Raw genomic sequence first — 57,671 nt, 5'->3', positions numbered from 1 at the left:
GGTGTTGTCAGCATGGCACGAGGCCCAGCAACCTACCTGGTCGCCCATCTCGATCCCGGTGCCGGTGATCATCATTGCAACCTTGATCTGGTTGTCCGGATCCATCTTGCCGCCATCGACGAACGGCACCGGGTTATGGCCCGCATCCGGCCACTGCAGACGGATATACAGATTTTCGTCGTCATGGGCTGCTTGTACTGTCGCATCGATCACACCGCGCTTGCCAGGGATCGGGGTCGGTTCCAATTCACCGCCAGCCACAATCTTGTTGCCGATCATATCCAGCTCTTTGGCGTGACAGGTGGTGCACTGGTCGCCGCCTTTGGTCAATGGGCGCGCGCCGCCGTGGAACTTACCGTTCTGCACCCATTCAAACGAGGCCTGGCCGGGGTAGAATAGTTTCAGATCCGCGCTGGCCACAGCCGTCCAGTCGATATCCGCACCGACGTCACTGCCACCACCGCTTGCGGGTGCTGCGGCCCCTTCACCAGTAGCATTGGCGCGTTCTTCGGCCACTGCCGCGTCAACGGCAGCTGCGATCTGAGCCTGCACAGCCTCTTGTTGTGCTTGTTTCGCGGCTTTTTCGGCCTCGGCCGCGGCAACCTCTTTGGCTTCGATCCTCTCGAGGCTGGCCAGATACTCGGCAGGGATTTCGCGAATGAAGGCGGGGTTCGGGGCCTCAAGTTGTTCCAGATATTCTTCATCGGCCCGTTCACGGGCATCCGAATGTGCAATCCCCTTGTGACAGTCGATACAGGTCTGACCGACCTGCATGGCATTCAGATGCTGCTGTCGGGCGCGGGGCTTCTGAAACTCGGGCATCATAGATTCAAAATCATGGCAGTTGCGGCATTCGCGCGAGTCGGTGGCTTTCATCCGCTCCCATTCGTTCATCGCCAGATGCACGCGCTTGGCTTCGAATTTTTCGCGGGTGTTGATGGTGCCAACCATCTTTCCATAAAGCTCTTTCGAGGCCTTGATCTTGCGGATCATCTTATGGGTCCAGTCCTTGGGCACGTGGCAGTCGGAGCAGACCGCGCCCACACCAGACCGGTTCACGTCATGGATCGTGCCTGTGTATTCCTCGTAGACGAAATCGCGCATCTCGTGGCACGAGACACAGAATTCCTTGGTGTTGGTGGCTTCCATGGCAGTGTTGAACCCGCCCCAGAAGATGATGCCAGCGGCAAAGGCCACTGCGACCCCGGCCACGGGCATTCCCCAGAGGAAATACCGTCGCCAGATCGGTTTTTTCTTTTCCGGTTCGGGCTGGGTCATGTCCGGGCTCCGTTATGGCTGTTTTGGCCGCTGTGAACGGCAAGCTGATGAATTAGGCTGTTGGTTCGCCGGGACAGGACCCGGAAATCAAAGAAAGGGCGGGCGATGGGCCCGCCCTTTCCGGTGTTAGGTTTCGAACCCGTCAGGTGACGTGATTCGACCGGTTGTAGACATTGAACTTGCCGGTCGGGGCATAGAGCCCGTCGATGCGGCCTATCTCTTCCAATGTCTTGGCGTCGAAGATCACGATCTGACCGTTGGGTTCTTTCGAATCCGACAGGTTCCACTTGGAGACCCAGACCTCGGTGCCATCCGCGTTGAATTCGAAGTGAACAGCAGCGCTGCCTTCGTCTTCGGTGATCTGGATGGTTTTCACGATCTCGCCAGTCTCTTTCGAGATGACCTGCACCGATTGCTGAATTTCGGGCTCGGGGTGCTTGGTCTGGTCCGCCCAGATGTAATCCGAGTTCGGGTGAGTCCGGACAAACAGGCCGGGTCCGTCGGTTTCGACCTCGTAGCAAACCTTCCACGCATCGTCGGGACGGTTTTCGGGGTCATTACCCCAGACTGTCACGGTGCCAACGCCCAGATGGGTCGTGCCTGCAACCGGACCGCAATTGGGATCTATCCAGTTCGCCCCCGGACCGGGGTGCGGCAGCGCGGCCGTGTCGATCATCGCCTCCAGCTTGTGGGTTTCGGTATCGACAACCACCATCTTGTTCGATGCGTTTGCGGCGATCTGGAAATAGCGGCCAGTCGGATCGAAGAACCCGTCATGCAGGAATTTGGCACTGTCGATCTTGTCGATGCGCAGGTTGTCCAGATCGGTGTAATCGACCTGCCACAACTGCCCCAGCTCCTTCACTGCGACGATCCAAGTGGGTTCGTTCGGCGTAGTGTAGATCGCTGCCACACGGGCCTCTTCCACATAATCCCCGTCCACGTTCACGCCACGGGTCGATACGACCTTGACCGGCTCCATTGTCTGGGCGTCAACGATAGCGAAATGCGGTGGCCAGTAACCCCCACCGATGACGTATTTTCCATCGCCGGAAACAGCAACATCACGTGCGTCGTAGGCAATCTTGACCTCGGAAACCAACATGTTTTCCGGCGTCTGCCAGAGATCGATCTTGGTCATCTTGCCGTCGCGGCCCATCGTGTACCAAAAGCGGCCGGGATGCTCGGGCTCTGTGATCGAGTGATGCTCGGACGCTTTGAGAACGTGCACGGCATATCCGGTCGGGATGTGCGTCAGCACCTCTTTGGTGTCACCGTCGATCACGGCCACCTTGCCCACGTCCCGTTCGATAACAACAAAGAAGTTTTCCCAGTTGCGGCCATGCAGCGGCTCCGTCGGATAGTCGGCTTCTTCGACATAGACCTTCCGGGTTGCCTTCATCTGCTCAAGCGACATCTCTGGTGGCTTGGGGGCGTCCATCATAATGTATGTCGCCATGTCCTTGATTTCCTGCTCGGACATGATGTCCGAGAAGTTGTTCATGCCGCCCTCGGTTCCCCAGGCAATGATCTTTTCAAGGCGTTCCTGCCCCAACTGAAGCGTCCCGCCTTCGGTCACGGTGCCGTCGGCTGCGGTCTTTTTCCAATGGGGTTCCAGGTTTTTACCTGTGGCGCCTTTGCGCAAAACACCATGACAGCCTGCGCATTGTTCAAAGTAAAGCTGCTTGGACGAGTCAAACGCTTCGTCGCTTAATGCTGGCTCTTCGGCTGAGGCTGGCGCAGCGACGCTGCCCAGCAACATTGCCAAACCGACCCCGAAGGCGCGGCCCGTTTTATTGTAGCTGATTCCAAGTGACATGATCACTCTCCATTTGCGTGGTGAGGCATGCCAGAACGTGCGGCAGGCGCGGCGTCCGCTCCTTGACCAAAGTCAACGAGAGGGGCGGAATCCCGCGAAGAAACCCTCTCAATTGTGCAAAAAAGACTGCAAAAAACCTGTGTTTTAAACACATATTTTCACCCTTTTGATTTTGGTTAAGTCAGGGGCAAAACCGCACTGCTAGGTCTGGACCACACAGATTCCGGACCAAGGACAGCAGCCATGCCAGCGGCAATCACACGTATTTTTGCAGAGAGCTTTCGCATTTTTTTCCTGTTCGCCGGGCTCTACGGTTTGTTTGCTGGCGGCGCTTGGGGTTTGTGGTTGGTAATGCAGACCGGCGCTGTGCCCCTCGAGGCGGCGCCATATGCGATGACCCCACCGATTTGGCACGCCCATGAGATGATTTTTGGATATGCCGCCGCTGCGTTGGGCGGGTTCTTTTTAACCGCCGTCCCAAACTGGACCGGCAGCCCTGAGGCACGCGCAGGTTTTATCACTTTGGCCGCTACGCTTTGGCTCGCAGGGCGGCTTGCGATGTGGTTTTCGACGTCTTTATCGCCGGGTGTGGTGGCTGTGATCGATCTGGCATTTGTGCCGGTTCTTGCTGCCAAGACCGCCAGCCAACTGATCCGCCGGCCAAAACCGCAGAACATGGTATTTCTGGCTCTGCTTACATTCATATGGCTCGCCAATCTGATGACCCACCTGGAATGGGTCGGTGCAACAGATGAGACGTTGCAGACCGGCTTGCGCGCCGGTCTGCTGACGCTTTGCGCCATGATCGCAATACTGGGTGGTCGGATCACACCGGCGTTTACCCGCAACGCGATGAAGCGGGCCGGTGAACCCGAGGCGGCCTGGCCGGTATCTGCCGCGCGTTTGGACAAGCCGGCACTGGGGCTGGCCTTGGCCCTACCGCTGAGCGCCTTGCCAGTTGGCGCAACCGGTCTTACCGGCGTTCTGGCTGTGACGCTGGGAACGGTTCACGCGGCGCGAATGGCACGTTGGCGGGCGGGTTGGGCCCTGCGCCAGCCGATTCTGATTGCTCTGCATCTGGGTCTTGGCATGCTGGCACTGGGTCTGGTGCTGTGGGGGCTGGCAGTATTGGGCTATGGCAATGAAGTTGCCGCATTACACGTTCTTGGCATTGGTTGCGTTGGCGGCATGACCCTGGCCATGATGAGCCGCGCCGCGCTGGGTCATACGGGTCGAGCTTTGGTCGCGCCGCCGTCGATGGCCGCAGCTTATGGGTTGATGGCTGCTGCGGCTTTACTCAGGTGGTTTGGATCAGGGTTAGATGCCGGTTACTTGACCGCAATGCTGGTGGCGGATGGGCTCTGGATTGCGGCCATCGCGCTGTACCTCATTGCCATGTGGCCCGCACTTACCGGATCGCGCTTGGCCTCACAGCCCTGACAGGACGATTGGTTTCCTGCGGCCCGTCTTGACTTTCGTTAAGGCAGTCGCGTCACCCCGTCTTCATTGTGCTTCTACTAGCTAATCGGCGCAAAGGAGAGCGCGATGCGAGAAGTCATGACAAAGAGCATGGCTCGCAATATTTTCTATGGCGGGTCACTGTTCTTCATTCTTATCTTTGTGGCCCTGTCGGCCCATTCCCATCTGTACATCGTCAATTCCGAGAACGCGGCGAAACTGGATGACAGCGTCGTCCGGGGCAAACATATCTGGGAAAAACACGCCTGCATCAACTGCCATACGATTCTGGGTGAAGGGGCTTACTTTGCCCCCGAAGTCGGCAACGTGATGACACGTTGGGGCGTTCTGGACGACCCGGAATCGGCCTTTGAAGCCCTCAAAGGCTGGATGGAAGCGCAACCGACCGAAATTCCCGGTCGCCGACAGATGCCGCAATTCAACCTCAGCGACGAAGAAATCCGCGATCTGACCAACTTCCTGATCTGGACAGACAATATCGACGCTCAGGGCTGGCCCCCGAATGAAGCGGGCTGAGAAGGGAACGGAGAAATGAAATACGAATCCCAAAAAATCGCCTATGCCTACTTTGCCGTAGCGATGGGCCTTTTCGTGATCCAGGTGCTGGGCGGCCTGCTGGCAGGTTGGATCTATGTATCCCCCAATTTCCTGAGCGAGCTGCTGCCGTTCAACATCGTGCGGATGCTGCACACCAACGCGCTGATCGTCTGGTTGATCCTGGGCTTCTTTGGCGCGGCCTACTTCCTGATCCCGGAAGAAGCCGAGCGTGAGATACACTCGACCAAGCTGGCCTATCTGCAGCTGCTGATCCTTGTAGTCGGCACGCTGGGCGTGGTGCTGACCTATACGTTCAACCTGTTCGAAGGGAACTGGTTGCTGGGCAAAGAGGGGCGCGAGTTCCTTGAGCAACCCAAATGGGTCAAGGCCGGTATCGTCGTGGCGGCGCTGATCTTCCTTTACAACGTGTCGATGACCGTTCTGAAGGGCAAGAAGACCGCGATCACCAACATCCTGTTGCTGGGTCTCTGGGGTCTGGCGCTGCTGTTCCTGTTTGCCTTCTACAATCCGGGCAACCTGTCCTTGGACAAGCAATACTGGTGGTATGTTGTTCACCTGTGGGTCGAAGGTGTTTGGGAACTGATCATGGCCTCGATCCTGGCCTACCTGATGCTGAAGCTGACGGGTGTTGACCGCGAGATCGTCGAGAAATGGCTTTATGTCATTGTCGCCGCCGCGCTGTTCTCAGGCATCCTTGGCACCGGCCACCACTACTATTGGATCGGGACGCCCGGTTACTGGCAGTGGATCGGATCGATCTTCTCAAGCCTCGAAGTGATCCCGTTTTTTGCGATGATGGCCTTTGCCTTTGTCATGGTCTGGAAAGGCCGCCGGGACCACCCCAACAAGGCTGCGCTGCTGTGGTCGCTGGGCTGTGCCACGCTGGCTTTCTTCGGTGCCGGTGTCTGGGGATTCCTGCACACGCTGCACGGGGTTAATTACTATACCCATGGCACACAGATCACCGCGGCCCACGGTCACCTGGCCTTCTACGGTGCCTATGTCTGCCTCAACCTGGCGATCTTCAGCTATGCAATGCCGATCCTGAAAAACCGGGATCCGTATAATCAGGTGCTGAACATGGGATCCTTCTGGCTGATGACCAGCGGCATGGTCTTTATGACGTTCGTGCTGACCTTTGGTGGAACCGTTCAAACGCATATGCAGCGGGTGATCGGTGATTACTTCATGGACGTGCAGGATCAGATCGCGATCTTTTACTGGATGCGCTTTGGATCTGGGCTGGTCGTGGTCCTTGGCGCGCTGTTGTTCATGTACGCCATCTGGGTGCCCCGGAAAGAGATCATCGAACCTGGTGCCGCTGAAACCCCTGCGGAGTGATGGATATGGATGGCTCCTTACAAATGGAACCGGGGGCGGTTGACGCCCCCTTCTACCTCGCCCAAGGCGGCGAATGTGACTTGTTCACCGCCGCTTACAACAACGACCTGCCAGTCCTGCTGAAAGGTCCGACGGGCTGCGGGAAGACCCGCTTTGTCGCGCATATGGCCGCCCGTCTCGGCCGCCCGCTTTACACCGTGGCCTGCCACGATGACCTTGCTGCCGCCGACCTGATCGGGCGTTATCTGCTGAAAGGCGGGGAAACCGTCTGGGTCGATGGTCCGCTGACCCGCGCGGTGCGCGAGGGAGCTATTTGCTATCTGGACGAAGTGGTCGAGGCCCGCAAGGACGTGACTGTCGTGTTGCACCCGCTGACCGACGACCGGCGCATCCTGCCAATTGATCGCACCGGCGAAGAACTTGAGGCCGCGCCCGGCTTTATGTTGGTGGCCTCGTATAACCCGGGATACCAGAATATCCTGAAAACCCTGAAACCCTCGACCCGGCAGCGATTCATCTCGCTGGAGTTCGACTTCCCATCGCCCGAGATGGAGGCTGAAGTCGTCGCGCAGGAAAGCGGGTTACCGCTGGAGCGCTGCAAACCGCTGGTGCGCCTTGCAGGCAAGTTGCGTGGGCTCAAGGGTCAGGATCTAGAGGAAGGTGTTTCCACCCGCCTAGTTGTCTATGCCGCGACACTGATCGCTCAAGGCATGTCAACAGACCGCGCCATCCTTGCCGCTATGATCGAGCCTCTGACCGATGACGAGGATGTCAAACGCGGGCTCCTCGATCTTGTCACGGCTGTCTTTGGGTGAGGCCAACTGATGGTTAAGATCGATTTTGAGCCATGGGAACCCGAAGAAACAATCGGGAAACTGTGGCACACCCTTGCCAGCCGCCTTGATGCACCCCAGGTGCACGATGGAGCCGCGGTCGACCTTTCCGAGGTCGCGGGGCGGCTGGCCGTCCTCTTCCGAGGATTGGGGGGTAGCCCGGGCGTTGAATTGCGCCCGGTCTCGCCCGAGGTCTCGCACCACCGCCTAAGCTGGCGACGCAGGTTGGGGACCGAAGTGGAATTGATGCCGCGCGCCTCGTTTGATGGCGAAGTGTTGCGATTGCCAGATCGGCTGGCCGTATTTCCAGCACGCGAAGCCAATGGCGCACTGTATGTCTGGCTTGCCGCTGTCGCTGCCCACGCCGGAACCCGAATTGATGAAAAAGACCCCCTGCGCGCCGATCTCAGCGCTCTAACAGCTGCGCAAGCGACGGTCTCGGCCACGCTGGACGATGCCCCCGGCCTGCGCCCGCTTTACACACAGCTTTGCAAAGGCGTGCTGCACCAGCGCGATATCCCGAACCTGCCACCTGCAGAAGCAGCGGTCGAAGACCTGATCCGCCACATGCTGGGAGATCCTCAGCCCATGCCTGCGAAAGGCGAGCAGCTGTTGATGCTGGACAACGAACTAACCGCGCCGCGCGGGTACCAGAATTTCCGCCCGGTGCCTTTGTGGCCCGACCTGCGTGCCGTTGGGTTTTCCGAACACACCGAAGTTGAAAACCCCGATACCGAAGGCCCGCCTGAAGAAACTGGCGAAAAAACCCACCGCGCCCGCCGCCGCAAATCCGATCAAGCCTCGCGCAGTGACAGTTTCATTCTGCACAAGTTCGAAGCAATCCTCAGCTGGGCCGAGTTCCTCAATATCAACCGACGCATTGATGACGACGATCCCGACAATGCCAAAAAGGCGGCTGACGATCAGGAAGAGATCGGACTTGGGCAAATCTCCAAAGCGCCGCCCACCAAGCTGAAACTGCATCTGGATCTCGCGCCCGAGGATGTGAACCGCGAGCGTTTGTCGGGCCGAATTCTCTATCCCGAATGGGACGTACGCACCGGGCGGTATCTGCCTGATCACGTCAACGTTCTGCTGTCGGATGCCGATATCCGCGAGGATGCCGCCGAATTCGGCAAAGACCCCGCCACCGCCCGCCGCATCCGCGCCGTCAAACGCCAGTTCGAAGCTCTTCGCCCAGGCCGTGTGATGACGCGCGGCCATCTGGATGGAGATCAACTGGATGTCGAGGCCGCCGTGCGCAGTGCCGTGGACCGAAAAGCCAGCGGAGAAGGAAACGAGCGCATTTGGATGCAATCCCGCCCAGAGGACCGCGATCTGGCGGTATCGATCTTGCTGGATGTCAGCCGGTCCACTGAAAGCGCTGTCACAGGTCGCGCGGTGATCGACATCGAACGCGAAGCACTGGCGGCCCTGGCATGGGGTCTGAACGCCTGCGGCGATGATTTTGCCATCCATGCCTTCAGTTCGCTGAAACGCCAGCGTGTCTATGTCCAGCGCTGCAAGCGTTTTGATGAAGCGATGGGCACAGCGGTTGAGCAACGCATCGCGTCACTGCGGCCGGGCCACTACACCCGCCTTGGTGCAGCGATTCGCCATTGTTCGTCTGATCTGGCAGACCAGTCCCGCAAGCGTCGTTTGCTGCTGGTGATCACCGATGGCAAGCCCAACGATCTGGACCACTATGAGGGTCGTCACGGCATCGAAGACACGCGGCAGGCGGTCCGCGAGGCCCGTCGGGTTGGCCAATCGGTCTTTGGCGTCACCATCGACAAAACCGGAAAAAGCTGGTTCCCACGCATGTTTGGGCAAGGGGGGTTTGCTGTCATCCCGGACCCACAACGCCTGACCATGGCCCTGCCGCAGATCTACCGCCAACTGGTCGGTGCATGAGCGACGCATCCCTCATCGACGAGTTACCGGGCGAGTTACTGATGTGGATACTCATTGTCTCGGAATTGCTTGTGTTTGGCGCGGGACTGGTCGCTTTCATGAGCGTCCGCCTGACCGACCCGGTTGGCTTTGCCGAGGCGCAGTCTCATCTGTATCGCACCGGTGCGGCGCTGAACACGGCGGTTCTGGTCACATCCGGATACCTGGCGGCAAAAGCGTTGCATTGGCGCCGTGCCGCCCAGCGCGTCGCGGCACGAATAGCCCTGATTGGCGCGTCCGCACTGGGGGTCGTTTTCCTGTTCATCAAGAGCACGGAATACGCAGGCAAAGCAGCGCAGGGCATCACCTTCGAGACCCACCCGTTCTTCATGTTCTACTATCTGCTGACGGGGTTTCACGCCGCCCATGTGCTGGCAGGTGCTACTATCCTGTTGCTGGTCGCCTGGCGGGACGATCTGCGCAATATTGAGGCGGGCGCGCAATTCTGGCACATGGTTGATCTGGCCTGGATCATGTTGTTTCCCGTGATCTACCTGTTGGGATAAGAGCGGTGCCCAAAGCTTCATCTTTTCGCAAATACTCCCGCCGGAGGCACCCTAACCCTCTCTCATGCGCATGGCTCACTCTGTTGACGCTGAGTTCTGTCACAGCGCTACTGACGAAGCTGCCCGGCATGCCAGAGATTGCTGCAGCGGGTATACTGTTGCTTGCCTTGATCAAAACACGCGTAATTCTCGCCCGCTACCTCGACCTTGCCCAAAGTCCGGCCTGGTTGCGCGGGTTCACATTGGTTCTGACGGCTTTCGCGGTCGTGATCTTTGTTCTCTATTTGATTTGAGTGCGGAAAAGCCGCCCGACCGGGCGGCAATTCTCCAAACAAGTGACGCTTTGACTATTGTGCCGCCATCGGCATCCTTGCGATCTGACACCGCTGCCACAGAACCGACAATGCGCCGACCAGATGGGCGATATCTTCGTCCGTATGAACCGGAGATGGCGTGATCCGCAGACGCTCGGTGCCCTTGGGAACGGTTGGGTAGTTGATCGGCTGGATGTAAATACCGAATTCCTCCAACAGTGTGTCCGAGATGAATTTGCATTTGACCGGATCACCAACCATCACCGGGATGATGTGGCTTGGATTGTGCAGGTATGGAATACCTTCAGCATCTAACCGGGCTCGAACCTGTGCCACGCGGACCTTTTGCAAATCACGTTCACAATTTGACCGTTTCAGATGCCGGATCGAAGCCGCTGCGCCTGCCGCAATAGACGGTGGCAAAGCCGTTGTGAAGATAAACCCGCTGGCAAAGCTGCGCACAAAATCACACAGCGCCGCCGATGCCGCGATATAGCCGCCAACAACGCCAAATGCTTTGCCCAGCGTGCCTTCGATCACTGTCAGGCGATGCATCAGACCTTCGCGTTCGGCAATGCCACCACCGCGCGGGCCGTAAAGCCCAACGGCGTGGACCTCATCCAGATATGTCATGGCGCCGTATTTGTCGGCCAGATCACAGATCTCTTTGATGGGGGCGATATCGCCATCCATGGAATAGACCGATTCAAAGGCAATCATCTTAGGGGCGTCACGATCTGCGGCAGCCAGCTTGGCCTCAAGATCTGCCAAATCGTTATGCCCCCAAATCACCTTCTGCGCGCGCGAATGGCGAATGCCTTCGATCATCGACGCGTGGTTCAATGCATCCGAGAACACGATCAAGCCTGGGATTTTAGCAGCGAGCGTTCCCAGGGCAGCCCAGTTCGACACATAGCCCGAGGTAAACAACAGCGCGGCTTCTTTGTCGTGCAGATCAGCAAGCTCTGCCTCCAACAGGACGTGATCATGCGTTGTTCCGGAAATGTTACGCGTGCCGCCTGCGCCCGCGCCACAACGATCCAACGCGTCATGCATAGCGCCAACTACCGCAGGATGTTGTCCCATGCCCAGATAGTCGTTTGAACACCAGATCCGCACGTCGCGCTGGGTGGTGCCATCAGTCTGCCGCGCGTTTGGGAAAGACCCGCAGCGCCGTTGCAAGTCGATGAAAACGCGGTAGTTTCCTTCGTCCCTCAGGTCATCGAGGCTGCTGCTAAAAAATCGCTCGTAGTCCATCTCGCTTGCTCCCGGGAATACTGGCTTTGGCCGAGCGTAGGCGCGCGGCGCCCCCGGTGACATGACAATTGTCAAGTTCGGGCAACGGAAAAAGACGGGTGCGCCAGATACCGGTTTCGGATAGCCTATGGATGAGGGATGTACCGGTCAGATCACCGACCAGGGAAAAGGGGGACCCTTCGTGGCGTATGAAGCACAAAAAGCGATCGCTCGACAGTCGCTTTTGCTTAAAAGCTTACCGGAACACCATATCGACACGTTGCTCAGCCATGCGATCTGGCGGGAGTATGACCGGGGCGAGACGATCTTTCTTCAAGAGGAAGAAGCCAAGGCCATTCATGTGGTGCTGGCGGGATGGGTCAAATTGTTCCGCATGTCACCATCCGGCGCCGAGGCTGTGGTAAGTGTCTTTACCCGTGGCGAAAGCTTTGGTGAGGCTGTTGCCTTGCGCAATGTCCCCTACCCTGTTTCCGCTGAAGCTGTATCCCCTTGCCAAGTCATGCATCTGCCCAGCCCGGTTCTGCTGTCCCTGATGCGCGAAGACGCGGAAATCGGCGTTTCGATTCTGGCGGCTACGTTTACCCATTTGCATTCTCTTGTGTCCCAGCTTGAACAACTGAAGGCGCAGACTGGTGCGCAAAGGGTGGCCGAGTTTTTGTTGAACCTGTGCGACAGTGACACCGGGGATTGTGATGTTGAACTGCCATATGACAAATTGCTGATTGCCGGACGTTTGGGCATGAAACCCGAGAGCCTGAGCCGCGCGTTCTCACGGTTGAAATCCGTTGGCGTTAAGATCAACCGAAACCACGCAGAGATTGCCAATATTGAAGCATTACGGGATTACGCTGACAGCGACTATCAGAGAGGCCGCCTGGCGGGCATCGCTGCGGTTCCCCGCAGCGGGAACCAATCTTAACGGATTTTCTTACCTCGTTCCGCGTTCACCGCGCTCGGGCCGCTGGGAATCACTAATGTCTCAAAGCTGTAGGTCTTTACCCAAACCGGCCTTCGCGTCTTTCAGGAAACCTTGCGCGGCAGTTGCTGCGGCAGTGATGTGCGTCTCAACAGCCTGACGGGCGGCATTCGGGTCACGGCTGAGGATCGCATCGTGGATTGCCGTCAACTGTTTCAGCCCCTTGCCGTCGCGACTGCGGGTCGAAAGCGTCAAGGCGCGTAGGCGACTGATCCGACCGTTAAGGCGCTGAACAATCTCCCAAGCTACGATATGTCCCGCCTCCTTGAAGATAAGCTCGTAAAAGCGCGTCGTGGCCAGCAAGAGATTGGCCCATTCAGTGTCACCCATTGCCGTCTTTACAGCGTTCAGTGCTCGGTCGAGTTCGGGGGCAAAATTCTGCCCATGCCGTTGAGCACAGGTCGCAGCTGCTGCGCCTTCAAGTAACAGGCGTACATCATAAATCTGCTTGGCTTGAGCCCAGTCCAGGGTCGAGACAACGGGGCCACGGTTGGGAAGGATTTCCACCAGACCCTCCGCTTCCAGAAAACGAATTGTCTCGCGGATCACCGTCCGACTGACGCCAAGCTGATCACAAAGCGGTCGCTCGACAAGTCGCTGACCAGGGGCAAAACGTCCATCAATGATCGCTTCGCGCAACCTGTCTTGCACAATATCGCGCAGGGTCTGTGGCGCTTTGTCGATTTTTTGCAAAGGGGGTTCTGAGGATTTCATCAGGGATTTCGTATCCGCGTTGGGTTCTGGGGACAAGTAAGATTGACCTATCATAGTATGGTATACCATATTACTAATCGAATCACATCATCAAAGGAACACCCAATGCCCGCTGAGGTTCGCAAAACGCTTCTGTATGAAGAAAATACGCTGATCGAAGGCGGCAAGGTGGCTGAAAACCCGCTAAAGCTGATTGCTGCGATGGCTGTAATCCGCAACCCATGGGCCGGTGCGGGCTTTGTCGACGACCTGTCCCCCGAGATCCGCGATTGCGCCCCGGGACTGGGGCAGATGCTGACTGAAATGATTTTGAACGCCGCCGGGAGCGGCGATCATGTAGAAGCCTATGGAAAATCTGCAATCGTTGGATTGAACGGTGAAGTCGAACATGCCTCGGCCCTGATTCACACCTTGCACTTTGGCAACCACTATCGGAATGCGGTCGGGGCAAAATCCTATCTGTCGTTCTGCAATACGCGGGGTCCGGCCAATGCGCCGTTGATGATCCCATTGATGGACAAGAACGACGGGGGCAGGCGGTCGCACTATCTGACGATCCAGACGTCGGTCGCGGATGCGCCAGCTGCGGATGAGATTCTGATCGCGCTCGGGGCCTCGATCGGTGGTCGCCCGCATCACAGGATCGGCGATCGATATCAGGACCTCAAGGAATTGGGCCATGACGTTGACAACCCGGCAGCTGTCTGAGTCTGCAAGCCACGTGACGTTCAGAGATCACGGCACAGGTACGCCTGTGGTTCTGCTGCATGGCGTTGGAATGCAATCAGCCGCCTGGGAACCGCAGATCGCCTCGCTGTGCCAAACCGGTCGGGTGATCGCAGTTGATATGCCGGGACATGGGGGCAGCGCGCCCTTGCCAATGGACAGCCAATTGCCCGATTTCGTGGCGTGGTTGAATGATGTTGTGCGAACCTTGGACCTTGGCCCAGTGGCCGTTGCAGGGCATTCTATGGGCGCGTTAGTCGCTTTGGGATTTGCTATTGAATACCCGGATTTGACGTCCAGTGTCGCCTTGCTGAATGGCGTCTACCGCAGGGATGCCGCCGCCACCGAGGCGGTGATCGCGCGCGCAGCAGAAATCACTGCAGGCCGCTTTGATCTTGAAACCCCACTTACGCGATGGTTCGGCAACAACCCCATAGAAAAAACTGCACGAGCCAAGGTCGCGGAATGGCTCAGCTCGGTCGATCAAGATGGATACGCCACAGCCTATGCCGCCTTTGCACGTGGTGACGCAACATATGCCGACAGAATGGCATCGCTAGAATGCCCATTGCTGGCAATCACAGGTGACGGTGACCCAAACTCGACCCCTGAAATGGCAAGCGCCATGGCGGCAGCCGTGGAAAATGGTCGCGCTGTGATCATCAAAGGGCATCGCCATATGGTAAACCTAACCGCACCTGACACTGTGACGGCGCATCTTTTGGACTGGCTCGACCAGGGCCAGCCCATCCTGCAAAGGAAGCTGCAATGACCCCGAATGATACGCGCGCTTTGCGCAATGCTTTTGGAACTTTCATGACCGGCGTCACAGTTGTGACCTCGCAGGATAAATCCGGTCACCCGCTTGGATTTACCGCCAACTCGTTCACTTCGGTGTCGCTGGATCCGCCCTTGGTACTGGTCTGCCTCGCCAATAGCTCGCGCAACTATGACGCCTTGGTGCAGGCCGAGGGGTTTGCCGTAAATGTCCTGTCCGAAACCCAGATCGACATTTCGAATACTTTTGCGCAACCCGTCGAAGATCGGTTTGCAGACATTGACTGGCGCCACGGGCCGCAAGGTTCACCGATCCTGGACGGCGTGTCGGCTTGGTTTGATTGCACCTTACATCAGACCGTGGACGCTGGTGATCACGTCATCCTGATCGGTGCTGTCAAAGCCTTTGACAGCGCATCGGCACCGGGGCTTGGATATGCGCAAGGAGCGTATGTGACGCCTTCAACCGCGGCAGAGGCGCTTTCGCAAAACACCAATCTGGTCGTGTCCGCCCTGATCGAGCGGAACGGAGAGATATTGCTGGTCGATGATGGAGCCGGAGGGCTTGGGTTGCCCGAAATGGTCGCAACCAAGCTGGGGGCGACGACGGCACTGAAACAGCTGATCGAAAACACCGGCCTGACGGCGCAGCCAGGATTTGTCTATTCCGTGTTTGAAGATATCGGTCGCAAAATTCAGCACATCTCGTTCCTGTGTCAGGCTGAACAGGGTATCCCGAAGACCGGCGCTTTTGTGCCACTGGAGGCGTCGTCATTTCACGATGTCACGGATCCTGCCATCCTGACCATGCTGGAACGTCTGGCCGAAGAAGCCGAGCTTGGTAACTTCGGCATCTACTATGGCAATCAGAATTCAGGCGAAGTTCGCCCGGTCGCGACAAAGGGTCTTTAAAATGCACTTTTCCTTGTTTGTTCATATGGAGCGCACCTCGCCAGATCAGGATCAACGCCAGCTGTATGATGACTTTCTAGCGCTTGCCAAAATGGCCGATGAAGGCGGCATGCATGCTGTCTGGACCGGTGAGCATCACGGGATGGATTTCACCATTTCGCCGAACCCGTTCCTCAATCTGGTCGATCTGGCGCGGCAAACCAAAAACGTGCGGCTGGGCACAGGTACCATCGTGGCACCGTTCTGGCACCCGATACGGTTGGCGGGTGAGGCCGCAATGGCGGATATGATCGTCGAAGGTCGTCTGGATCTGGGCATTGCGCGCGGCGCCTATAACTATGAATACCAGCGCATGATGCCCGGCATGGACGCATGGGAGGCTGGCCAGCGCATGCGCGAAATTATTCCCGCGCTACAGGGATTATGGCAAGGCGACTATGCGCAGGATGGCGAATATCACGCGTTCCCGACGGCGACGTCTTCGCCCAAACCTGTACAGGATGGCGGGCCGCCAATATGGGTTGCCGCGCGCGATCCCAACACACATGAGTTTGCGGTCGAAAACCGGTGCCATGTACAGGTCACGCCCCTTTGGCAGGGCGATGAAGAGATCATCCGGCTTATGGAGACGTTCAATGCGGCCTGTGCGAAATTCCCAGATGTGCCGCGCCCCAGGATCATGTTGCTGAACCACACCTATATCGCCTCGGACGCGGAAGATGTCAGGTTGGCGGCTGAAGAGATCAATCGCTTTTATTGTTATTTCGGCGCGTGGTTCAAAAACGAACGGCCCGTGTCTCAGGGGTTGATCAAGACCCTGACGGACGAAGAAATCTCGGCGCATCCGTTCTATTCACCCGAGGCAATGATACGCGACAGTGTTATTGCAACGCCCGAGGACGCGATCAAGCGCATCAAGGCCTACGAGGATCTGGGCTATGATGAGTATTCGTTCTGGATCGACAGCGGTATGAGTTTCGAGCGCAAAAAGGCATCGCTGGAACGGTTCATCAAAGACGTCATGCCAGCCTTCGCCTGAGGAGAAGAAATGCAGCAGTTTCAGCAGTACATCGGCGGCAGGTTCTCGGACGGGTCCGCGCGATTTGAAAGCCGCGATCCGGCAACCGGGTCGGTTTGGGCGATGATGCCCGAAGCGAAAACCGCAGATGTGAACGCAGCGGTGGACGCGGCCGAAACGGCGTTCTTCGCATCGGAATGGGCGGGGATGACGGCCACTGCCCGTGGTAAGCTTTTGTACCGTCTTGCCGATCTGGTCGCTGAAAACGCGCAAACGTTGGCTCAACTGGAAACCCGAGACACGGGTAAGATCATCCGCGAGACATCGGCTCAGATTGCCTATGTCGCCGAGTATTACCGGTACTATGCCGGGCTTGCCGACAAAATCGAAGGGGCGCATCTGCCCATCGACAAACCGGATATGGAGGTCTGGCTGCGGCGCGAGCCCGTGGGCGTCGTGGCCGCAGTGGTGCCTTGGAATTCGCAATTGTTCCTGTCGGCTGTGAAAATCGGGCCTGCTCTGGCTGCGGGGTGCACGGTGGTTTTGAAAGCGTCCGAGGACGGCCCTGCCCCGATGCTTGAATTTGCTCGCATCTTTGATCAGGCCGGGTTTCCTGCCGGTGTTTTGAATGTGATCACCGGTTTTGGACCCGAATGCGGCGCGGTGCTGACCAGCCACCCCAAGGTCGATCATGTTGCCTTCACCGGTGGGCCGGAAACTGCGCGCCAAGTGGTGCGAAATTCTGCTGAAAACCTTGCATCGACGTCATTGGAACTGGGCGGGAAATCACCGTTCATCGTGTTCGAAGACGCCGATATCGAAAGTGCGGTCAACGCGCAGATCTCGGGTATTTTTGCAGCCAGCGGCCAAAGCTGCGTCGCAGGATCGCGATTGATCATATCCGGCAAAATCAAAGACGCGTTCCTGACCCGTCTGACGGAAAAAGCGGCAAGCGTCGTGATTGGCAGTCCCGATGACATGGCAACCGAGGTCGGCCCGCTTTGTACTGAAGGTCAGATTCGAACAGCCGTTGACTTGATTGCAGCGTCTCAGGCTGCAGGGGCCAAAGTGATCACTGGTGGAACACCTCTGGATTGCGACGGTAACTACTTCCCCCCCACAGTCATTGATTGCTCGGACGCGCCAAACGCGCCGTGTCTGACGAATGAGTTCTTTGGGCCAGTGTTGTCTGTTTTGAGCTTCGACTCCGAGGATGAAGCACTGCAATTGGCAAATGACACCAAATTCGGGCTGGCATCCGGTGTGTTCACCAAGGACCTGACCCGCGCACACCGTATGATGCGCAGCCTTCGTGCCGGGGTCGTTTGGGTCAACACCTACCGGGCCGTCAGCCCGATTGCGCCGTTTGGTGGGCACGGTTTGTCCGGGTTTGGGCGTGAAGGCGGTCTTCAATCCGCGTTGGATTATACCAAGCTCAAAGCGATCTGGTTGCGCACCAGCGATGATCCGATCCCAGATCCGTTTGTTATGCGCTAGTCGGGTGGGCTGAAGCGCTCAGGTATTCGTCAGATGGGCACCCAGCCTCTTCAACATGCTGCAACACAGCTCTAGCTGTTCCAGTTCAAGGTACTCATCCGGTTTATGGGCCTGATTTATGGAACCGGGACCGCACACAACCGCATGTGTGCCTAGTTGTTGGAACAAACCGGCCTCGGTTCCAAATGCAACAAGGTCGGTTCCGTTCGCACCCGTCAGTTTGGTCACCAAATCCCGCGCAGCGTTCTGCGCCATAGGCTCAAGCCCGGTAACCTCGGCTATGGTTTCAAGCTCAATATCTGCCAGCGGGTGAACGGCTTTCATACCGGGCTTCAGTACCCCGTCGACGTAGTCGGCCACTTTGCCTTTGACAAACTCTGCGTCGCTAATTTGAACCGGGCGCATTTCCCAATCGACCTCGGCCTTTCCAACAATCACGTTATGAGCCACGCCACCCGAGATGCGCCCGATGTTGATGGTACTCCACGGCGGGTCGAACTTGCTGCTTTCGGGTGCCCTTGCTTTCAACGCTTCGCGCAGTTCCAGCAATTTTGCCACATAGCGCGCGGCGTATTCAGCCGCATTCACCCCGACATCCGGCGCCGATCCGTGCCCTTCAAGACCAGTGAACCGCGTGGTGTATTCGTAACACCCTTTGTGGCCTTCAATAACCCGCATCTCGGTGGGTTCACCGACGATTGCAATATCAGGGACAATTCCTTTTTCTAACAGATCCGCGACCAGGTTTTGTGCGCCCAGACACCCTGTCTCTTCATCATAGGTGAACGCAAAATGCAGTGGCTGGCTTAGGCACGCGGCATCAATCTGTTCAGCCAGCGCTATGGACGCCGCGATGAAACCCTTCATGTCGCACGTTCCGCGGCCGTAGAGCTTGCCGTCCCGTTCCGTCATGTCGAAGGGGTTGCTGGTCCAGTCCTGATCGGTGACAGGCACCACATCGGTATGGCCCGACAGCATGATACCGCCGGGCAGATCTGGCCCCAGCGAGGCAAACAGATTGGCCTTGGCGCCGCTGTCATCATGGGTCACGATACACCGCGCGCCCAGCGCATTCAGCTGTTCCGAAAGATAGTCGATGAGCTGCAGGTTCGAATCCGACGAAACCGTTGGGAAAGCGATCAAATCCCGTAAAATCTCGACAGAACGGTTCAGCATTCCAAGATCACAAGCAAGCTGTGCGAAAACGAGGGAAAGCGGGCGTTTTCCGATTGCATAGATGCGGGGTCAGTGTGCGACATCGACAATTCCGTTGCGGGACAAATCCAGTTGACACAACTGCACCAATCGGCTCACGTCAATAGGTCGAGTATTTGGAGGGGACATGCGGCTCATCAACAACCCACATCGGGGGGGACAGAAGCTGATCCCATCCGCGCCTTACCCTTCAACAAATGCGGCACGTGTCTCAGATTTGCTTTCACGATGCCCAGCGGCAGAACAGACACCGCTTGTCGAGGCTGAAGGCCTGGCACCTGTCGCGCGCCTGTGGGTCAAGGACGAACGACACCGCATGAATCTGGGTTCTTTCAAGGCCCTCGGGGCGGCTTACGTGATCGCACGGCACGCAGCAGACAAAACGGACGCCCCTGACGCGACGACTTTGAACGGCACTACTTACGTGACGGCCAGCGCTGGCAATCACGGGATGAGCGTTGCAGCCGGCGCAAAGATTTTTGGTGCCAAGGCCGTCGTCTATATTGCCGAAACGGTTCCTGAAAGCTTTGCCGAACGCCTGCGCGCGCAAGATGCGCAAGTGGTTCGCAGTGGCCACGACTATGCCGCCAGCATGGATGCGGCCAGCGCCGCCGCCCGCGACAATGGGTGGATTTTGCTGTCTGATAGTTCCTGGGAGGGATACTTTGAACTGCCTCACACCCTGATGGAAGGCTATCTTCAGATGGCGTCCGAGGCGGTTGATCAATGTTCCGAAACCCCGACGCATATTCTGTTGCAAGCAGGCGTTGGTGGCCTTGCAGGCGCCGTCGCGGCCTACGCCCGAACAGCCTGGGGCGACGCGCCGGACATCATCGTTGTCGAGCCCGAAGTCGCACCCGCCCTGCAAGCCAGCATTGAGGCCGGGAAGTGCGTTTTCGCTGATGGGCCAGACAGCATCATGGGGCGTCTCGACTGCAAGGAACCGTCGTTGATCGCATTGAACGGCTTAGCGAGAGACGCGGATCGTTTCCTGACCTTGACCGATGGTGAAGTGATCGATCAGTTGGGTGCAATGGCCAAAGCCGGGCTTGAAACCACAGCTTCGGGCGGGGCAGGAATTGCCGCTGTGCTGAACCGCGACATCAGGGCCGCCTTGGGCATCGATGCCGGGTCACGCGTCTTGTGTTTTCTGTCCGAAATCGCCGAATGAGAGGTTTTGATCAGGTCGAATTTGAAGGGCGCACACAGCGCGCCCAGGATCTGATGAACGCATCGGGTCTTTCGGCCCTTTTGCTGACCACCGAAACGGACGTGCGATATTTTACGGGGTTTCTGACCCGCTTCTGGGAAAGCCCGACCCGCCCCTGGTTTCTGATCGTTCCGGCCAACGGTACGCCCGTAGCGGTAGTCCCGTCCATCGGAGCGGCGCTGATGGGTCAAACATGGATCAATGACATTCGAACCTGGATCGCACCTGACCTGCACGATGACGGTGTATCATTGCTGGCTGACGCGCTGAATGAACTCACCCCCGGCGACGGCACAATCGGGATGCCCGACGGGCACGAGACGCATGCACGCATTCCGCTGGCCGATCTCAACCGTTTGTACGGCGAGATAGGTGGGCGCAATATAGCAGGGGACAACGGGATCCTGCGTCAGCTACGAATGGTCAAATCTGCCGGCGAGATTGCCAAGATCGAGACCGCATGTGACGTTGCAGGTCGCGCCTTTGCGCGCGTGCCCGACATTGCCCGGGCCGGGGTGGCACTGGACGAGGTGTTTCGCAGGTTTCAAATGCTGTGCCTTGAGGAAGGCGCTGATTGGGTGCCCTATCTGGCCGGTGGTGCGGAACCCGGCGGTTACACAGATGTAATCTCACCCGCGCGCGCAACGCCCTTGGTCGATGGCGATGTCTTGATGCTGGACACCGGTCTCGTCTGGGATGGATACTTCTGCGACTATGACCGCAACTGGTCCATCGGCTGTGCCCAACCAGAAGTGAAATCGGCTTATGCACGGCTTATCGAAGCCTCGGACGCCGCCTTTGACTTGGCAAGGCCCGGGACCACAGCGGCGGACCTGTTTCACGCCATGGACGCGGTACTTACAGCAGATGCCGAAAGCACGGATGCCGGGCGTCTGGGGCACGGTTTGGGAATGTCTTTGACCGAGTGGCCCTCGCTTATTCCGACGGATCATACCGTGTTGCAACCGGGCATGGTGTTGACACTTGAACCGGGCATTGCGGTCAACAACAAGATCCTGGTTCACGAAGAAAACATCGTTATCACGGAGGGTGATCCGCGCTTTATCAGCCCGCGTATCGGGCCGGAGATGATCGAACTATGACTGTGATTCCCTACACACTGGACGCGGATGATCCCAAAGCCACACCTATGGGGCTGATCGTTCTGCAGACCGACGAAACACTGGAACCGGAGTTCAGCGCCTATTTCTCGGACCGGGCGTACCCGATCCATGTCAGCCGTATTCCAAGCGGCATTGAAGTGACCACAGACAGTTTGGCTGAAATGGAAACCGCCCTGCCTGCAGCAGCCGGGTTGTTGCCCAGTGCCCGACCCTACCGCGTTGTCGGTTATGGGTGCACATCTGCCAGTTCCGTGATCGGATCTGATCGCGTGGCGCAGTTGGTCAAGCAAACCTGCGATACGGTCGAGGTGACAAACCCGCTGCGCGCCGCTGCGGCTTGCGCCGAAGACCTCGGCGTTTCAAAATTTGCCCTTTTGTCGCCCTATATTGAAGAGGTCAACGTCCCGCTGCGTCGTGCATTTGCCCAAAATGGCATAAGCACGGATGTCTTCGGCACGTTTGGCGAAGCCGAGGAAGCAAAGGTTGTTCGTATCTCGGGTCAGTCCGTTATCGACGCTGCGACGCAGTTGGGCTCGGACCCATCAGTGGATGCCGTTTTTCTGAGTTGCACCAATCTCAGGACCCTGTCGGCCATCCCAGAGATTCGCGCCAGAATCGGAAAGCCGGTGCTTTCCAGCAATCAAAGCCTGGCATGGCATATGAAGACGCTAAATAACGCGAATTGAGTTATCAATTCGATATCTCAATTGGCAAAAACAGCATTCATTGTTGCATTACATGTTCGGCTTGGTCTTAACTGATTCCACTGATCAATGAAATCCGATGCCTTCGGATAATCATTTGACGAAACAGGGGGTCTTGTGACCGAAACATCAAACGACGCCGCGTTTGTCGAATTTCAACGCGTTCAAAAGTCTTATGATGGCGAAATTCTCGTCGTTAAGGACCTCAATCTGGCTTTGCCAAAAGGTGAGTTTCTGACAATGCTTGGGCCGTCAGGGTCGGGCAAGACAACTTGCCTGATGATGTTGGCCGGGTTCGAAACCGCCACCCATGGTGAAATCCTTCTTGATGGGCGCCCCATCAACAATATCCCGCCGCATAAGCGCGGAATTGGCATGGTTTTTCAGAACTACGCCTTGTTCCCGCATATGACGGTGGCCGAAAACCTCTCATTCCCGTTGGAAGTCCGTAAAATGGGCAAGTCCGACCGTGAGGCAAAGGTCAAACGCGCGCTGGATATGGTACAGATGGGCGAGTTTGGCAGTCGTCGGCCCGCGCAATTGTCGGGGGGGCAGCAGCAAAGGATCGCTCTGTCACGCGCTCTGGTGTTCGAGCCCGAGCTTGTTCTGATGGACGAGCCTTTGGGCGCGCTGGACAAGCAATTGCGCGAACATATGCAGTTCGAAATTACCCGGCTGGCGCACGAGTTGGGGATCACCACCGTGTATGTCACCCATGACCAGACCGAGGCGTTGACAATGTCCGACCGCGTGGCCGTGTTTGACGATGGGCGCATTCAGCAACTGGCACCGCCCGATCAGCTGTATGAGGAACCAGAAAACAGCTTCGTGGCGCAGTTCATCGGTGAGAACAACACTTTGGAAGGTGTCGTGAAATCGATCGATGGCGACACGTGCCTAGTTCAGCTGGATGACGGGTCCGAAATTGATGCCGTTCCGATCAACGTCCACAAGGCGGGCGAGCGGACCAAGGTGTCGATCCGGCCGGAACGGGTCGAATTCAACAAAGACCGCCTGCACGCCGATGCGCATACGCTGAAAGCTACGGTCAAAGAGTTCATCTATATGGGCGATGTTTTCCGGTTCCGCATGTCGGTGGCTGGCAATGACGAATTCATTGTCAAAACACGCAACGCGCCGGACGCCGTCCGGCTGGCCCCCGGTCAGGAGATCGAGATTGGCTGGCTGGCTCAAGATTGTCGTGCGTTGGACGCATAGACCAAGCTGCGCGAAACAAGCGGAGCTAAGCTGAGGGACCGGCTGGTGAAAACCCGTGCATTGGCCGAACAAATACAAGACGGGATAAACTGGGAGTAACACATGAAACCAACAAAAACCTTACTGACGGCTGCTGCTCTTGCGACGGCGGCGGGCAGCCTGTCTGCCGAAGAGATGACCATCGTGTCCTGGGGCGGCGCTTATTCCAATTCACAGCTGAAGGCCTATCACGAGCCCTATTCGGAAAAGACAGGTGTGACCATCCTGAATGACGACAGTTCGGCAGAAGCGGTGGCAAAGCTGCGCGCCATGAACGAAGCGGGCAACATCACGTGGGATGTGGTTGACGTCGTGGCTGCAGATGCGATTCGTCTTTGCGACGAAGGTCTGGCGATGGAAATCGACCCGGACACCATGCTGGCGCCAGCACCTGATGGCACATCCGCCGCAGATGATTTTGGTGACCTGCTCGTCAGCGACTGCTTTATTCCGCAGATCGTTTACTCGACCACTTTCGGGTATCGCACCGATATGGTGGGTGACACCCCGCCAACCGATATCTGCGCCGTTTTCGATCTGGAAACCTATCCTGGCAAGCGTTCGCTGGAAAAGCGCCCGATCAACAACATGGAATGGGCGCTACTGTGTGACGGCGTAGCCAAGGACGACGTTTATAGCGTTCTGGAAACCCCTGAAGGTCAGGATCAGGCGTTGGCCAAGCTTGGCACTATCAAGGACAGTGTCGTTTGGTGGTCTGCCGGTGCGGACACACCGCAACTTCTGGCGGATGGCGAGGTTGTCATGGGCTCGACCTACAATGGTCGTCTATTCAGCGTGATTGAAGAGCAGAAACAGCCTGTGGCCATGCTGTGGGACGCACAGGTGTTCGATCTGGACGGTTGGATCATCCCGGCTGGCCTGAGCGAAGAGCGTCAGAAACGCGCGCTGGACTACATCATGTTCGCAACCGACACCCAGCGTCTGGCAGATCAGGCCAAGTACATCTCGTACGGTCCGGCCCGCGCATCTTCGGCTCCGCTGGTTGGTCAGCACGCCGACCTGGGCATCGAAATGTCGCCGCATATGCCGACCGATCCGGAAAACGCCAAGAACACGTTCCTGTATAACTACGAGTTCTGGGCAGATTACCGTGACGACATCGACGCCAAATTCCAGGCGTGGCTGGCGCAGTAAGCGCCGCTTGCATTGATAAATCTGTCGAGGGCGGTGCGCCGCCCTCTGACCCAAGAAAAACCAAGGGGCAACGATGACTGACGCAAGCCAAAACGCGGGACCTATGCTGGCAGCGGACGGTACACCGCTAAAGCAGTCGCTGGCGCGTTCTCTACGACGGCAAAAGCTGCGTGCATTGCTACTTGTGGCCCCTCTGCTTCTGTTCGTGATGTTTTCCTTTATCGTCCCGATCGCCTCGATGCTATTCCGCTCGGTTGAAAACGGCATTGTAGAAAACACGCTTCCGTTGACCGTCCAGGCGCTGAGCACATGGGACGAACAAAGCGGCGAATTGCCGGAAGAAGACGTCTACGATGCGTTTGTCCGCGATATGGTCGTTGCCATCGACAACAAACAGCACACCCGATTGGGATCGCGTCTGAACTACGAAGAAACCGGTATGTCTTCGATGTTCCGCAGGTCCGGTCGTCAGCTGAATAAGCTGGACCCCGAAACCGACGGCCCGTTCAAGGACCAACTGATCGAGATTCACGACGGCTGGGGCGATCCGAAGACCTGGGCCGTGATCAAAACCCACTCACCCGCGGTCACCAACGGCTATTTCCTGAACGCTGTGGACATGCGCCGCACACCCGAAGGCGCGCAATCACAGCCCGAAGACAAGCAGATCCTGATTAAGTTGTTTGGCCGAACGCTGTTCATGTCACTGGTGATTACCGCGTCCTGTATCCTGTTGGCCTATCCGGTGAGCTACCTTTTGGCGACCTTGCCGATGCGTGTGTCGAACCTGCTGATGATCCTGGTGCTATTACCGTTCTGGACATCCTTGCTGGTGCGAACGTCAGCTTGGAAGGTTATGCTGCAACAACAAGGTGTGATCAACGATACGCTGGTCTGGCTTGGGCTTGTCGCCGATGATGCCAGGCTGATCATCATCAACAACCAGATCGGCACGATCATCGCCATGACGCACATCCTGCTGCCGTTCATGATCCTGCCGATGTATTCCGTAATGCAGACGATACCGCCATCTTATACACGCGCGGCAAAGTCCATGGGCGCAACCAACTGGACAACGTTCTGGCGCATCTACTTCCCGCAATCCATTCCTGGGATTGGCGCGGGCTCGATCCTCGTCTTTATTCTGGCGATCGGCTATTACATCACGCCCGAGATCGTTGGCGGCACCAAAGGTGTCTTCATTTCGAACCGGATCGCCTATCACATCTCGTCCTCGCTGAACTGGGGGTTGGCTGCCGCCTTGGGCACGATCTTGTTGGCGGTCGTACTGCTGCTCTACTGGGTCTACGACAAGATCGTGGGCATAGATAACGTGAAGTTGGGATAATCAAGATGGCAGCACTTACACCAATATCCCGCAAACCCATGTCCGTCGTCCTGCCCATCGTGGCGCTGGCTGGTGCTTTCGCCGGCATGTTTGTCGGCGCTGGCAACGGATCGATCCCCTTGGGCATTCTGGGCGGCGCTGTTCTGATCACAGGCTTGGCTTGGGTCTTTATCAACGTTCTCAAGAATGAACAGATGGCGCGCTGGATCACTATTCTGGCCTTTGGGATCGCCGGTATTCTACTGTCAGGTCCGATGGGCGGCGTTTTGGGTCTGCTGGGCGGCTGGTTCTTTGCTTGGTTTATCTATTGGTTGTACGAAGGGCGGTACCGCCAAAAGCTGCTGCCCTACCTGACGGCGAAACAGGTTTTTTATCACTATCTGTTCCGGGTGATCTGCGGCGCGATCTTTGTCTTTCTGATCACGCCCATCCTTGTGGTCCTGCCCCTGTCGTTCAACGCGCAGGACTTCTTTACCTTCACGCCCGAGATGCTGCGGCTGGACCCCGAGGGGTACTCACTCAAGCATTACCGTGACTTCTTCACCAACAATGAATGGCAGCGCAGCTTCAAAAACTCGCTGATCATTGCGCCCATCGCCACCGTCATTTCGGTGTCGCTTGGCACATTGGCGGCGATCGGGCTCAGCCAATCCCATGTGCCCGGACGGCGCGCAATTATGGGCATTTTGATATCCCCTATGATCGTACCCCTGATCATCTCGGCCACGGGCATGTTCTTCTTCTACAGCGACATCGGGCGATTCCTGGAGGGTACGCTGGGTATGAACAAGAACTTTGTGGGCTATCTGAAGGTCATCCTTGCCCATGCCGTTTTGGGCATTCCCTTTGTGATTATCACTGTGACTGCCACACTGGTCGGCTTTGACAGGTCCCTGACACGCGCTGCCGCCAATATGGGAGCTGGTCCGGTGCGTACGTTCTTTTCGATCCAGATGCCGCTGATCCTGCCAGGTGTGATCTCGGGCGGGTTGTTCGCCTTCATCACCTCATTCGATGAGGTTGTCGTGGTGTTGTTTGTGGGATCGGCCAGCCAGAAAACGCTGCCATGGCAGATGTTCACTGGCCTGCGTGAACAGATCAGCCCGACCATTCTGGCTGTGGCAACGATCCTTGTGGTGCTGTCCATCGGGCTGCTGGCAACGGTCGAGTTGCTGCGGCGGCGGTCGGAACGCTTGCGGGGTCTCTCGCCTGCTTGACGGGGCGTCCTGTCTGATCTAACGATTCACCCGTTCACCCCAGTCGCGATGGCGTCGCGGCATCATCGGGGGTGATCGGCTCTCGGACCCCGAGACCGCCTGTCCTGAACGCCGGGACATGTGGCCGGGTATTGCCGCCCGGCATAGATGAGAGACCAAAAGATGAGTGATACATCAAACCGCCCCGAATTCTTCACCTGTCACAACGGCGAAAAAGCCGCCATGCCGTTCAGCAAAGACGAATACGCACGCCGATTGGCTGCGCTGCGATCGATCATGGCAGCCCGTGATATTCCCGCAGTGCTGCTGACCTCGATGCAGAACATCGCCTATTACTCGGGCTTTCTGTACTGCTCGTTCGGGCGTCCGTATGGCTGCGTGGTCACGCAAGATGCCTGCACGACCGTCTCGGCCAATATCGATGCTGGTCAACCGTGGCGACGTTCGGTCGATGACAACGTCATCTACACCGACTGGAAACGCGATAATTACTGGCGCGCGGTCGCCGACCTGATCGAAGGTGCCAAGCGCATTGGGATTGAAGGCGACCACATGACGCTTGCCGCCCGCGACACCGCGTTGGCAATGCTGGGAGCGCCCGAGCTGGTCGATATCGCGCCGGACACGATGGCGGCGCGCATGATCAAATCAGCCGAAGAGATCGCGTTGATCAAAGGCGGTGCTCATACCGCTGACGTCGGCGGCGCCGCCATCCATGCGGCAATCCGTGAAGGCGCAACCGAGATCGAGATTGCGATGGCAGGCCGCGATGCGATGGAGGCGGAAATCGCCCGTGCCTACCCCGATGCCGAATATCGCGACACCTGGGTGTGGTTCCAATCCGGTCTGAACACCGACGGCGCCCATAACCCGGTGACAAAACGCGCACTGAAAAAGGGCGATATTCTGTCGCTGAACACGTTCCCGATGATCTCGGGCTACTACACCGCGTTGGAACGCACGCTTTTTCTGGGTGAACCGGACGCCGACAGCCTGCGCCTGTGGAAAGCCAACGTGGCAGCGCATGAACTTGGCCTGAGTCTGATCAAGCCCGGTGCCACCTGTTCCGGCATTACTGCTGAAATCAACCGCTTCTTCGCGGATGAAGGCCTGCTGCAATACCGATCCTTCGGGTACGGTCATTCATTCGGCATCCTCAGCCACTATTACGGGCGCGAAGCCGGGCTGGAATTGCGCGAAGACATCGACACCGTGCTTGAGCCGGGCATGGTTGTCTCGATCGAGCCAATGTTGTGGATCCCCGAAGGCCAACCCGGCGCAGGCGGCTACCGCGAACACGATATTCTGGTTGTTGAGGAAGGCGGGGCCGAAAACATCACCGGCTTCCCGTATGGACCGGGCCACAATATCATCGGAGCGTAAGTTTCGGGTGGGGCTGTCTGGCCCCACCAATTACCGCCGGGCGCGTTCGTGGAAGATGAAGCCCAGAAAGTTCAGTAACAGCTGCGCCGCCAGAATCTGCGTGCTTTCCGTCGGATCATAGGACGGAGCGACTTCGACCAGGTCGATGCCAACGACATCCCCGCGTTTGGCAAGCCCCTGTAGAATCTCCAACACGTCGTAATAGAGAAACCCACCATGGCTGGGCGTTCCGGTGCCCGCAGCGATAGACGGGCAAAACGCGTCGATATCGATCGTCACGTAGTACCGCGCACCTGCAGGAATGCGGTTCAGCACCACCTGAGGTCCCAATTTTCGGACCTGACGGACGGAAAGGATATCCGATCCGCGTGCGCGGGCATCCTCGTAGCCTTCTTTTGCCGTTGAAGACACGTTGCGAATGCCCAACTGGGTCATCCCCGAAACATACTCCTTTTCGATGGCCCGCCGCATCGGGTTTCCGTGCCCGTTGGTGACACCATGGCGTTCATCAACAAAATCAAGGTGCGCATCGATTTGCACTACGTGGATGGGACCATGTTTGGCGCAGTCATCCGCAAAGGCCGAAATGCAAGGAATGTTGACGGAATGGTCGCCGCCGATAACCAGCGGCAACGCGCCGGCATTCAATATCTTACGGACGCCAAATTCGATGTTCTGGTGGCTCTCATCCGTTTTGGTGTGGATGATATCCGCATCCCCCAGATCGACCATCCGCACCGAGCCATCAAGGTAGGTCGCATCGTCTTCGTGATCATAAGCCCCAGCATGCCCAAAGCTGAACAGGGTCGAGGCGTCACGGACCGCTCGTGGGCCAAACCGCGCACCCGCGCGCCATTGCGTCCCGAAATCAAAAGGCGCGCCCAGAATGCACACATCGGCGTCAATGCTGTCCCAATCTTCCACGTAGGGAGATTTTCCAAATGTCGCGATCCCCGTGAACGGTAGGTTCAACCTGCCAGACATATATCCATGATTTTGCACTCTCTGTCCCTTCGACGGTTTTCTCAGGCACTCTAGGAGAATTTCGAGGGCCGAGCGCTAAGATTTTGCAAGCGGCGCGCATTTTTGAACAGGCCGGTCGACACCTAGGTCCGATCGGGTGCCCGTCTTGACGCGATCATCTCCAGCAACTGATCTTTCGTGCGCTGGATGTGACGCACCAAAAGCTGGCAAGCCTCATCTGTCTGGCCTGATTTTGCCAGCTCCAAAAGCTCCTGATGCTCTTTCTTGGCCGGGGCACGCTGCTTCATCACGCTCAGGTGCATTCGGACATAGCGGTCCGACTGCAGGCTGATGCGATCCAGCACTTCACAAGTCAGGTACCGACCGGAGGCCGCGTATAGTGCAGAATGATACCGGTGGTTCAGGGCGCCCCATGTTCCAACGTCGTTGCCATCATATGACGTCTCCATCTCGACCAGAACCCGTTCGCAATTCGCGATGTGTTGCGGTGTCATATTCGGAATCGATCGGCGAAACAGATCCTCTTCGATCAGGCATCTCAGATCAAAAATTTCGCCAATTTCTTCCAGAGAATGCTTGGTTACAGATCCGCCCCGGTTGTTGGCCCATTGGACCAACCCTTCAGCGCTAAGACGCTTCAGCGCTTCCCGGATTGGCATGCGCGATACGTTATATTCCTCAGCCAGGGCTTCCTGACGGATGGTTTCCCCTTCTGCAAGCTCGCCGCTCAGAATCCGTTCGCGCAGGTCGTTTGCAATAACGTCCGGAAGGCTTTGCTTGGCAATCACGCGTTTCCCGGACATCTCAGCCTCCTGTCGTGGTGTGGCTTTGCCGACCACAGCAATGCAAGTTGAGTGCAGGGATCGCAGTCATTTCACTGAAATCAAGATTCACCACTGTTACACACCCCAGGTATCTGACAACCGATAGCCGCCGGGCCAGGGGTCTTCCGGATCAAGCATGTGTTGGTGAATTCCAGTGATCCAGCCACGGCCGCTGATCTCGGGAATAACTGCAGGTCGGTCGCCCACTTCCGACGTGTCTATAATTTGTCCCACAAATCGCGAGCCGATAATTGAAACGGCCTCAAAACTCTGCCCCGGTACAATCTCACCTTTGGCATGCATCAGCGCCAGCCGTGCGGATACGGCTGTCCCGGTGGGTGAGCGATCAACCTTCCCCGGCTGGATCGCGACGGCAGATTTACCGGTCAAACCGCTGTCTGTTTGGGTCAGTGGCCCGCAGAAAGCACAGAACGAGATATGATCCCAATCGGGATTTTCGGGATGCGTGAACCCAAGCTGTTCGTTGGCAGCATTGGTAATTGCCACACCCAACCGGGCGATGTCACGTGCTTCGCACTCAACGATTTCAGAGCCAAGGGACTTGGCATCAACGACCACGAAACTGTCGCCGCCATAGGCTGTGTCGACAGTTATGCCTCCCAGACCCGGAACGTCCAAGGACACCGAAATCTTATCGGTAAAGCTGGGTAGGTTTTGCACGAAGATGCGTTCGGCCTTGCCGTTTTTGCACTCCGCCCGTACGCGGACCAGACCACCCGGCGCTTCAAGCACCAGATGGGTTTCCGGTTCCCCCATCGGAATGATCCCACCATCCAGCAACACAGTCGCAACACAAATCGAGTTCGACCCGGACATAGGTGGCGTGTCTTCGGGCTCCATAATGATCCAGGCCGCATCCGCGTCGGGATGTTTGGGCGGCACCAGAAGGTTCACATGGCGGAACACACCACCGCGAGGTTCGTTCAGCACAAAGTTCCTGAGCGTCTCATCCTGCGCGATAAATGTTCTTTGATCCCAAAGCGTATCCCCCGGCGGGGGAGTGACACCGCCGACAATGACGTCGCCAACTTCGCCCTCGGCATGCGCGGAAATGACATGAATGGTCTTACAACTGCGCATGTGAATCCTCCGTATCAGAAGCGGGACGCCGTAAAAGGCGACAGATCAATGGTCGGTGTGGCGTTCGTCACCAAATCTGCCACAAGCTCTGCGGTTCCTGCGGATTGAGTCAGCCCCAAATGGCCGTGTCCAAAGGCGTATAGCACTGCTGGAGTGTTTGCCGATCTGTCGATCACCGGAAGACTGTCCGGCAATGACGGGCGGAACCCCATCCATTGAGTGCCACCGCTAATGTCGAGATCAGGCAGAAACTGTCCCGCTTTTGCCAAAAGCGCGTCGGCGCGTTTGTAGTTCGGCGCCAGTTCAAGGCCGCCCAGCTCGACCGCGCCTCCGACCCGAACACCGTCATTGATCCGTGAAACGACAAACCCGTGCCCGCCAAAAGTCAGATGGGTGCGCAGGTCAAACGCCCCTTGTGGCAGGGTCGTATTGTAACCACGCTCGGTTTCCAGCGGGATGTGGTCGCCAAGATACTTCGCCAACCTATGAGACCAAGCGCCAGCGGCAACGACGACCTGACGTGCCCGGACATCGCCACTTGGTGTACTTAGAACCACACCATCTTCCACCGGCGTCAACGCGGTGATCTGAGTGACATCAATAGGACCCCCACGGGTTTGGAATTGTAACGCGAGATGCTGGGTCCATTTTTGCGGATCAACAGTGTTCAACCAGGTCGGCGTAAAGCCTGCATGGGTGAAGCGGCGATTTAGCCCGGGCTGAATCTCGGCGATTGCGTCCGGGCTGTGCAGAAGGTCAAACGGGATGCCGCGTGTCTTGCGCAAGTCCCAATCCTTTTCACTTGCGCGAAACTCAACCTCTCCTTCGAATAGCTGCAACTGGCCATCGCGCTGTATCAGAGCTTCGCCATCCACATCGGCGATTTGCCGTTCAAGCGCTGCGCGAGAATGATCCATAAGGGCAGATTGCGCATTGATCGAAACCTCATAACGATCACGCCAGCTTGCGCGCCAGAACCTGAGCATCCAGGGGGTTATGTTCAAAGCATAGGCCGGTGGAACGGACAGGGGGCCCAGCGGATCCAGCAGCCATTTCGGCGCCTTGCGCATGATGCCGGGTTTGGCCAATGGTTCGATTTCAGCAAAGGCAAAGGCTCCGGCATTGCCACGCGACGCGCCAGCGGCAATTCCTTCGCGGTCCAGCACGAGTACATTGCGACCCCGTTTTTGTAGCTCGAGCGCTGTGCTGATGCCGATACTACCGGCACCGATCACCACAATATCGTTCTCTGTTTCAGGTCGCATAATGTTGTTCCGCCGAAGAGGTGGGATCGCAGGAGCCGCTGACAAATCGGCACCCGGCGGGCGTCAGCGGTAGATACCTGCCCGAAACGGATCGTCGTCGTCAAAGATCAGTTTACCTTCGGCCATCACATAGGCCTGCCCGGTCAGCGAGGGGGTCACACCACCGTTCGGCCCAGGTTGGTAAGACAGTCTATAAGGGCTGCCGATCACGCTTTCCTGCAGGATTTCGTCCCCCGGTGCCAAGCGGCCCGCGGCAGCGAGACACGCCAACCGCGCAGAGCTGCCTGTGCCGCAAGGCGATCGGTCGTACTGATCATCCGGACACAGCACGAAATTGCGACTGTGAACACCTGCATTCGGAGAGGTACCCTGAAAGATGACGTGATCGACAGGCTCGTGGTTCTCGCCACCAACTCCCTGCGCCACGCAGGCTTCGCGGATTTCGATTGCCATATCTGTCATTTGACGGATGTTACCCGGCACCACACGTATTGGGCTTGGCTCGACTATAAAGAACCAGTTGCCACCATAGGCGACATCGCCGGTTACCGCGCCGTAGTTTTTTGTTTCGACCGTGACAGCCGTCTGCACGAGGCGGCTTTCGACATTGGTGACTCGCACGGTATTCGGATCCAGCAGGTCTATCGTTACCACGCCAGCCGGGGTTTCGATCTTATGAGACCCCGTCCCAATCCGACCAAGATGTGCAAGCGTCACGCCTAAACCAATAGTACCATGTCCACACATCCCCAGCACCGCGTCGGCGTCAAAGAAGATCACTCCGGTCTCGCAGCTGGGATCCACCGGGTCGACGAGCAGCGCTGCAACCATGCCGGGCTGCCCGCGTGGCTCCAGCAGAACGGATTTGTAGAACGCTTCATGCTCGGTAGCCAGTCTCTGGGCGCGGAGTTCCTGCGGCCCGGACCCCAAATCCGGACCGCCCTCCAGAATTACCCGCGTGGGCATTCCACCTGTATGGCTGTCGATTACATGCATTCAGTGATAATCCCGCCCTGACGGGACCAGTCGGCAAACCAGGCGCGGAACAGAGCATATTGCTGTTCGCAATAATTGCGCTGCGCATCCGTCAATTCATCGGTTTCGTTAAAGTGGAGGCGATATTCCTCCTCACCATTCAGCACCAACAAGTGTTTATAATAGAGAACTAGGTCTGTGCCCTCATCAAAACTCGCGAGAACGCCAAAGGCCTCCTCCAGTTCAAGCGCACGTTTCCGGGCTTCGGCATGGCCTGCGGCGGCTTTCTGAGAGAGCGCCGCCAAAAGCAGCGCCTCTTTCGGAAGGGCTGTTCCGATCCCGGTAATCGATCCGGTGGCCCCGCAATTCACAAACCCATGGTAGACCTCGGTATCTACACCCACCATCAGGGTGACTTCGTCATCTTTGGATGTGATATGCTCTGCCGCATAGCGCAGGTCGTCCTTGCCACCGAATTCCTTGAACCCAACAAGGTTTGGATGTGCGGATCGCAACGCGAAGAACAGGTCTGCCTTGGTGGCAAAACCATAGACCGGGCTGTTGTAAATGATCGCTGGCACATCAGGTGCCGCCGTCAGAATTGCTTTGAAATGATGTTCCTGCGCCGCCATGGATGACCCACGCGACAAAACCCGCGGGATCACCATCAAGCCGACGGCGCCCACCTTCTGGGCATGAGCCGCATGCGCCACCGCTGATTTCGAGTTGATCGCGCCGGTTCCAACTACAACCGGAAGACCCGCAGCCGCCAGGCGTTCGACCCCCTCCATCCGTTCAGCGTCGGTCAAAAGGGGCCAGTCCCCCATCGAGCCACAATAGACCACTGCAGACATCCCGGCCTGGATCATCTCTTTGCCCTTTTTGACAAGGGCATCATAATCCGGCGTCCGATCAGCTTTGCAGGGTGTCATCAAGGCCGGCATGGTGCCAGAGAAGATCGTCTTGGGCATTTCGCGTCTACTTTCCTGAACGTTTCAAAAGCTGCCAGAGCAACGACTTGCCGGACCAGTTCACACTGAAAGGCCTGCCAAAGACGTCTTATGGGATATTGGATACAAAATCCACAGATAATTTCATCTGAGGCCATAACCCGTTCGCCAAAATATCTGGCACTTCCAGGTGACCTATTTCCCGACCAAAGAAACAGAACGCCGCTAAGCACCCTGCTCAGTAGATTAAGTTCAACATCAAGAGAGAGACCACCAAGAATAGAACTGTCATGACCCCACCGGAGCGCACAAAATCCATAACTTTATAGCCCGCAGGGCCCATGATCAGAGCGTTCACCTGATGCGTCGGAATGATAAAGCTGTTGGAGGTCGAAATAGCCACTGTCAGCGCAAAGACGGCAGGGTTGCCGCCGGCCGCGACCGCAATCGATACGGCGAGTGGAACAAGTAAAACTGTGGCTCCGACATTTGACATCACCAGCGAAAAGGCCGTGGCCAATATCGCAACGCCGGCCTGAAGTGCCCAAATCGGCCAGCCGTTGAGAATGATCATGATCTGCTGCGCAATCCACGCGGCAGTTCCGGTATTCTGCACGGCTTGCCCCAGCGGTATGAGGCAGGCGAGCAGGAATACAGTGTTCCATCCGACGGCGCGATAGGCCTCGTCGACGCTAAGCACTCGGGTGAGCATCATTCCGGCCGCTCCGGTCAGCAAGCAAAGAGACAATCGAACGTCAGTGAACAAAATCAGTGACAGTGAAATTGCGAAAAACGCCAAGGCCCACCCGACCTTTTGTGGACGCAGTTCATCTTGCGGAAAGTCCGTTGTAACGACAACAAAGTCCGGATCCCGCTTGATCCGCATCAGGTTGTCCCACCTAGTGTGGGCAACCAGCATGTCCCCAGCATGAAAGTTTTCAAGCCCGATCTGGGTAGAGTCATGTGTTTCTGACTCGACGTGGCTGAGGGTTTCCTCGCCTCGGTGGATGGCAAGCAAGGACATGCCATAGGTCTTGCGAAACAAAAGCTCACGAGGGCATTTTCCGATCAGCTTGCTGTCGGGTGTCACAACCACTTCGGCAATTCCGGCATTGGTAGGCGCAAACTCTTCGACAAAGATATCCAGTTCCGGAAGAACGGTCAGCCCAAATTTCTGCGCGAATTCCTCCACGACCCAGCGTCGTCCAATGATGGCAAGCCGACAAGGCGCGGCAATCTCGGCCGTTAAAACCTGCACCATTGAGGTCTTACCACGGTAGAATGTCGAGATAATGTACAGGTGGTTTTCATGGTTGATATCAGCCAGAACCTGCCCCACCAAAGGGCTTTCGGCTGGCACAATTACCTCAAAAACATCCGCTTTGAGCCCGTAGACACGTTGCAGATACTCCTGCGTACCCTGCCCCGTCCCGGTGTTTTCAGACCCGGTGCCACCTGGCAGCACCCACCGCCCCAGCAGTAGGAAATACGCGATCCCAGTCAGAATTAGGGCCGCCCCTATAGGCGTTACCGAGAAAAGGCCAAACGGCGCTATTTTTTGACCGTCCGGCAGGCCTTCGTTTGCCGTCAGGATTAGATCGTTCAGCAATATCAGTGGCGACGAACCAACCATCGTCATTGTGCCACCCAAGATGGCGCAAAATCCCATGGGCATCAGCAGCCGCGACAGGGGAATCCCGGACCTTGACGATATTCGGCTGACGACCGGCAGAAACAATGCTGCCGCCCCGACATTCTGCATGAAGGACGAAATAACACCGACAGTACCCGATATGATCGGCAAAACCCGACCCTCGGATGTGCCGCCGTATTTCAGAATAACCGCCGCGACCTTGTTCATGATGCCCGTTTTGTCCAAACCCGCGCCGACGATCATGACCGCGATGATGGAAATCACGGCGTTTGAGGCAAACCCATCAAAAAGATGCGTAACATCTGCGAGGTTCTGAAGCCCTGGCGCGTAGCTCAGCAGACCAACAATCACGAGGACCAATATGGCGGAAAGATCAATTCTGACAATTTCGGATACAAATAGAAAGACGGTAAAGGCCAACAGAGCGCAAACCACTCCCATTTCAAACGTAAAGGCCACTTGTTCCACAGAATTCACCGAGACGCTGTCTTCTTTTGTCTAAAGAGAACAGTTAAACCATCACGCCCACGCTGTCATGAAATTTCGGTTTTCGCGACACAAACGAAATAAAATTTCAAACCTCGCCGATAGCTGCGTGCCCTTCACCTGTTCACACAAGAGAATGAAACTGCTCCTCTAGTAAATCGCAGCGTACTTTCCGACACTGGTTTGATTACGGAAGAATAGGGCTTCGCAGTGTGGGGCCTGCTTGCGTTGTGAGCTACTCAGAACGCACAAATCCGCCTTTCGGAGCCTTGTTTGTTTTAGTGGTTGCGGGAGGGCACAACCCCCTTTGTCGAACGCTGCTAGGGTGTCTGGTTTGAAGTTCAGGAAGCCGACACCAGCAAACCTCTGTCGACGCTACTGCCACGCGCTACTTACTTGTCGTTCACTGAAGCAGGGATAGGGTAGCGATCTGGATAAGGTCAAGCTTGCGAGTCTCTATAGTTTTGCAGGTTGGAGAGTTTCGGAACACTGGCGGTTTTTACCATCAAGTAAGTTTGCCAAAAACCTTAGAAAATAGTGTTGACCACCATCCAGCTACTCTTCGTCAAGCAAGTTGGGATCACTCGAAGCCTTATTCGGCGAAATTGACGTATTTGGCATTTTGATACCAGTTGGAGATCTCCATTCGTAGGGACAAAAGCACAAGACCCTATCAAAGGTTAGATCGCCAAATACTCTTCCCTAAGCTGGCTATTCTCCAATACATCGTTTGCTGTACCGTCAAAAACGATGCTTCCAGTATCCAAAATGATCGCTCGATCAGCCAGTTCAAGGGCGCGGACCGCGTTTTGCTCGACGATTATTGTGGTCATACCTTGTTGCTTAACGTGGACAAGTGTCTTCTCGATCTCGTCGACAATTACCGGGGCCAAACCTTCATAAGGTTCATCCAACAACAGAACTTTGATGTCTCTGGCCAGCGCTCTCGCAATCGAAAGCATTTGCTGTTCGCCGCCGGACAAGGTGATCCCTTCTTGTTTGCGACGTTCGCCAAGTCTCGGAAACAATTCGTAGAGCCGTTCCAACGACCAGCCAACCGGAGGTGCGATCTGGGCCAGCTGCAAGTTTTCTTCCACGGTCAGCCCTGGAATGATCCGCCTGTCTTCGGGCACAAGTCCGAGACCTTCTGTTGCGGCCTCATAGCTGGCCATCTTGTGAAGAGGTTGATGATCGAGCCAAATTTCCCCGCGCCTGACTTCTGGATCCCCTAAACGAGCTATCGAGCGCAACGTCGAAGTCTTTCCAGCACCGTTTCGGCCCAATAAGGCCAAAATTTCACCTTCGTGCACGTTAAAGCTAACACCCTGAACGATGTAGCTTTCGCCATAGTATGAATGCATATCCCACACGGACAGAAACGCCGGGGCCGTGCTGGCTATGTTTGCGTTCTTCGAAAAGTCAGGTTTCTCGTTCATAGCATTGACCTCACGCTGCTTCGCCTAGGTAGGCTTCTCGAACCTTAGGGTGGCCGCGGATTTTTTCCGGGACATCTTCCACCAACGGGGTACCTTGCGCCAGGACAGTAATCCTTTCGGCAAGGCTGAACACCACATGCATGTCGTGTTCGATGATCGCGATGGTAATGTCCCGTTCATCTTTGATCTGCTTCAGCAAATCGATTGTGTTATTGGTGTCCGCTCGCGCCATACCGGCGGTGGGTTCATCAAGCAGCAAAAGTCGAGGGTTTTGGCTGAGGCACATGCCAATTTCCAGCCGCCTCTTGTCGCCACGCGAAAGCGACGCTGAGTGCATATGACGTTTATCCGCCATATTCATTTCCTCAAGCATCGCTTCGGCCTGCTCAACAATCGCTGTTTCGTTGGCAATCGTCTCATAGGCGTGCATTCGGAAGGCACCATCCCGCATCGCGAAAATTGGGATCAGCATGTTTTCCATAACCGTCAACTCACCGAAAATCTCCGGAGTTTGGAATACTCGGCTTATACCCATCTGGTTGATCTGATAGGGCTCAAGACCAAGAACCGAAGCATTGTCAAACAACACGGCACCGGTATCAGGCATCAACTTACCCACAAGGCAATTGAGCAAAGTTGACTTTCCTGCACCGTTTGGGCCGATAATGGCGTGAACCGAGTTTTCTTCGACACTCAGGTTTACATCGGTAAGGGCCTTGAGGCCACCAAACCTCTTGCTTACGTCTTTGACTTTCAGGATTGCCATCGTCGCTTACCCCTATTCTGCCGGCTCGGATTCGCCCGACTTGGTTTCATCGGTTTGTGGCTTCTTTCGTTTTAAGCGGTTCAAGATGCGCTGACCTCCTTCAACAAGACCGCCTGGAAGGTAAATCACGACAAGCATGAACAAGATGCCAAGTGTCAGATGCCATCCTTTGCCGATGAACGGGTGTATGACGAATACAACTGCGTCCTCGAGCCCGTCTGGTAGGAATGCAAACCAACTGTGAAGCACGTTGTCGTTGATCTTTGAGAAGATGTTCTCAAAGTACTTGATGAAACCTGCTCCCAGGACCGGTCCAATCAGAGTGCCAGACCCACCGAGAATGGTCATTAGAACAACCTCACCCGAAGCGGTCCACTGCATACGTTCTGCGCCTGCCAACGGGTCCATGGCCGCCATCAGCCCACCAGCCAGACCAGCATACATGCCCGAAATGACAAACGCCGCCAATGTATAGGGCTTGGAATTCAGGCCAGTGTAGTTCATCCGTTGCTGGTTTGATTTTACAGCGCGAAGCATCATACCGAATGGCGAACGGAAAATGCGGATCGCCAGATAAAACACCACCATCATGATCACGGCGCACATATAGTATCCGGCGTTGAAGTCGAAACTCCAGGCCCCGGCGTCCAGAGTATAGGTCGCACGCATCGGGACACCGAACAGATGTGGCAAGTCCGGAGCGTTCGCACTCTGCAAAATCTGCGGGTCGTCTGAGTAAACCTGCAGCCCTGTTTCGCCGTTAGTGAGGTTAAACTTTGGGTTGGACAAAACCGAATAGGCTAAGGCAAAACTCATCTGTGCAAAGGCCAGAGTCAGGATTGAAAAGTAGATTCCCGAACGACGCAGACTGACAAAGCCGATGAGTAGTGAAAACAAACCTGCCACGACAACACTCAGCGCGATAGCGGGGATAACGCTGTAACTGAGCAGTTTGAACATCCAGACGGCAGAGTAAGAACCTACCCCAAGAAACGCCGCATGGCCAAAGGACAGATAACCCGTCAGGCCGAACAGAATGTTAAATCCGATCGCGAATATCCCGAAAATCACGAAGCGCTGCATCAGGTCCGGGTATCCCGCGTTGAACTGCGCCATTGCACTGTCGGTTGGGAACGGGTTCAGAATGAACGGTGCCAATAACGTGAGGATGGCAACAACGATGAGTAAGCTGGTGTCTTTTTTATTCAGTCCCAACATTGTTTATTCCTCCATCACGCCTTTGCGGCCCATCAACCCTCGCGGGCGCGTCAGCAGCACGACGATGGCAACAAGGTATATGATGATCTGGTTGATGCCGGGTATCGTAGTGGTGGCCCAGGTCGTTGAGGCAAAGCTTTCCAAGATACCCAAAAGGAACCCTGCCAATACTGCCCCAGGCAATGAACCCATGCCGCCGACAACAACCACGACGAAGCTGAGAACCAGAAAGTCCATGCCCATGTGATAATTTGGAGGGTTCAGCGGCCCGTACATCACTCCGGCAAGCCCGGCTACAGCAGCGGCGATGCCGAACATGATAGTGAATCTTCGGTCAATGTTGATACCCAAAAGCCCAACGGTTTCGCGATCCGCCATCCCGGCCCTGACAACCATCCCAAAGGTTGTGAATTGCAGGAATGAGAAGACCGCACCGATGATTGCGACAGCAAAGCCAAAGTAAACCAACCGCCAGATTGGATAGATTATTGCGTTCGTATCAAAGCCGACCATGATGCCTAAATCAATCGAGCCGCTTAGCGCATCTGGCGCAGGTGTCTGGATAGGGTTCGCACCAAAGAAATACTTGACGATTTCCTGCAGAACGATTGCCAAGCCGAAGGTCACAAGAATCTGGTCTGCGTGCGGGCGCTTGTAGAAATGCTTGATTAAACCTCGTTCCATCACATACCCGACCAGCAACATGATCGGGATCGCAAAAAGAATGGCCAGCGGGACGGACCAGTCAATGATTGTGGCGCCAACCTCCGGACCGAACCACGCTTCTACGTAAGGGGTTTCAACCTTTAACGGGTTTCCCAGAAAATCCTTCTGGGTTTCGTCAAGAGTTTCGAAACTCAGGCCCATGAGCTTTTGCACGGTCACGGCACAGAACGCACCGATCATGAACAGGGCCCCGTGGGCAAAATTCACGACACCGAGCGTGCCGAAGATCAAAGTCAGGCCCAACGCAATGAGCGCATAAGCCGAACCTTTGTCCAGCCCGTTGAGTATCTGCAATAGGATGGCGTCCATCGGCCCACCTCAAGGTTGGTCAGAGTGTGTTGAGCGGTATGGGCCGGGCTGATTTACCCGGCCACGAGTGTCTGGCCACCGAGTGGCAGCCAGATCTCAGCCAGAATATTTTAAGCGCCGGGATTACACTTGCCGAGTTCGCCGCCAGCAAACATCGGATGCTCAGGATCGTACTCGACCTGCGCACGCGGCGTGATCTCCACGATTTCCAGCGTGTCATACTCGTTGGTCGGGTTTTCCTTGCCCCGCACAACCAGTACGTCCTTGAAGCACTGGTGATCCGCTCCGCGATACCAGGTCGGGCCGTTGCCCAGTCCGTCAAACTCAAAGTCCTCCAGCGCCTCTGCAACACCACATGGGTTGAAGGTGCCTGCGCGCTCGCACGCGTCCGCATACAGCAACGTCTGTGCATAGCAGGTTTGGGCGGAATTTGACGGTGGCTTGCCATACTTTTCACCGAAGGATTTTACGAAGGCTTTGGTGCCCTCATCCTGCAGCTGCCAGTTCCAGTTCATCGAACCCAGCACGCCTTTGATGTTCTCGCCCGCGCCAGCGGCCATCAACTCCGAGTACAATGGCACAACGATCTTGAAGTCCTTGCCATTCGCGACTTTGTCGAGCAGCCCGAACTGAATGGCGTTGGTCAGTGAGTTCACCATGTTCCCGCCGTAATGGTTCAGAACCAGAACATCAGCACCTGAGTTCAAAACCGGCGTGATGTAGGACGAGAAGTCCGTCGATGCGAGCGGTGTTTTGACCGTGTTAACCGTTTCCCATCCCATGGCTTCCGTAGATGCAACAATCGACTCTTCCTGGGTCCAGCCCCAATTGTAGTCGGCCGTCAGATGATACGCACGACGTTCTTTACCCATCTCAGCTGCAAGTACTGGCGCCAGCGCGGCGCCCGACATGTAGGCGTTGAAGAAATGGCGGAAACCATTGGCTTTCTTGTCTTTGCCCGTGGTGTCATTCGCGTGGGTCAGACCAGCCATGAAGATTACGCCAGCTTCTTGGCAAAGGCCTTGAACAGCAACAGCCACACCCGAGGACGATCCTCCGTTGATCATGATCGCCCCGTCTTTTTCGATCATGGATTTGGCCGACGCACGAGCAGCGTCCGACTTGGTCTGGGTATCGCCAGTAACGAATTCGACTTTCTTGCCAAGGATACCATTGCCCTTGAGAACCTTCGAAGAGAAGGTATTCATGCAACCGCCATCGCCTTCACCGTTCAGGTGTTCGACGGCTAATTGCTGAGCGAGCAACTCATCATTGCCTTCTTCAGCGTAAGGTCCGGTTTGAGGTACGTTAAAACCCAAAACAACCGAAGAGCCTGTCGGCTCATTCGTGTAAGCTGCGGCAGATGAAGCTGTAAAGATAGTAGGTAGGGCTAATCCGGTACTTGCGACGGCACCAGACTTCAACACGCCGCGGCGTGTGACGTTTTTGTTAGTCATAGATTCCTCCCATTTTCACTTTCCACCGCCTGGCTCCTCTTCCAGATGATGGAAAAGCACATTCGTGCAAATTGAGTATGGAGACACCCAGAAAAATTCCACAATAACTATCTAATTTTAAAATATAATTTTGTAAACTTCTCAACAGATTATTGGAATTTCAGTCTAAAAAACTACCATTTCTATATTTACTTATTATATTTACACGATAATTTTGTAAAGTTCTCGACATAACCCGCCGGAGTTGGCTCGATATTCGATAAGGAACATTTTAGAAATGTGCCGGGCAGAAAACTGAGTTCCCCATACAGTTGAATACTCGTGAAAGCATGCAAACTTGAAGGTATCTGTTGGCAAGGTGCCAAGGAAGCAGCCTAGAAGCCGGGATAAAGCGGTTGTTGGCGCGATGCGCAGCATATGTCAAATGGGTTCGAAGCGGTCATCTGATGCTTTCGGTGGGTCATAGATCCAGCTTTGGCGGTTGCAAGGTCTGGAAGGCGGACAAAACAGACTTTCGCCGCGCCTGCAATTTGCTAGGCAAGGCACGGATTAGCTGGCCACCTTCCGGACTTTCGCTGCATGCGCAGTACCAGTAGCCAAGAACGTCCGTTTTACGCAGAATAGCGAACTTTGCAAATTTTCGTGGATGTCAGCTTCGAGCCTAAAGCCTCGGCGCAATTTCAATCACTCTGTATGCCTTGCAAAATGGTTGTAGCTAAGGCTTGTAACGAAGACTCGTAATCCTCGGTTTTACGCCGTTCCCTTCGAATAGTGTTGTTTTCATTGACACATTGCCTTGCATGCGATCCGCTAAACTACGTCATCTGTTTTAACGCAAGGATTTGATGTCATGCCAGAATCGCTCAACCTGCATAAATTTGAAAACCTAAGTCCTTTCCAAATCAAAGACGAACTTATCAAGTTGGCGCAAAAAGAGGCGCGGCAGATGGCTCTGCCATACCTTAATGCCGGTCGAGGGAACCCTAACTGGATCGCCACCAAAGCGCGGGAGGCATTTTTCCTTTTAGGGCAGTTCGCTATGACAGAAGCACAGCGCCATCGGAATGAGCCGCAGGTCGGCCTGGCTGGGATGCCCCAAGGGCCAGGCTGTTATGACCGGCTAAAAGCATATTGTGCCAAATCGGTCGAAAGAAACGGCCCTGCAGGTGCGGAAACTTTGGTGGCCGTAGTGGATTTTGCGATTAAAAAATTTGGTTTTACACCGGACGATTTCGTGCTCGAGTTGACCGACGGTATTGTTGGCGACCACTACCCGATGCCCGACCGGTGCATGGAGCACAACGAGGCGATTGTCCACGAATACGTTATGTGGGCGATGTGCGCGGGGCACCGACCGGATGCGGAGTTCGATATCTACCCAGTTGAGGGTGGAACCGCTGCGATGTGTTATATTTTCAAGGCACTCAAGAACCAGCGGTTGCTGAATGCCGGCGACACCATTGCGTTGGGCACACCGATTTTCACGCCCTATCTGGAAATGCCGGTACTTGAAGACTATGGGCTTAACACCGTGGATGTATCTTCGAAAGAAGAGGACCACTTTCAACTGAACGACGATGATTTCGAAATTTTGTCCGACCCGAAAGTCAAAGCACTATTTCTGGTCAACCCGGGCAACCCGTCTTCAGTAGCTATCAGCCCCGAAGTCTCGACTCGGCTTGTCGAGTTCGTAAAGAACCGCCGCCCGGACCTGATCATTTTGACTGACGATGTTTACGGGACCTTCGTTCCAAATTTTCAGTCTATCTTGGGGCATCTGCCTGAGAACACCATCGGGGTCTATTCCTACTCCAAGTATTTTGGTTGCACTGGATGGCGTTTGGGCGCGATTTTGGTGGCCGAGAACAACATCTTCGACAAGATGATTGCGGAAGCTCCGGACGAAACCAAGGCCGTCGTCAACGCACGGTACGAAACGTTGACGCCTGATCCATCCTCGTTCAAGTTCATTGACCGGATCGTCGCCGACAGCCGCGATGTTGCACTGAACCACACCGCAGGTCTGTCACTGCCGCAGCAGGTGATGATGACTTTGTTTTCACTGGTCGAGCTTATGGACGAAGAGAAAACCTATCAGAAATTCTGCTGGGGTATTCTGAAACATCGCTTTGACGAATTGGTCGAAGGGATGGGCATCGAAGTTCCCGATAACCCGCTGTTCGACAAGTACTACGGTATCATCGACTTCGAATTCTGGCTTCGTAAATACGTGGGCGAAGAGGTCGTCGAATGGATCAAGGAGAATGTTCACCCGCTAGATATATCCTTCAAACTGGCTCAGGATCACGGGATCGTTTTGCTGAATGGATCGGGCTTTGACGCGCCTAACTGGTCGGCGCGGGTCTCGTTCGCCAATTTGGATGATAGTGCTTACCGCCAGATCGGAATTGCAGTGCGCGCGGTGGCCACTGGCTACGTGCAGGCCTACCGTGCCTCGAAAGGACTGCCGTTGCACGGTTGAGATCTAGCAATAGCAAAGAGGAACGGATCAGCGTGATGATTGGCACAAACGCTGATACCACCCTTCCAAGTTAGGACCCCGGTTGTCGCGCCCATTTCCGGTTTGACTCACGGAACAAAAGCAACAACCAGCGGCCCCCAAAGCGTCAGAAAGATGTTGGCCACGGCATAGGTCATGGTGAAGGCTGGTGTGGGTGTCGAGTTCCCGGCTTTTTCCAACAGTGTCGCAAAACCAGGATTGCCCGAGCGTGATCCGGTCACAACCGCACAGGCCTCAACCGGGTTTTTTATGCGCAGAGCGAAATAGTTGATCGGGAACTGCACGATCATAGGCATCAATGTAACCACTACACCCAAAAGCAGCAGCGTGATCCCATATTCCTGAATTGCCTCTAGTGCAGGTTTGCCTGCATTGAGGCCAACGACACCAACAAACACAGCTAAACCAAAGCTCTGAAGGAAATTCGCGGCCCCACGGTTAATACCGCCGATCTTGGGTCGCCGGATGCGCAAATAGCCGATGATCAATCCTGTAACAAGGCAACCGAGGCCGGACCCCAAAGCCACCTTCGTTCCCGCGATGACAAAACTGATCTCTCCTATCAGATAGCCGATGGCCACGCCGATCCCCAATGCAATGAAATTGGTGACCGAGGCCGAGGGCGGAACGTAGCCCGCAACTTTCGCAACTCGGTTCAGGTCGTCCTTGTGACCGACAATGCTGACCTCGTCACCTGCGTGGATCTCAGTGTTGTGCAGGACGGGGACATCATGGCCCATGCGGGTGATCTTTGAGATGTGAACACCGCGCCTCTGATCCGCGGTCAGAGCCTCGCGCAATTCCGCCAACGTTTTACCAGTCAGTCTGCGGTTGGTGACCACTACGTTACGACGTTCCTCTACAACTGTCAGTTCAGGAGGATACTCTCCGATTTCCCCACTGGCGCTACCCTCGAACTGAGTCAAAGTCGCGACGAGCCCGGAGACGACCACAACATCTCCGGCATTGACTACTGTTTCAGGAATCGGATCCACGGGAGCGCCATCGTGGAGTAACCGTTCGACGATCAGATCGCCATCATAGCCGCTTTCGATGTCTTTGACGCATTTTCCAGCAATGGTTGCATCGCCATTTACCTGATAGGCTCGGGCGTCAAACCGGTTCATAGGAAGGAACTCACCTTCCTCTAGTTTGCGACCGCCGCCGCTGAGTTTCTGAGCCAGCTTAATCGCTTCTTGCCGCAGGTCGACACGCATAATAATTGGAATGACACTAACTGCCAATATTGGGCCGATTGAGCCGAAGATATAAGTAACCGAGTATCCTACGGCGATATTGGTTTTCAACTTTTCCGCCTCGTCTGCGGCCAGCCCAAGCAGATCGATGGCATTTCCAGCGGTACCAATGATTGCAGATTGTGTCAGGCCTCCAGCCGCCAACCCAGCCGCCAGCCCTTTATCCAAGCCGGCCAACCGGGCAACGACTATAACAAAAAACAACCCCCAGAGTGTCATCATAAACGCGGCAAGTAACTTGGTCAGCGCAGTTCGGTTCAGGGCCGCAAAAAATTGAGGCCCGCCATTGTAGCCGACCATGAATATGAAGAGGGAAAAGAAAACATTCTGAACATCGGTGCTAAGGTTGATACCCCCGATCTGGCCAATGAAGACCGCCACCAACAATGTGCCAGCGATGCCCCCCAGTTCGAACTTGCCGACCCGAAACTTTCCGACGCCGTATCCCAGACCCAGACAAAGAAACAGTGCCATGATCGGGAAAGCGCGCAGCTGTTCTGTAATCAATTCCATTGTGAAATCTCCCGCGTCCCAACGCTGGTCGTTGCCGCTCAAGATACAGCGCCTAACTGTATTGAAAACAAAAAAATTTAGACAACCGGTGTTGTGCGGACATTTCGAAACTACTTGGAACAAACTCTTTTAAAGGGCAGATGCATTTGCAGCCAAAAAAAAAACTTTGGAAGGTAAGTCACGCCATTCACTCTTTGTTTTTGGGGAGTGAGTCTTGGACATCTCGATGGATTTTTGTGTTCCCTTCGGACATGCTGCAGATATTCTCACGTAAGTTGTAGCGAACAGAGGTTGTTTTTCTGACCTGATCTGCAGGAATGAAGCCATAAGTTTGAACTTCGGGTGACTGTGTACAGGACAGCGTCCTCATAAACGCAGTTAAGTCTTCAGTCTCTTTCTCAGACAATTTCAGTTCCGAGAGTATGGCAGCGTTGTTGGCGTGCAACTTTTCTTGGGTCTATTGGAAAACAACCAGCAGTTTTACGCTAGTAAAAAGACGATCATCCAAGCTGGCAGGTTTTTCCGCTAACCTGCCAAGTGCGGCTCAAATCCAATGTCCGCTTTAGGCTGGACCTGCTGAATGCACCCGCAGCGGCAAAGTCACTCGGCAATGGCTGGTAAGGGCTCCTGAGCGGACGTCCGACGCTTTCGTTAAGGCTTGCAGTCTGTCGCGACGCGATCAGCGGCGGCAGTGCGAGCGCGGCCGCCGTTATAGACAAGCGACCCCAGCCTGTTTGGTGGGAACCTATCATTTCAGTATATAAAACAGTTTCGCTTTTCTTGCCGACCACTAACCCTTGCGGATCTCCACTTTAGTGGCATCCGACTTCTTGGGCTTTGTCTTTGGGATAGTAATTGTCAGAACACCATCCTTTATATGAGCGTCGACCTTATCTCCCTCGGCGTCGGGTGGCAGACGGAAAGAGCGGCTGAAAGATCCATATTGCCGCTCGGAAAAGAACCAGGTCTCGCCCTTTTCTTCACGCTCCGTCCGCTTCTCGCCCGTAAGCGAAACCACCCCGTCTTCAATGCTTAGGTGGATGTCCTTTTCTTCTACGCCTGGCAGTTCGACGGCAATTCGGTACGCATTGTCATTCCCGGCAGCTTCAGAAGCTGGAGCCAACCACTCTGCTACGCGCTGGCCCATCTGCCGGAAGGGATCATAGATTGAGGGCCAAAAGCCACTGGTGTGAGATTTCTCGACCATCTTTGAACTCCTTTTGCTAAATGGTTCGCTAGGATTGTGTATCCGCTGATCTCGAAGTTCATTGACCCTGATCAACTCTAGCAACTAGGACGTCAAAACCATCTATCGGCCGCTTTTGGTGTGGCACCGCAAGATTCCGGTAGGGCTCGAAGCGGTCATATGACGGTTTCAGTAGGCCATCAGGCCGGTTCAGACGGCATCAGGGTCTGCTCTGCGGCCCCATAAGAGACATTCACCATTCAACCCAGCGCGGCGGCGCAGCTTTTGCCAGACCGGAACTTCCCTACCACGTAGTATCTGGTCTCCTGTGAATTCACACACTCCAAAAAACTTGTAGCTCAACTGCCGTTGGCGCCTGAGGGTTCGTACGGCCGCAACATTGGAACCCATCTTAGCACCGCCGCCTTGTGCCGTAGGTACTCCTCGCCAAAGCGTCGTTTCAACTCCGGCTCTTCTACGAATATGAAGCATACCGTATTGAGGAGAAAAAACACTAACGCCCAGCTAATCAGGAGCGGGCTGTTCAGCGCCACGGCTTCAGCCAATATCATTAGGATGACCGATGAAAGCATGGGATTGCGTACGAAACGATAAGGTCCACTGATCACAAATTTTTGAGGTGGATCCCACGGTGCAGGAGTTCCATGCCCATCATGAGCAAACAGCTTCATCGTGTTGGCAGCAAAAACAAGCGCGGGGACAGCCAACATCGCCGCCACAGTGTAATGGAGACGAGTCCCGACACTTACGCCAAATCGCCAGCGTTCGCTGAACCGCTGGATCAAAACTGGGATGTAAATCAGCGCTGTTCCGGGAAGGATAAGCACTGTTTTGGTCATTGGCCAAAACATGGAGTAGACTTACCATATCTTGTCTATCGTCGGGATCGCGCCGCACTACATTTTCATTTGCGGAAATCATTTGACGGGACAATCATGCCTTGAAGCTTTGGGAATTCTCATATTTCTGTCTTGGAGTTGTTCATCTTTGTGACCTGAATTGCTACGATTGTAGTTGAGGCAACAAGCAGGACATCGCGATGCGCAATGCAATCTTCTTTCCCCTAGCGGCATTGTTCCTGGTGGGCATCATGAACATCGAACCGGCAGCCGCCGCCTCGCTCGGACGATACGAGGTATTTGGCGTCGAAGACGGTGACATGCTGAAAATGCGTGGTGGGCCTGGAACAGGCTACATTGTGATCGTTGGTCTGCCAAATGGAACCGCCGTACGAGTTCACAGTTGCGAGCAAACCGGTAGCACCCGATGGTGCCGTGTTTCCTTGGAGCGCGCACGTGGGCTCAAGGGGTACGTCTCTTGGGCATACTTGCGAAAAATTTGAAACAACGGTGATCAGCGTTATTAACCGAACAGTATACATGAAGTGTCGACAGAAGAGGCCCTCCCGCTCTAGTTGGCACTGCTTACATGAGCTTTGAACTGACTTGTGAGCCACAAAGGAGTCGGCCCTTCAATTGAATCGGTGAAGTCATTCGCGGCCCAGAGCCGACCTTGAGCACAGTCTTTAATGCTGCGGTCGCAGCGCGGACTCAGGACTTTAGCTGCAACCGCAAAATCGCAATCAGCTTGGAGGTCGGGACCGCGGGAGATGTGCGCATTGACCGAACATTTCCTATTTTCTGCTCAGCAGAATGATTGCCACTGGCTGACAAACCACCTTTGCTGCAAACTTGCCCTTATTCTTTCAGGTAGGGTGTTCGATTGTTCTCGCGTTTACTCAGTGTCTTTATGGGCGTTTTTCTTCACGCAAACATCGCACGCCTGACAACGATTCTGCTTTTCGTGTTCTCTAGCGTATCCGCATTTGCTCAGGTACCAGATCCCGACCTTGATGCCATCGAAGAACATGTCCGTCGAACGCTTGAACGTGATCGCGTACCGGGCGCCGCCATCGCTATTGTCCGGCGGTCGCAGGTTCTGTTCTTGCAGGGTTTTGGTGAAGATGGGCGTGGTCGGCCCGTTCACGAAGACACGTGCTTTGTGATCGGATCAATGAGCAAGGCCTTCACTGCATTGGTTGCGACGCGTCTGATCGAAGCGGGACGCTTGGCGCTCGACAGTCCTGTCGGTGCAACACTGTCCGAACTGTCAGACATGGGCGGTTCCGTCTGGCACGACATTACTCTGCGTAAGTTGCTGACACACACGAGTGGTGTACCAACCCGAACGCCGGACTTGCCGCCGGATACATCGCTCGCACATCGCGTTGAGGTTCTTGCGGATGTAGAATTGAATGACCCATCCGCGGCGCGCCATGCGTATTCGAGTGCCAATTATCTTCTCGCGGCACGCATGTTGGAAACGGTCAGCGGCACATCATTCGACATACTTCTGGCGGATCAGGTATTCACCCCGCTCGGCATCGAACAAAGTCGAGCGCGACACGAAGAATGTCGATCCACGGGCCACCAATATTGGTTCGTCTGGCCCAGGCCTGCTGATCACCCACTCGAACCCGGGCGTCTGGCCACGTCGGGGATAACAGTAAGTGTCTCGCATATGGCGAAGTTTCTCCAGTTCCAGTTGGGTGATGGAACGTGGGGCGAGGAGACAGTCCTCAGCGCAGCAGGTCTTGCTGAGATGCACGACGGGACGGCCCAGGGCGACGGCTTCACCTACGGGTTGGGTTGGCGAAACGCAGATCTGGCCGGAGTTCGAACGGTCCAGCATGGCGGCGTCCTGCCCGGCTTTCGGGGAAAGATGATCCTTCTTCCCGAGCAGGACGCAGCTGTCGTGGTGCTGACAAACGCGTCCTCGGTGTTACCACTGCCGTTCCAACCAACCAGCCATCGGCTCGCCAACGATATTGCCCTTCACTTGGCCGGAGGGCCTCTCGGACTACCAAAGTTCGGTTATCGGACCTGGCTGATATTGTTCTGGAGCGGGTTGGGTCTTGTGTTACTCCACCAGTCAGTCACCTTTGTGCGCATTGTGATGGGGCGGGACCCAGCGCGCCGTCCGCTTCGAAGTGCAGCCGCCGATATTGTAATGGTGCTCGCGGTCGTTCTTGCTTTGCCTTGGGCTATCGGTCTTTCGCTTCGAAGCATCGTGGTCCAGACGCCGGATCTCACCTTATGGTTGGCGGCAATGTCCACAATGGCCGTCTGCGCCGCCATCATTAGAGTGTTTCGCGCGCGGGCGGACTGACGCAGCTTTATCCTCTAACATTCTACGCCTATGTGTTAGCCGTTTCTGGGCGGCAGAATACCGTCCCGCTGACACATAGCCCTCAAGAAAATGTGATTTTTAACGGTTCGTTGACACCGATCAAAGCGCTGAAAACCAGGATCTGCTAGTGCCCTCGCAAGTATAGGGACAGGAGATGAAAGCATGGGAATGGCAATAGCCAACAACGTTGCACAAGAGACAAACAAATCGGCGGCTTCAGACGGAGCGAAGCTGGTTGCGAATGAGATGCAATCGATTCCGAGCCCTGAAAGGGTTCGCCACGCGTTCGAAAGCGGCGAATACCCTTATCGACGAAAAATGTCCCGACGCTTGTACGAGGCCGAAAAAGCCAAGCTCCAGGCGGAACTGCTCAAAGCTCAGATTTGGGCACAGCAGACCGGACAGAAATTCGCACTACTCTTTGAAGGACGTGATGCGGCTGGTAAAGGCGGCACGATAAAACGGTTTATGGAGCATTTGAATCCGCGAGCGGCCCGAGTCGTCGCATTGAACAAGCCGACCGATGAAGAGCGCGGACAGTGGTACTTCCAGCGCTACGTTCAGGAGCTGCCCACCTCCGGTGAAATGGTTTTCTTTGATCGGTCCTGGTACAACCGAGCAGGTGTTGAGCGGGTAATGGGGTTTTGTGACCCCAACGAATATCTGGAATTCATGAGACAAACCCCTGAACTGGAACGCATGCTCGTGCGGTCTGGCATTCGGCTTTACAAGTACTGGTTCTCGGTCACACAGCCAGAGCAGAAGAACCGGTTCAAAAGCCGTGAGACAGATCCCTTGAAACAATGGAAACTGTCTCCCATCGACAAGGCCAGCCTCAACAAGTGGGACGACTACACCGAAGCAAAAGAAGCGATGTTCTTCTACACAGACACAGCAGATGCTCCGTGGACAATCGTCAAGTCCAACGACAAAAAACGGGCTCGACTGAATTGCATGCGTCACTTTTTGTCTACTTTGGAGTACCCCGGAAAAGACCTCGGGGTCGTCGGGGCTCCGGACCCATTAATTGTTGGGCAGGCAAATCACGTAGTACACCGATCAGATCACATCCTTGGCGCTGCTCTACATCCGAAAGCACGCAAAAAGGCAAACTGAGTGCATGTCGTTTCACGTGACACATCTGCGCAGACTCCAGGTAAGGTCCAAAGAACTCATCGCAGCGTTGGGTGCGAAAAAAACCGGTGTTTCGGCTATTTTGATCCATTCAAGGAAATTCGCATTAATGCCCGAGGAGTGATTTGTACGTTAATCCCACTGGAGAAGGAGAGGAGTATGATCAGTACTCGTCGTTTCGCTTTGACATGGCTTGTCACAATGCTTGTTGCATCATGCTCAGAATTCGTCCGGGACGATAACGTGATGCCTACCCGCGCTGACGGAGAAGCGTTTTTTTGGCCAATTGTTCGTCTTGTCACGGCGTCGAGACTCGAGGGAATGGTCCAGAAGCTGCCGGTTTGCTTGTTGCGCCGCCGGATCTGACCACACTAAGCAAGAGAAATGGCGGAAGTTTTCCGCAAGCACTTGCTTTGAGCTACATCTATGGCGATCCTCAAAACAGCCACCTCTCCAGAGTGATGCCTGAGTTCGGCGGTGCAATGGCAGAAGACCTTGTCCCAGTTGAAATAGAGGGTGTATTAACCCCGACACCAAGAGAGCTCGCCGGACTTCTGTTCTATCTTGAAAACATCCAACGGTAGAACAAGTATTAATTCGCTATTGACCGGTGCCGACTGGAAGGCCATGACGGCCCAATGCTGCCGTCCAACTATAGTAACCGATGCTGCGGCGCGACCCGTCATTCCGGACTTTCGCTGCGCGTGCGTTGTTGAGCGACCGATGAACTCGCACACTGCGGGACTATTCTGCCGTTCTGGATGTTGCGGCCGATGTCGGCTTTGGTATTGGATCGCGTTGGTCTGAGCTCCAGCCTGAAGTTCAGCCCAAAAACTCGGCCGCTCGGGAGGAGATGATCAGTCTGGGCAGCAGCTTTTTGCGCAACGACTTCAAGAGCAACATTTATGGTCGCAAAGCACCGACGTTGCAGACATACACGATCCAACTGGTGACGCGACTCCTAGAGGCGATTTGTATGACAGAGCATCACTCAAGCATGACGCCTAGCCCCTGCCCGACGCGGACAGCAACGAACGAAGTGAAGTGGCAACAACAGAATCAGGCGGGAAATCCTCAATGATCAGTTTCGAGTTCGCCGATCGCTGGCAAGACGGGTTCCTGGGTGAGATCACGATCACAAACACAACCGACCAGACCATAGAGAACTGGTCTTTGGGTTTTGACACCACTGGGTATGCGATCCGTGGCGCATGGGGTGGTGATCTAACTATTCATGGCAACATGGCCAACCTTGAGGCCAGGGGTTGGACGACCAATATCGCCCCCGGTGAATCAATCACTTTCGGCTTTTCGGCTGCGGGCGGAGAAACCTCGGAACTGGGAAGCCTCGTTTTTCAGGCGAACATGGAAGATGGCAGCACGATAACCGTGCCTGAAGGCGCAGAGCCTGCAGGCGGGATACCGACCACGGATGATGACGGCGTTACGCTTCCGCTTGGTGGAGACGACGGTGAGCCCTTTGGTGCAGCCGACTACGACGCCGTTCTGAACAAATCCATGCAGTTTTACTATGCCAATTATGCGGGCGATCTGCCTGACGATCACCCGATTTCGTGGCGTTGGGATTCAACGCTTGATGACGGTTCGGATGTCGGACGCGATTTGTCTGGCGGCATGTTTGACGCGGGCGACCATATGAAGTTCGGTTTGCCGATGGCTGGCACCGCAACGACCCTTGCCTGGGGTGGGCTCGAGTTTGAGGACGGATACATAGGCACGGGCGCCTATGACGCGTTAAGTGACCATCTGCGCCAGCTCAATGACTATTTCCTGAATGCTTATGACGACAAAGGCACGGCGGATCTATCGGATGACGTGTTCCATGCCCAGGTGGGGGACGGCAACGACGACCACGCCTTTTGGGGCGCCCCGGAGGACATGCTGATGGATCGTCCAGTCTATTCCCTTGATGCTGAAAACCCCGGAACAGAGGTTACCGCCCAAACGGCCGCCGCCATGGCCTCTGCATCCATGTTCTTCCGCGCGCAAGGCGATACGGTCTACGCCGACGAGTTGCTCGAAAATGCCGTTCAGCTGTTCGAATTCTCCGAGATGTATTTGGGAAAATACACGGACACCGTGACTGATGCCGCACAATTCTATTATTCCTGGAGCGGCTATGAGGACGAGTTGTCATGGTCTGCAAACTGGCTTTACCAGGCCACCGGAGACGAGGCCTATCTGCAGAAATCCATCGACTACTATGTGGAGCCGAACACCCGTTTTGCCTATGGCTGGGACAACATGAGTAACGGCACCACGCTTTTGCTGGCGCAGCAAACGGGGGATGCACAGTATATTGATGATCTGAACCGGCATCTGGATTACTGGATGGAGGACATCGCGACCACGCCTGGGACCGACACCAACGATGGCCTGGCCTGGGTCGATCAATGGGGGGCTAACCGCTATGCAGCCAATACATCACTTCTGGCCACGGTTCACGCGAAACATCTGGCTGAGGCTGATCCCGATGACAATGCGAAGCGGGTAGAGGATTTGCTGGATTTCGCCTCTGATCAAATAGATTTCATGATGGGCGACAATCCGGATGAACAGAGCTTTGTGGTTGGCTTCGGCGAAGATTTCCCCCTGAACCCGCATCATCGCAGCGCATCAGGCAAAACGCATGTGGAGGACCCCGAGCCCAACGCCTACATCCTCCATGGGGCGCTGGTCGGCGGCCCCGCCCGGAATGGTGATTATAACGATGTGCGCAGCAACTACGTCTCAAACGAAGTTGCAACGGATTATAATGCTGGTTTTTCGGGTGCAGTGGCGGGCGTCTATGAGGGCCTGGTCTACGACGACTGGATGTGACACCGTTCAATATACCCAAAGCAGTCGTTCATGCGCCGTGCAGCGTTTTACAATTTGGGCTCTCCTGACGCCTTCGCCGCGATCTACACTAAAGGCCGGTCTGGTAAGGCACGATTTTTGCTGCACGCCGCTTGAACTGGCGCGAGGCGGACAAAGCTGCCGACAAGTCAGTTTATCGAGATGTGTGAAAACGGCCCATAAGAGACATTCGGCATGCTGTTGCCATGCTGCGTTTGCAACCCTCTTTCCGGACATTCGCTGCAGGCGCAAAATTCGGCGCTGGTCGAACTCACACACTGCGGACGAACTGTGAATTCGCTGCATCTGCCGCTATGGCGGCTTTCTTTTTGACGTTTGCCAAGCCAAGCTTCAATCGTGCCGTGCGGTAGCTCTAGAAAATGCCAGACCTGACGTGATTAGCATCGACACACTCTATTTGGTGCATTCTTGTTCTTGAACTCATGCTTATGAGGTAGAACCTAGGCGTTTAAGTGAAGGATCTTCTCATGGCATGGGATTACATACCTTTTGAAGACACTGACGCGACAGGTGGCCTCAGAATGACCGTCGTTAGTGGCGTGCCCAGCCCATGGGGCGAAGCGGCGAAAGGGATACTCCACCTAAAGGGACTCGATTGGTCTGCCGTCAGGCTTGATCCAACGAACAAGGATCTCGTGGAGCGGTTCGGTAGTGGGTCTGCCCCGGCTGTTGTTTACGAGGAGGAACCACCCCGATCAGGGTGGAAAGATATCCTGTTACTTGCCGAACGTCTGATACCTATGCCGAGTCTGCTTCCTCCCAACTCGGACGATCGTAATCTGGCATTCAGTCTTGCACATGAACTCTGCGGTGAGGGTGGCCTTGGTTGGTCTCGACGTCTCTGGTTGACCCATCTTGGGCTGAAGGGTGAAGGAGGGTTTTCCGAGCCTGTCGCGCAATACTTGGCTCAGAAGTACGGCTACTCGGAGCAGGTTGGTGCGGCCGCGCGCATTCGAGTTATCGAGATATTGGCCATGTTCGCAGAGCGATTGGCATCACAACGGGCGAAGGGGTCGGACTACATTTTTGATTTTGGGGTAACCGCAGTGGACATATATGTCGCGACCTTTGCCGGTTTGTTACAACCATTGCCAGATGAGGTATGCGCCATGCGCGCAACCACGCGGGCGGCATTTTCTGAAGTGGATGACGAAACGCTCGAAACCGCAAGGGAATTGCTTGGGCATCGGGATTTGATGTATGAGCGCTGGTTGGAAGGCGTGTTGAGGCTGTGATGCGCGGACATTGTTTCGGTCATTTGCTCTTCAGCTGAACGGCTGTAGATGGCAGCGCTTTACCATTCGGCCTTCTTAATTGCCTCGTGCACAACCAGTGCAACGGCTCCTCCGGAAACTGCCCTTTTGAGCAATGCGCAGCATCAGGTTTTTGGGGCGTATACCGAACCTCGGCGGCGGCGCAAAACCGGGCCAATGCAGCCAGCCGAGCTCGTTCAAAGACGGCACTTACCTGCCGATGGCTGCCAGTCAGTGAAGCTTCGACGCAGCCCGTTGAACCCGCCGTTCGCCACGCGCGCAATATCAGAGACTGGCCGAACTGACGCAAAGCGGGACAAAGCTGTCGGCATCTAAGTCGCAATCAGCGAAGGTTTTGGGCCAAATACTCAACTTCATCACTTGAGCGAAAATTGCCTTCAGCCAACCATTTTATGGCCTCCGATACCAACTCTGGTTCTACGTTGCATGCGCTTTCGCTTCTGGACTGAAGTTCAAAATCGGACGGATCGCAAATGAATACACTTCGTCTATTGATGTCGTCTATGAAACGAGTAAATCCTGAAAAATTCAGTACATGAGCAACTTTCTCAAGATCACCTGCACACTTGTTGTCAAAGATCTTCACGGGTCCTTTGATGCGATGGTTTTCTGTTTGATAGTGCATATGAAAGACACAGTGAGCGAGCGCCAATATTCTTCCCGAATGAGTGTTTTCCGGTTTTGAGAACCAAGGAGGGTGTTCTTCCATACTGCCATTCCTGTCAGCCTACGGGCAAAAAGACAATATGCACTTTGGGCTCGAACGAGACATTCACGTTTTTAGCTGACGGTGAAGGCGCGTTGGTTTTCATTTGGATGGAGATTCGGGATCAGAGAGCGCTGAATTCGTCGCGTTTCAGGCGTCGTTGTTTGCTCTCTTGCGTAGCACCGGTTGTTTTGGTTTCGGGGAGTAGGATTTGAACCTACGTTCCAGCGCTTTGCGCGTTCGTCAGGCAATCGATCCACTGGATTGAT

The 57,671-nt window shown here is 55.6% G+C and carries 50 protein-coding genes (1 of these 50 running past the window's edge); 28 read left to right on the top strand and 22 right to left on the bottom strand.

What is annotated here, in order from left to right; all coding sequences use genetic code 11:
- Both Q1B13_RS22550 and Q1B13_RS22545 read right to left on the bottom strand, forming a co-directional pair.
- On the bottom strand, positions 1 to 1,278 hold the 5' portion of the coding sequence (locus Q1B13_RS22550) for a NapC/NirT family cytochrome c (protein ID WP_299084422.1). Its footprint begins 513 nt before the window's first position; only the first 1,278 of its 1,791 coding nucleotides appear in the window; its start codon is at positions 1,276 to 1,278; its stop codon lies off the left edge, out of view.
- Positions 1,279 to 1,420: 142 nt separating this feature from the next.
- Entirely contained in the window at positions 1,421 to 3,097 is a 1,677-nt protein-coding gene (locus Q1B13_RS22545; protein ID WP_299084423.1) for a cytochrome D1 domain-containing protein, read from the bottom strand.
- Positions 3,098 to 3,340: 243 nt separating this feature from the next.
- Here Q1B13_RS22545 and Q1B13_RS22540 point away from each other — a divergent pair, with 243 nt between their 5' ends.
- The 7 genes from Q1B13_RS22540 to Q1B13_RS22510 all read left to right on the top strand — a co-directional run bounded on the left by Q1B13_RS22540 (position 3,341) and on the right by Q1B13_RS22510 (position 10,060).
- Positions 3,341 to 4,537, top strand: coding sequence for an NnrS family protein (locus tag Q1B13_RS22540; RefSeq protein WP_299084425.1), 1,197 nt, complete (start codon positions 3,341 to 3,343; stop codon positions 4,535 to 4,537).
- A 105-nt stretch (positions 4,538 to 4,642) separates the two neighbouring features.
- On the top strand, positions 4,643 to 5,092 hold the full coding sequence (locus Q1B13_RS22535) for a cytochrome c (RefSeq protein WP_299084427.1): 450 nt from the start codon (positions 4,643 to 4,645) through the stop codon (positions 5,090 to 5,092).
- Between the two features lie 15 nt (positions 5,093 to 5,107).
- Positions 5,108 to 6,475, top strand: a complete 1,368-nt coding sequence (locus Q1B13_RS22530; RefSeq protein WP_299084429.1) for a cbb3-type cytochrome c oxidase subunit I — start codon at positions 5,108 to 5,110, stop codon at positions 6,473 to 6,475.
- Positions 6,475 to 7,290: a CbbQ/NirQ/NorQ/GpvN family protein gene (locus Q1B13_RS22525; protein ID WP_299084431.1), complete on the top strand. Its 816-nt coding sequence runs from the start codon at positions 6,475 to 6,477 to the stop codon at positions 7,288 to 7,290. Before Q1B13_RS22530 ends, Q1B13_RS22525 begins: the two co-directional genes overlap by 1 nt.
- A gap of 9 nt (positions 7,291 to 7,299) precedes the next feature.
- Positions 7,300 to 9,222, top strand: a complete 1,923-nt coding sequence (locus Q1B13_RS22520) for a VWA domain-containing protein (protein WP_299084433.1) — start codon at positions 7,300 to 7,302, stop codon at positions 9,220 to 9,222.
- Positions 9,219 to 9,767 carry a cytochrome c oxidase subunit 3 gene (locus tag Q1B13_RS22515; RefSeq protein ID WP_299084434.1) on the top strand — a complete coding sequence of 183 codons (549 nt, stop codon included), beginning with the start codon at positions 9,219 to 9,221 and terminating at the stop codon, positions 9,765 to 9,767. The genes Q1B13_RS22520 and Q1B13_RS22515 overlap by 4 nt, the downstream gene beginning before the upstream one ends.
- Before the next feature lie 5 nt (positions 9,768 to 9,772).
- Positions 9,773 to 10,060: a cytochrome C oxidase subunit IV family protein gene (locus Q1B13_RS22510; protein ID WP_299084436.1), complete on the top strand. Its 288-nt coding sequence runs from the start codon at positions 9,773 to 9,775 to the stop codon at positions 10,058 to 10,060.
- Between the two features lie 54 nt (positions 10,061 to 10,114).
- Here Q1B13_RS22510 and hemA read toward each other — a convergent pair whose 3' ends face one another.
- Positions 10,115 to 11,338, bottom strand: a complete 1,224-nt coding sequence (gene hemA, locus Q1B13_RS22505) for a 5-aminolevulinate synthase (protein WP_299084438.1) — start codon at positions 11,336 to 11,338, stop codon at positions 10,115 to 10,117.
- A gap of 181 nt (positions 11,339 to 11,519) precedes the next feature.
- Here hemA and Q1B13_RS22500 point away from each other — a divergent pair, with 181 nt between their 5' ends.
- Positions 11,520 to 12,257, top strand: coding sequence for a Crp/Fnr family transcriptional regulator (locus Q1B13_RS22500; protein ID WP_299084522.1), 738 nt, complete (start codon positions 11,520 to 11,522; stop codon positions 12,255 to 12,257).
- Positions 12,258 to 12,317: 60 nt separating this feature from the next.
- Here the strand turns inward: Q1B13_RS22500 and Q1B13_RS22495 are convergent, their stop codons facing one another.
- Entirely contained in the window at positions 12,318 to 13,028 is a 711-nt protein-coding gene (locus tag Q1B13_RS22495; RefSeq protein WP_299084440.1) for a GntR family transcriptional regulator, read from the bottom strand.
- A 105-nt stretch (positions 13,029 to 13,133) separates the two neighbouring features.
- On the opposite strand from Q1B13_RS22495, the gene Q1B13_RS22490 reads away from it, so the two are divergent.
- Genes Q1B13_RS22490 through Q1B13_RS22470 form a run of 5 tightly spaced genes read left to right on the top strand, consistent with a single transcriptional unit; the run spans position 13,134 to position 17,958 of the window.
- Positions 13,134 to 13,736, top strand: a complete 603-nt coding sequence (locus tag Q1B13_RS22490) for an amino acid synthesis family protein (RefSeq protein WP_299084442.1) — start codon at positions 13,134 to 13,136, stop codon at positions 13,734 to 13,736.
- Complete coding sequence (locus Q1B13_RS22485) at positions 13,708 to 14,526, top strand: alpha/beta hydrolase (RefSeq protein ID WP_299084444.1); 819 nt, start codon at positions 13,708 to 13,710, stop codon at positions 14,524 to 14,526. Before Q1B13_RS22490 ends, Q1B13_RS22485 begins: the two co-directional genes overlap by 29 nt.
- Positions 14,523 to 15,443 carry a flavin reductase gene (locus Q1B13_RS22480; RefSeq protein ID WP_299084446.1) on the top strand — a complete coding sequence of 307 codons (921 nt, stop codon included), beginning with the start codon at positions 14,523 to 14,525 and terminating at the stop codon, positions 15,441 to 15,443. The genes Q1B13_RS22485 and Q1B13_RS22480 overlap by 4 nt, the downstream gene beginning before the upstream one ends.
- 1 nt (position 15,444) lies before the next feature.
- Positions 15,445 to 16,482 (top strand): LLM class flavin-dependent oxidoreductase, encoded by a 1,038-nt coding sequence (locus Q1B13_RS22475; protein WP_299084448.1) that lies wholly within the window; start codon positions 15,445 to 15,447, stop codon positions 16,480 to 16,482.
- Positions 16,483 to 16,491: 9 nt separating this feature from the next.
- Positions 16,492 to 17,958: an aldehyde dehydrogenase gene (locus Q1B13_RS22470; RefSeq protein WP_299084450.1), complete on the top strand. Its 1,467-nt coding sequence runs from the start codon at positions 16,492 to 16,494 to the stop codon at positions 17,956 to 17,958.
- An 18-nt stretch (positions 17,959 to 17,976) separates the two neighbouring features.
- Here Q1B13_RS22470 and argE read toward each other — a convergent pair whose 3' ends face one another.
- Positions 17,977 to 19,134, bottom strand: coding sequence for an acetylornithine deacetylase (argE, locus tag Q1B13_RS22465; protein ID WP_299084452.1), 1,158 nt, complete (start codon positions 19,132 to 19,134; stop codon positions 17,977 to 17,979).
- A 166-nt stretch (positions 19,135 to 19,300) separates the two neighbouring features.
- Between argE and Q1B13_RS22460 the strand changes: the two genes are divergently transcribed.
- The 8 genes from Q1B13_RS22460 (at position 19,301) to Q1B13_RS22425 (ending at position 28,571) form a co-directional block, all read left to right on the top strand.
- Entirely contained in the window at positions 19,301 to 20,344 is a 1,044-nt protein-coding gene (locus tag Q1B13_RS22460; RefSeq protein ID WP_299084454.1) for a pyridoxal-phosphate dependent enzyme, read from the top strand.
- Positions 20,341 to 21,486 (top strand): Xaa-Pro peptidase family protein, encoded by a 1,146-nt coding sequence (locus Q1B13_RS22455; RefSeq protein ID WP_299084456.1) that lies wholly within the window; start codon positions 20,341 to 20,343, stop codon positions 21,484 to 21,486. The genes Q1B13_RS22460 and Q1B13_RS22455 overlap by 4 nt, the downstream gene beginning before the upstream one ends.
- Positions 21,483 to 22,193, top strand: a complete 711-nt coding sequence (locus Q1B13_RS22450; protein ID WP_299084459.1) for an aspartate/glutamate racemase family protein — start codon at positions 21,483 to 21,485, stop codon at positions 22,191 to 22,193. The genes Q1B13_RS22455 and Q1B13_RS22450 overlap by 4 nt, the downstream gene beginning before the upstream one ends.
- Positions 22,194 to 22,328: 135 nt before the next feature.
- A complete protein-coding gene (locus Q1B13_RS22445; RefSeq protein ID WP_299084461.1) occupies positions 22,329 to 23,429 on the top strand; it encodes an ABC transporter ATP-binding protein in 1,101 nt (366 codons plus the stop codon).
- A 102-nt stretch (positions 23,430 to 23,531) separates the two neighbouring features.
- A complete protein-coding gene (locus Q1B13_RS22440; protein WP_298937616.1) occupies positions 23,532 to 24,623 on the top strand; it encodes an extracellular solute-binding protein in 1,092 nt (363 codons plus the stop codon).
- 73 nt (positions 24,624 to 24,696) lie between these two features.
- Positions 24,697 to 25,971 (top strand): ABC transporter permease, encoded by a 1,275-nt coding sequence (locus Q1B13_RS22435; RefSeq protein WP_298937617.1) that lies wholly within the window; start codon positions 24,697 to 24,699, stop codon positions 25,969 to 25,971.
- A gap of 5 nt (positions 25,972 to 25,976) precedes the next feature.
- Positions 25,977 to 27,188 carry an ABC transporter permease gene (locus Q1B13_RS22430; RefSeq protein WP_299084464.1) on the top strand — a complete coding sequence of 404 codons (1,212 nt, stop codon included), beginning with the start codon at positions 25,977 to 25,979 and terminating at the stop codon, positions 27,186 to 27,188.
- Positions 27,189 to 27,350: 162 nt separating this feature from the next.
- Positions 27,351 to 28,571 carry an aminopeptidase P family protein gene (locus tag Q1B13_RS22425; protein ID WP_299084467.1) on the top strand — a complete coding sequence of 407 codons (1,221 nt, stop codon included), beginning with the start codon at positions 27,351 to 27,353 and terminating at the stop codon, positions 28,569 to 28,571.
- Positions 28,572 to 28,601: 30 nt separating this feature from the next.
- Here Q1B13_RS22425 and speB read toward each other — a convergent pair whose 3' ends face one another.
- From speB to Q1B13_RS22365, 12 genes are all read right to left on the bottom strand, one after another.
- A complete protein-coding gene (gene speB, locus Q1B13_RS22420; protein WP_299084469.1) occupies positions 28,602 to 29,573 on the bottom strand; it encodes an agmatinase in 972 nt (323 codons plus the stop codon).
- 104 nt (positions 29,574 to 29,677) lie between these two features.
- Entirely contained in the window at positions 29,678 to 30,358 is a 681-nt protein-coding gene (locus Q1B13_RS22415; protein ID WP_299084471.1) for a GntR family transcriptional regulator, read from the bottom strand.
- Positions 30,359 to 30,454: 96 nt separating this feature from the next.
- Entirely contained in the window at positions 30,455 to 31,480 is a 1,026-nt protein-coding gene (locus Q1B13_RS22410; RefSeq protein ID WP_299084473.1) for a proline racemase family protein, read from the bottom strand.
- A gap of 14 nt (positions 31,481 to 31,494) precedes the next feature.
- Complete coding sequence (locus Q1B13_RS22405) at positions 31,495 to 32,745, bottom strand: FAD-binding oxidoreductase (RefSeq protein WP_299084475.1); 1,251 nt, start codon at positions 32,743 to 32,745, stop codon at positions 31,495 to 31,497.
- A gap of 63 nt (positions 32,746 to 32,808) precedes the next feature.
- Positions 32,809 to 33,741, bottom strand: a complete 933-nt coding sequence (locus Q1B13_RS22400; RefSeq protein ID WP_299084478.1) for a proline racemase family protein — start codon at positions 33,739 to 33,741, stop codon at positions 32,809 to 32,811.
- Positions 33,732 to 34,691: a dihydrodipicolinate synthase family protein gene (locus Q1B13_RS22395; protein WP_299084481.1), complete on the bottom strand. Its 960-nt coding sequence runs from the start codon at positions 34,689 to 34,691 to the stop codon at positions 33,732 to 33,734. Before Q1B13_RS22395 ends, Q1B13_RS22400 begins: the two co-directional genes overlap by 10 nt.
- Before the next feature lie 217 nt (positions 34,692 to 34,908).
- Positions 34,909 to 36,765, bottom strand: coding sequence for an SLC13 family permease (locus tag Q1B13_RS22390; RefSeq protein WP_298937633.1), 1,857 nt, complete (start codon positions 36,763 to 36,765; stop codon positions 34,909 to 34,911).
- A 725-nt stretch (positions 36,766 to 37,490) separates the two neighbouring features.
- A complete protein-coding gene (locus tag Q1B13_RS22385; protein WP_298937626.1) occupies positions 37,491 to 38,246 on the bottom strand; it encodes an ABC transporter ATP-binding protein in 756 nt (251 codons plus the stop codon).
- 10 nt (positions 38,247 to 38,256) lie between these two features.
- Positions 38,257 to 39,012, bottom strand: a complete 756-nt coding sequence (locus Q1B13_RS22380) for an ABC transporter ATP-binding protein (protein ID WP_298937627.1) — start codon at positions 39,010 to 39,012, stop codon at positions 38,257 to 38,259.
- A 12-nt stretch (positions 39,013 to 39,024) separates the two neighbouring features.
- Positions 39,025 to 40,230: a branched-chain amino acid ABC transporter permease gene (locus Q1B13_RS22375; RefSeq protein ID WP_298937628.1), complete on the bottom strand. Its 1,206-nt coding sequence runs from the start codon at positions 40,228 to 40,230 to the stop codon at positions 39,025 to 39,027.
- 3 nt (positions 40,231 to 40,233) lie between these two features.
- On the bottom strand, positions 40,234 to 41,265 hold the full coding sequence (locus Q1B13_RS22370) for a branched-chain amino acid ABC transporter permease (RefSeq protein ID WP_298937629.1): 1,032 nt from the start codon (positions 41,263 to 41,265) through the stop codon (positions 40,234 to 40,236).
- 110 nt (positions 41,266 to 41,375) lie between these two features.
- Complete coding sequence (locus Q1B13_RS22365; RefSeq protein ID WP_298937630.1) at positions 41,376 to 42,722, bottom strand: substrate-binding protein; 1,347 nt, start codon at positions 42,720 to 42,722, stop codon at positions 41,376 to 41,378.
- Between the two features lie 850 nt (positions 42,723 to 43,572).
- On the opposite strand from Q1B13_RS22365, the gene Q1B13_RS22360 reads away from it, so the two are divergent.
- The gene (locus Q1B13_RS22360; protein ID WP_299084484.1) at positions 43,573 to 45,204 is read left to right on the top strand and encodes a bifunctional aspartate transaminase/aspartate 4-decarboxylase; all 1,632 of its coding nucleotides are present in this window, start codon (positions 43,573 to 43,575) and stop codon (positions 45,202 to 45,204) included.
- Between the two features lie 107 nt (positions 45,205 to 45,311).
- On the opposite strand, the gene aspT is transcribed toward Q1B13_RS22360, so the two are convergent.
- The 3 genes from aspT to Q1B13_RS22345 all read right to left on the bottom strand — a co-directional run bounded on the left by aspT (position 45,312) and on the right by Q1B13_RS22345 (position 49,058).
- Positions 45,312 to 47,012 carry an aspartate-alanine antiporter gene (gene aspT / locus Q1B13_RS22355; protein WP_299084487.1) on the bottom strand — a complete coding sequence of 567 codons (1,701 nt, stop codon included), beginning with the start codon at positions 47,010 to 47,012 and terminating at the stop codon, positions 45,312 to 45,314.
- A 790-nt stretch (positions 47,013 to 47,802) separates the two neighbouring features.
- On the bottom strand, positions 47,803 to 48,219 hold the full coding sequence (locus Q1B13_RS22350; protein WP_299084492.1) for an Hsp20/alpha crystallin family protein: 417 nt from the start codon (positions 48,217 to 48,219) through the stop codon (positions 47,803 to 47,805).
- A gap of 338 nt (positions 48,220 to 48,557) precedes the next feature.
- A complete protein-coding gene (locus tag Q1B13_RS22345; RefSeq protein ID WP_299084495.1) occupies positions 48,558 to 49,058 on the bottom strand; it encodes an isoprenylcysteine carboxylmethyltransferase family protein in 501 nt (166 codons plus the stop codon).
- A 200-nt stretch (positions 49,059 to 49,258) separates the two neighbouring features.
- Here Q1B13_RS22345 and Q1B13_RS22340 point away from each other — a divergent pair, with 200 nt between their 5' ends.
- The 6 genes from Q1B13_RS22340 (at position 49,259) to Q1B13_RS22315 (ending at position 56,657) form a co-directional block, all read left to right on the top strand.
- Positions 49,259 to 49,561, top strand: a complete 303-nt coding sequence (locus tag Q1B13_RS22340; protein ID WP_299084498.1) for an SH3 domain-containing protein — start codon at positions 49,259 to 49,261, stop codon at positions 49,559 to 49,561.
- A 407-nt stretch (positions 49,562 to 49,968) separates the two neighbouring features.
- On the top strand, positions 49,969 to 51,387 hold the full coding sequence (locus tag Q1B13_RS22335; protein ID WP_299084501.1) for a serine hydrolase: 1,419 nt from the start codon (positions 49,969 to 49,971) through the stop codon (positions 51,385 to 51,387).
- Positions 51,388 to 51,570: 183 nt separating this feature from the next.
- Complete coding sequence (gene ppk2, locus Q1B13_RS22330) at positions 51,571 to 52,524, top strand: polyphosphate kinase 2 (RefSeq protein ID WP_299084505.1); 954 nt, start codon at positions 51,571 to 51,573, stop codon at positions 52,522 to 52,524.
- 296 nt (positions 52,525 to 52,820) lie between these two features.
- Positions 52,821 to 53,126 (top strand): c-type cytochrome, encoded by a 306-nt coding sequence (locus Q1B13_RS22325; RefSeq protein ID WP_299084508.1) that lies wholly within the window; start codon positions 52,821 to 52,823, stop codon positions 53,124 to 53,126.
- Between the two features lie 493 nt (positions 53,127 to 53,619).
- A complete protein-coding gene (locus Q1B13_RS22320) occupies positions 53,620 to 55,383 on the top strand; it encodes a glycoside hydrolase family 9 protein (protein WP_299084511.1) in 1,764 nt (587 codons plus the stop codon).
- Positions 55,384 to 55,889: 506 nt separating this feature from the next.
- The gene (locus Q1B13_RS22315) at positions 55,890 to 56,657 is read left to right on the top strand and encodes a hypothetical protein (protein ID WP_299084514.1); all 768 of its coding nucleotides are present in this window, start codon (positions 55,890 to 55,892) and stop codon (positions 56,655 to 56,657) included.
- 361 nt (positions 56,658 to 57,018) lie between these two features.
- On the opposite strand, the gene Q1B13_RS22310 is transcribed toward Q1B13_RS22315, so the two are convergent.
- Positions 57,019 to 57,405: a hypothetical protein gene (locus Q1B13_RS22310; protein ID WP_299084517.1), complete on the bottom strand. Its 387-nt coding sequence runs from the start codon at positions 57,403 to 57,405 to the stop codon at positions 57,019 to 57,021.
- Between the two features lie 71 nt (positions 57,406 to 57,476).
- Positions 57,477 to 57,671, bottom strand: a 195-nt coding sequence (locus Q1B13_RS22305; RefSeq protein ID WP_299084519.1) for a hypothetical protein, incomplete at its 5' end; no start/stop codon positions are given.

Source organism: uncultured Ruegeria sp. (assembly GCF_947489545.1).
Classification (GTDB): Bacteria; Pseudomonadota; Alphaproteobacteria; order Rhodobacterales; family Rhodobacteraceae; genus Ruegeria.
The sequence above is the reverse complement of the archived record's forward strand: the minus strand, read 5'-3'. Positions and strand labels throughout refer to the sequence as shown.

Excerpts from the sequence above, each read along its gene's own strand:
- Q1B13_RS22545 (WP_299084423.1), bottom strand. The coding sequence starts at position 3,097 with ATGTCACTTGGAATCAGCTACAATAAAACGGGCCGCGCCTTCGGGGTC.
- Q1B13_RS22540 (WP_299084425.1), top strand. The coding sequence starts at position 3,341 with ATGCCAGCGGCAATCACACGTATTTTTGCAGAGAGCTTTCGCATTTTT.
- Q1B13_RS22535 (WP_299084427.1), top strand. The coding sequence starts at position 4,643 with ATGCGAGAAGTCATGACAAAGAGCATGGCTCGCAATATTTTCTATGGC.
- Q1B13_RS22530 (WP_299084429.1), top strand. The coding sequence starts at position 5,108 with ATGAAATACGAATCCCAAAAAATCGCCTATGCCTACTTTGCCGTAGCG.
- Q1B13_RS22525 (WP_299084431.1), top strand. The coding sequence starts at position 6,475 with ATGGATATGGATGGCTCCTTACAAATGGAACCGGGGGCGGTTGACGCC.
- Q1B13_RS22520 (WP_299084433.1), top strand. The coding sequence starts at position 7,300 with ATGGTTAAGATCGATTTTGAGCCATGGGAACCCGAAGAAACAATCGGG.
- Q1B13_RS22515 (WP_299084434.1), top strand. The coding sequence starts at position 9,219 with ATGAGCGACGCATCCCTCATCGACGAGTTACCGGGCGAGTTACTGATG.
- hemA (WP_299084438.1), bottom strand. The coding sequence starts at position 11,338 with ATGGACTACGAGCGATTTTTTAGCAGCAGCCTCGATGACCTGAGGGAC.
- Q1B13_RS22495 (WP_299084440.1), bottom strand. The coding sequence starts at position 13,028 with ATGAAATCCTCAGAACCCCCTTTGCAAAAAATCGACAAAGCGCCACAG.
- Q1B13_RS22490 (WP_299084442.1), top strand. The coding sequence starts at position 13,134 with ATGCCCGCTGAGGTTCGCAAAACGCTTCTGTATGAAGAAAATACGCTG.
- Q1B13_RS22485 (WP_299084444.1), top strand. The coding sequence starts at position 13,708 with ATGACGTTGACAACCCGGCAGCTGTCTGAGTCTGCAAGCCACGTGACG.
- Q1B13_RS22480 (WP_299084446.1), top strand. The coding sequence starts at position 14,523 with ATGACCCCGAATGATACGCGCGCTTTGCGCAATGCTTTTGGAACTTTC.
- Q1B13_RS22475 (WP_299084448.1), top strand. The coding sequence starts at position 15,445 with ATGCACTTTTCCTTGTTTGTTCATATGGAGCGCACCTCGCCAGATCAG.
- Q1B13_RS22470 (WP_299084450.1), top strand. The coding sequence starts at position 16,492 with ATGCAGCAGTTTCAGCAGTACATCGGCGGCAGGTTCTCGGACGGGTCC.
- argE (WP_299084452.1), bottom strand. The coding sequence starts at position 19,134 with ATGCTGAACCGTTCTGTCGAGATTTTACGGGATTTGATCGCTTTCCCA.
- Q1B13_RS22460 (WP_299084454.1), top strand. The coding sequence starts at position 19,301 with ATGCGGCTCATCAACAACCCACATCGGGGGGGACAGAAGCTGATCCCA.
- Q1B13_RS22455 (WP_299084456.1), top strand. The coding sequence starts at position 20,341 with ATGAGAGGTTTTGATCAGGTCGAATTTGAAGGGCGCACACAGCGCGCC.
- Q1B13_RS22450 (WP_299084459.1), top strand. The coding sequence starts at position 21,483 with ATGACTGTGATTCCCTACACACTGGACGCGGATGATCCCAAAGCCACA.
- Q1B13_RS22440 (WP_298937616.1), top strand. The coding sequence starts at position 23,532 with ATGAAACCAACAAAAACCTTACTGACGGCTGCTGCTCTTGCGACGGCG.
- Q1B13_RS22435 (WP_298937617.1), top strand. The coding sequence starts at position 24,697 with ATGACTGACGCAAGCCAAAACGCGGGACCTATGCTGGCAGCGGACGGT.
- Q1B13_RS22430 (WP_299084464.1), top strand. The coding sequence starts at position 25,977 with ATGGCAGCACTTACACCAATATCCCGCAAACCCATGTCCGTCGTCCTG.
- Q1B13_RS22425 (WP_299084467.1), top strand. The coding sequence starts at position 27,351 with ATGAGTGATACATCAAACCGCCCCGAATTCTTCACCTGTCACAACGGC.
- Q1B13_RS22415 (WP_299084471.1), bottom strand. The coding sequence starts at position 30,358 with ATGTCCGGGAAACGCGTGATTGCCAAGCAAAGCCTTCCGGACGTTATT.
- Q1B13_RS22410 (WP_299084473.1), bottom strand. The coding sequence starts at position 31,480 with ATGCGCAGTTGTAAGACCATTCATGTCATTTCCGCGCATGCCGAGGGC.
- Q1B13_RS22405 (WP_299084475.1), bottom strand. The coding sequence starts at position 32,745 with ATGCGACCTGAAACAGAGAACGATATTGTGGTGATCGGTGCCGGTAGT.
- Q1B13_RS22400 (WP_299084478.1), bottom strand. The coding sequence starts at position 33,741 with ATGCATGTAATCGACAGCCATACAGGTGGAATGCCCACGCGGGTAATT.
- Q1B13_RS22395 (WP_299084481.1), bottom strand. The coding sequence starts at position 34,691 with ATGCCCAAGACGATCTTCTCTGGCACCATGCCGGCCTTGATGACACCC.
- Q1B13_RS22390 (WP_298937633.1), bottom strand. The coding sequence starts at position 36,765 with ATGGGAGTGGTTTGCGCTCTGTTGGCCTTTACCGTCTTTCTATTTGTA.
- Q1B13_RS22385 (WP_298937626.1), bottom strand. The coding sequence starts at position 38,246 with ATGAACGAGAAACCTGACTTTTCGAAGAACGCAAACATAGCCAGCACG.
- Q1B13_RS22380 (WP_298937627.1), bottom strand. The coding sequence starts at position 39,012 with ATGGCAATCCTGAAAGTCAAAGACGTAAGCAAGAGGTTTGGTGGCCTC.
- Q1B13_RS22375 (WP_298937628.1), bottom strand. The coding sequence starts at position 40,230 with ATGTTGGGACTGAATAAAAAAGACACCAGCTTACTCATCGTTGTTGCC.
- Q1B13_RS22370 (WP_298937629.1), bottom strand. The coding sequence starts at position 41,265 with ATGGACGCCATCCTATTGCAGATACTCAACGGGCTGGACAAAGGTTCG.
- Q1B13_RS22365 (WP_298937630.1), bottom strand. The coding sequence starts at position 42,722 with ATGACTAACAAAAACGTCACACGCCGCGGCGTGTTGAAGTCTGGTGCC.
- Q1B13_RS22360 (WP_299084484.1), top strand. The coding sequence starts at position 43,573 with ATGCCAGAATCGCTCAACCTGCATAAATTTGAAAACCTAAGTCCTTTC.
- aspT (WP_299084487.1), bottom strand. The coding sequence starts at position 47,012 with ATGGAATTGATTACAGAACAGCTGCGCGCTTTCCCGATCATGGCACTG.
- Q1B13_RS22350 (WP_299084492.1), bottom strand. The coding sequence starts at position 48,219 with ATGGTCGAGAAATCTCACACCAGTGGCTTTTGGCCCTCAATCTATGAT.
- Q1B13_RS22345 (WP_299084495.1), bottom strand. The coding sequence starts at position 49,058 with ATGACCAAAACAGTGCTTATCCTTCCCGGAACAGCGCTGATTTACATC.
- Q1B13_RS22340 (WP_299084498.1), top strand. The coding sequence starts at position 49,259 with ATGCGCAATGCAATCTTCTTTCCCCTAGCGGCATTGTTCCTGGTGGGC.
- Q1B13_RS22335 (WP_299084501.1), top strand. The coding sequence starts at position 49,969 with ATGGGCGTTTTTCTTCACGCAAACATCGCACGCCTGACAACGATTCTG.
- ppk2 (WP_299084505.1), top strand. The coding sequence starts at position 51,571 with ATGGGAATGGCAATAGCCAACAACGTTGCACAAGAGACAAACAAATCG.
- Q1B13_RS22320 (WP_299084511.1), top strand. The coding sequence starts at position 53,620 with ATGATCAGTTTCGAGTTCGCCGATCGCTGGCAAGACGGGTTCCTGGGT.
- Q1B13_RS22315 (WP_299084514.1), top strand. The coding sequence starts at position 55,890 with ATGGCATGGGATTACATACCTTTTGAAGACACTGACGCGACAGGTGGC.
- Q1B13_RS22310 (WP_299084517.1), bottom strand. The coding sequence starts at position 57,405 with ATGGAAGAACACCCTCCTTGGTTCTCAAAACCGGAAAACACTCATTCG.